Origin of the sequence: Paenibacillus sp. FSL W8-0439, assembly GCF_038008995.1 — a bacterium.
Taxonomy (GTDB): Bacteria; Bacillota; Bacilli; order Paenibacillales; family Paenibacillaceae; genus Paenibacillus; species Paenibacillus polymyxa.
The window spans coordinates 2,515,343-2,573,013 of sequence record NZ_JBBPAK010000001.1; the positions used below are offsets into that span (position 1 = coordinate 2,515,343).

Here is a 57,671-nt window from a genome sequence, read left to right on the forward strand (position 1 = left end):
GCACCCTGAACAGCAGATTGAATCGCTCAATCCCGATATGTGTCCTTGTCTGACCATGAACCGGATCGATCTTCCGCATTTGCTGTGGGCAATGGAACAGATTGATCGGAGAGAGCCTGTAGGCGTAATTCGTGTGGATGCTCAGATCAGACAGGACGCTGTACAGGCACTGAATCGTATGCTTGCTATACGTTAAGTTTTACCGTTACGTAGAGCGTACTTTCTTGTGTAATCCGATCTCTATCTCTATTTAAAGATTAGTCGATTGTCCGGTTTCGTGCTATAATTGTAGCAACATACCGAAGGAGGTGAATCCCTTGTTTGAGCTTCAGGACTTACTCCCCTATTTGCTTACGATCGGATTGCTGTGCACTGTGACTTATACGTATCTTGCTCATTTGCACGGCAGCGTAGCTGAATGCTGGGTCGAAGGCGGCCCCGTTCGCTCGCATGCTTCTCCGCTGATGCCGATGTCTGCCCGCGGACAGGACATGCCTGTCCGGCTAGCACGTCACATTCGGCGGAAGGAAGCGCCAGATGAAGATGCTTCCGATTGTTCCCCCTTGTTGAAAAATGGCACAGCCAATCAACGAGGAGGAACATATGAAGCGATTCAAGGGATTCACTTTTTGGGGTAAACAAGAACGGATATTGGGTTTAATCGTAGCGCTGGCGGTGGTCATGCTGCTGTCTGGTTGTGGTGCGAATGCTGCGGAGATTAATGCACAGACACCTGGTTTTTTTAATCATTACGTGGTATTCCCACTTTCTTGGCTCATTCAGCATTTGGCGGAATGGTTCGGTGGAAGTTTTGGGCTGGCGATCATGACTTTGACATTCATTGTCCGTCTGGCCTTATTGCCGCTAATGATGCGTCAAACGCGTGCCCAGCAGGGTATGAAGCGCAAGATGAGCGCTATGCAGCCCGACTTGGACCGAATTAAAAAGAAGTATGAGAATAAAAAAGATACCACCAGCCAGCAGAGTATGCAGCAGGAAATGATGGCGCTGTACAAGGAGCATCAATTCAATCCGCTCAATATCGGTTGTCTGCCTATTCTCATTCAGCTCCCGATTTTAAGCGGTATGTATACTGCCATCCGACTCACGCCGGAGTTGGCGTCACATTCATTCTTATGGTTCCGGCTCGGACAGCCGGACTGGATTCTGGCAATTGTCGTCGCAGTTGTATACTTGGCACAGGCTAAGCTTTCTCAGCAACAGATGACGGCTGACCAGCGCAAGCAATTTGCTATTATGGGTTATCTTTCACCGATTATGATGGCGGTCTTTTCCTTCAACGCTCCTGCGGCCATGCCTTTATATTGGACCGTAAGCGGCACCTTTTTGCTGCTTCAATCGCTGTGGTTCCGCAAACGCTATCCAATTGAAGAAGCAGAGAATAAGATTAAACTTGGTGAAGTCACGCCAACCTAATAAGAAGATGCTATTTGTTTGACATAGAATTGTGTTAGCAGTGTCTCACATGCAATGACAGATGCCATTCGAGCCAATAAGGCTTGAGTGGTGTCTTTTTTTGTGCTGTTTTTTTCACTATATTTCGCTTGCGGTTTTGTAATCATTATGAAATCCTTATATCAATATTCATAAAGTTAGGAGAGACTAAATGGAAAATTCAACAACAACCATTGAATGGTATGAAAATCAAATAAGGGAAGACGGCTGTTTTTGCATGAGAAGCATGCAAAAAGCACCGGGATATGTACAAAAAATGAATTGGACAGAAAAAGAATTCACTCAAAATTTGACTTACATACAATTGAGAAAAGACAATAAACCAGCAGGATTTATAGAGTATGCATCGGGTGAACAAGCATGGAGAGCTGTTCATGCGGATGGATATCTAGTAATTCATTGTATCTGGATTGCTGTAACCGGCTTGGGATTAGGCTCACAGCTTATTCAACGCTGCATTCAAGATGCTATTACGTTGGGGAAGAAGGGAGTGGCAGTCGTTACAAATATAGATACCTCCTGGGCGCCAGGTCCCGAAATTTTTCTGAAAAACGGATTTCGGCATGTGGAGGATGCTCCATATTCTTTTCAGTTGTATGTTTATAAGTTGAATCAAGAGCATTCAGATCCTTATTTCCCTAATAATTGGGTTCAACGTCTGGATCATTTTAGTGAAGGCTTAACCATTTTACGAACTCATCAATGCCCTTATCTGGAAATAGCCACGCACAATGCGATTGAAGCAGCTGAGACTGTGGGGATACAACCAGAGATTATTGATATACGAGATCGTTCACTACTCATGGAACTGTCTCCGACACCGTACGGCGTATTTCACGTGATCTGTAATGGGGAATTGATTTCATATCACAGGATGACTCCTCGTTCTTTTGCCTAAAAGCTAACCATGCTTTATTCTAAAAGCTAATCTTTTTATGAAATGATACAAGAAAAGTGGGTAAAGTAAATACATGGACGATGTGAATGCTGCATTTTGTTTGATCACGGGATGAATTTCATGGAGGACCTCTAAAAAATGAAGCAAATATATACAAAGCTACCGATTTCCGTGGCTCTACTTACATGTATAGTATGTGCCCTTGGTTTTGGCTTAATCGCATTATGGGTTAGCGACCAGCAAGTACGGCATTTTGACCACAAGATCATTACGGCTATTGGACAACTGGAATCGCCTTTCATGACACGTCTTATGAAATGTTTCACTATTATCGGCAGCGGGCTTCCAGTGGTAATCATCATTTTAATTGCCATGTTCGTGCTCTATAGTGTATTGGGACACCGACGAGAATTGCTTTTTTTAGCGGTTGCTGTGCTGGGATCAGTGCTGTTGAATACGGTACTAAAAATGCTATTTCGGCGTGCGAGGCCTGAAATCAACCGTATTATCGAAGCGAATGGATATAGCTTTCCAAGCGGACATTCCATGACCGCTTTCAGTATGTATGCGGCGCTGACGTTTTTATTGTGGAAGCACGTTCCTTCCAGGATAGGTCGTATCCTTCTTGTTGTGCTCAGTAGCCTACTAATTGTAACGATCGGGACAAGCCGCATTTATTTGGGTGTTCATTATCCGAGTGACGTTGTGGGTGGCTATTTCATGAGTGGTTGCTGGATGGCAGCTTGCATTTGGTTCTACCAGCGGTATGAAGAACGAATGCTACCACTTCGTACCAAATCGACTGCATAATGAGTGCATAAATCATGAGGTTAAAAAAAGCAGACGCATTAGCGTCTGCTTTTTATTTGCACAGAGGAAGTAGATTGGGTCATCTTTGTTCTCGTCTGTTCTACAGGCTTTATTCCTAGCTTCTGCTCCCATTTTTCATAAAAAATAATAGCTGCTTGGATAAAGATGCCTGGAAGCTTCCGACTGCGAATGAATTTGTGAACACCAACTGCGCAACCTGCCCCAATGAGCGCCCCTGCCAAAATATCTGAAGGATAATGTACTCCGGTCCATACGCGGGATATCGCAATAAGCACAGCCAAGACAATCCAGAGGACACGATATTTTTGATGATGAAGCCATAGAATTGCTGCCAGAGCAAAAGCTCCAAGTGCATGGTTACTCGGAAATGAAGCATTGGGATCATGATGAATCAGCTGAATGACAGAGTGTCCGACAAAAGGCCGATCTCTGTAAAACAAATGTCCAAGACACCAGCTAATTGTAAAACCGATACAAACCGTTATAACGGCTTCTAAAACCATCATCCGATGCGGCATTTTAAAGGTGAACCAGTATAGCAGTAAAGCCACTCCAAATAAATACGGTGCATATTGCGCCAAGAAACGCATGGTTCCATTCAAAAAGGCGAGGTGATTAGCCAATTCATTGATCCAGTGAAACAAAGCAAAGTCTAAATTAATTAACATGAATAAATTACTCCTTAACCTCAAAAAATTAAATTACAAAGTTATATTATAGAGCGACTATACGGATAAAAGCTTAAAATCAAATAAAAAATGAATGGTATGTGCATTGCTTATTAGTTTTCTCTATAAAAAATAGGTGGTTTTGCAATGGAAAAGTCGGTGCTGGTCATTGATGATGAAGCGAAGATATCCAGATTGCTTCAACTGGAGTTATCCCACGAAGGATATGCGGTTGAAATTGCACAGACGGGAAAAGAAGGATTGGAAAAAGCACTATCCCTTACATGGGATATTATCATACTGGATGTGATGCTGCCCGAGATGAACGGTGTCGAGGTTCTGAAGCAGATTCGAAAAGTGGACAATCATACCCCGGTAATTATGGTCACTGCACGTAACACGACTCCTGAAAAAGTTTCAGGTCTGGATGAAGGAGCTAATGATTACATTACAAAGCCCTTTGAAATTGAGGAATTATTAGCGCGGATGCGGGCCAGTATGAGGAATCAGTTGGAGCCGGCAGCTACTACTTCGCAAAAAGAGGAAAAGCAGCAGTCCAAACTTCAAGTCGATAGCCTGGTGTTGGAACCCAAGACGCGGTCCGTGGTGAGGGAAGGAAAACGTATCGAACTTACGCCCAAAGAATTTGATCTGCTTCTCTATCTGATGGAGCACAAAAATCAGGTATTGCATCGGGATCAAATGATTCAGGATGTGTGGGGGTTTGATTTTGTCGGTGATACGAATGTGGTAGATGTATATATCCGGTATGTTCGCAAAAAAATTGATCATGGATACAAAAAGAAACTGATTAAAACCGTTCGCGGTGTTGGGTACTGTATCCGGGAGGAAGAGCATTGAAGCTGCGGACCAAAATTACCCTGCTTAGTTCTATTTTAGTGATGACGATTCTCCTGTTTGTGGACGTCACGGTTCATCTATTATTTGTCAAAATTGCTACTCGTAATGAAAGAGAAGTGCTACAAAATAAATGGACCGAAATCATTGCCGAAACAGGAGCTACGATGATTCTGAAAAATGCTTGGGGGTCCAAGTTGAAAGATGAACTTTCTGCGGACACCATTCTGAGGGTATTTGATCAGCAATCTCGTCTTTTGTATGAAGTAAGCCGTCAGTCCCGCTTTAAGCTGAACGATATACATTTTAACCTTTCTCAAAGTTCTCAACTAACGGATCTACAGGATCATAAAATCCTGATTATCCATCTTCCAGTGCTTTCACCAGAAGGTAATCAAAAGGGGACACTGGAGATCGTAGAAAAATGGGATGCCCTCGAAAACAATCTCGATATCTTAAATACAATTCTTATCACATCGACTGTTGGAGCTATGTTGCTCAGTCTGGTGGGCAGCACGATTTTGGCAAATGCGATATTGCTGCCCATTGCCAGTAGTATTCAAACGATGCAGGAAATCGAAAGAAGCTTGAAATTCAAAAAAATTCCTGCTGGCAGTCCTAATCAAGATGAATTATCCCAAATGACCGCTACTTTTAATCGAATGATGGAGAGATTGGAAGAAAGCTTTCAGAGCCAGCAGCAGTTTGTTTCCGACGCCTCACATGAACTGAATACGACATTGATGATTATTGAGGGCTATGCCAACATGCTGCGGCGGTGGGGTACGCGTGACGAGGACATACGTAAGGAATCGATTGAATCGATCTATGAAGAAACTCAGCGAATGCGTACGATGACGCAGCAATTGCTGACATTGGCCTCCTCACAGCAGCAAGATTCCGAACCGTATGAGCGGGTAGAGCTAGTCGGTTGTTGTCAACAGGTGGTAGCACATCTCAAGCCTGTACATGAGCGCCAAATTTCTATTTTTACAGAAGAGAAGGAAATTTGGCTGGATGCTAATCTTGCAAAAATCAAGCAGTTACTAGTCATCTTGCTGGATAATGCGTTAAAGTATAGCTCGGAAGAAATCGAAATATGGTTATCTACAGATGAAAAAGATGTCCACCTCCGCGTTAAGGATTACGGAATTGGCATTCCTGAGAGTGAGATCAAGCGTGTCTTTGAACGATTTTATCGAGTAGACAGCTCCAGACATCGTAAAACCGGAGGAACCGGGCTTGGGTTACCGATTGCCAAGGCAATAACAGATGCTCACCAGGGTACGATACGCATGGAAAGCACAGAAGGCGAAGGGACGGATGTCATCGTTACGCTGCCTCAAAAACAACAGGAAAGGCTGTCCCTCTAGTAGACATCTCTACTCAAAGGAACAGCCTTTTTAATGTTATTTGTAAGTTATGCATTCGGTGGATGGGAGATCAACCAAAATGATCCTAAAGGACACGACGTGCTGTTGTGTAATGGGAGCTCCACCATCCCGAATTTAGATCTGTAACCGTTACGCCGCCTTTACCAAACGTATGCAGAATTTTCCCGTCTCCCATGTAAATGGCTACATGATGAATTGGCGCATAGAAAAAGACTAAATCACCTTTTTTAAGCTGACTACGCGGTACATAAGTGCCCACAGTTGACTGCTGTTTGGACGAACGTGGAAGCTTGATTCCATTTTGTGCAAAAACATACTGAGTGAACGAAGAGCAATCAAAAGAGCTTGTACTACCAGCTGGAGCTCCATGTTCATAACGGACGCCCATATACTGGGAGCCTTTTGAGATAATCCGATCAGCTTTACTTGTCGAAGCGGCATGAGTGGTGTCTGGTCCAACGACGAAGCTCCCAGCGCTCAGTGCCAAAGTCATCGTAAAGCAAATACCCATCCACAATTTTTTAGAAGTACGTTTCATATATAATTTCCTCCGTTATTCGTATTGTGTTGATGTCCTGAAATGACAATAACACAAATAAAATATCCGGAATTTACCACTCATGGTTACAATCCTGTTACCCCAACGTTTTGCACTGCTTTATTAGAAAACGATGAGAATTTTCTCCTTAACTTTAGCTTGACAAATTAAATAACTCCCCCTTATGACTAGGCTCGTATGACAAAAAGTGACTTGCAGACGATTGGCACAAGCAATCATGCAAAACATACATACCTATATACTACAATTTATAACCTGCACGGGAGTATGCTCAGATTCCCGTTGACATCGTAAAGATCACACCGTATTTCCGGTCAGGAAGGGGAATTCGTATGGCTTCAAAGCAGAGCAAAGTATTCAAAAACCGACCTTTAAACATTGTGCAGGTCATATCCAACTATCCCGATGCACAGCCTGTTCCCTCCATCAAGGGCGGAACGGAAAAGGTCGTGCATGAATTAACAGAGGAATTAGTGAGACGAGGGCATCATGTATCTCTTTTTGCCGCCCGTGGGAGCAGGAGCAGCGCGCGGTTGATTACTTATCCCAAGGGTTTGAAACATAGTCAGATCCCCCAATATGTACTTCGGCATATGCCTTCCGGCACACATATCATTCATGACCATACCTTTCGTTCTGCTGTAGCGCGTAGGAAGCTGCCTTGCTCATCATTGTGTACCGTTCATCTTCCAGTGAGAAGACACGGTAAAAACCCGGTATATGTCAGTAAACGAGCACGTCAGCTGATGGGCGGGGGCAAAGGATTTTATATCTATAACGGCATCAACACCCATGAATACGAGTTCAGCAGTGAGAAGCGCAGCTACTTGCTGTTCATGGGCAGAATTATACCGGATAAAGGTGTATTGCAGGCCATTCAGGTTGCAGAGCGAACAGGAAAAAGACTGCTTATTGCGGGTCCTATCAAAGCCCCTGTATTTTTTCGCCGAGAGATTCAGACACGAATTCAGCGCAATCCGAATATACGCTATGTGGGACCAGTTGGGGGTGATCGGAAACAGAAGCTTCTGAAACATGCAGAGTGTCTGTTGTTTCCATCACTGTGGGAAGAACCGTTCGGACTTGTAATGGTAGAGGCTATGGCTTGTGGAACACCGGTGCTGGCACTAAAAAATGGCTCTGTTCCCGAGGTGCTATCAGGCTTTCCGCAGTTGATTTGCAAATCAGTTGGACAAATGGCACGAAAGGCACAGCAAAAGAATTACCCGTCACCCGCGCAGCTTCGATTGTATGTTAGCCAAAGATTTACCAACAAACAGATGACCAGCAACTACTTGAGACTATACCGTGAAATCATTCGTCGGCGAGAACAGAAGAGAGGACACCGAAAGCCTATACGGAGGTGAAGGGGATGCAGGTCAAACGATATATGCTTGGAAAGGGCTCTTCTTGGGCGACACCTTATTATGTAGCCACAGAGGGACAACAAGGTCCGTGTGCGATGGTGGTTGCAGGCATACATGGTAATGAAATAGCAAGTATACGTGCGGCTGAGAAACTGGTAAAGCTTTTGAATGAGCAAAAGCTGAGATTCAGCCATGGCAAGCTTATTATTGTGCCAATTGTGAATCAAAAGGCTTACCGCAAGCAGATTAGAGGAAAACCGGATCTGAATCGAACCTTTCCGCGCCGGAAAAAGCAGGCGGCAACACAACCGCTTTCCACTGCTCTATTCAAATTATTACAAAAGCATCACCCTGATTGGTATCTTGACTTGCATGAGGCGAATGGATTATCACAAAAGGATGCCAAGGTGCTTGGCCAAACGCTGATCTCCAATAAGGGCAACCCGATAATTCCCACGACGCGCCGGATTATTAAGCGAATGAATCGCTCGATCAAGGTGAAAGACCGCCATTTCAACATGCGGTTGCATGAGCTCCCAGGTTCCTCTCGTACCGCTGCAGCCCGTATTTTAGGGGCACGTGCGGTAACCGTGGAAACAGGGTGGAGCCTGCCCCAGAAAGAACGCATACACTATCAGATGAAGATCGTGCAGCACTTTTTAAGAGAGGCCGGGATGATTAAGGCCAACAAGGTTTATTTATCTGGCAAGGTTAGAACGGTTTCCTTATGAGATGTAATATTACAAAAAAAATCGCTTCATGAGCAAAGGATGTTACTCACCTTGCTCAAGAGCGATTTTTTTGATGTGTGATCTTCGTGCAGAAATCGATCTGTTTAGATGTTATAACTCCGTGTTGCAGGAATCGGATTTATAGAAGGCGCTCACCAAACTGTTACCTAGGCGAACCTCGATTAGTTCCAGTTTTGAATCCAGATCGGCGCGGATCGTGTGATACGTATCGACCGGAATGCTAAATACAGAGCCGCTTGCCGCAGCAAAGCGTTCTCCGTTCAGCATAACCTCTCCCCGACCGGATACGATCGTCCATACTTTAAGTCCGCTGCCGTGAATACGTCCATTCAAGCGATGATCCGGCAACACCGTCAGTCGTATAGCTAATATGTCATTTGGGCTTCGGTGCTCAAATTCGTCCAGCACTCGGTAACTGCCCCAAGAGGTTTCACCATGCATGGGGTGAAGTTGGAGTTTGCCTAGCTGTTCCTTGATCGCGTGGGCATGGCTTTTGGATGCAATGAGAATACCGTCAAGGCTTGCAGCAGCAATAATATCCTCCACACCAATGACATGAAGTGGATAGGGCAGCTCATTGACGATGTGTGTGCCGTGAGTTTGACCACTGATTTGTCCACGCCCGATCACTCGGCTTCCTAGCTGCTCTGTTAAGGTCTGCCAGTTGCCGATGTCGTGCCATTCGCCCTCGTAAGGCAGGACAACGGCCCGTTCAGAACGCTCCGCAATCTCCTCATCGAAACTGCGAACCGGGAGGCTATCATACATTGCGCACAGTTCTTTATCGTTCAGCGGCAATTGACTTTGCTCCATACAGGACAGCATATATCGTAACGTAAAAGCATAAATACCGCAGTTCCATAGTGCGCCTTGGTTAATAAGCTGCTGCGCCCCAGAGAGATCCGGCTTTTCAGTGAAGCGAGCAACTTGTGCATAAGCCGATTTCCCTTCCTGCCTCATTTGCAGACCCGGAACGACATAGCCATATTGGTCTGAGGCATGGGTAGGCCTTGTCCCAAGCATAGCTAGATCGGCTCCGCTCTCGAGCAATAGACCGGAGAGCGCTGCTATGCTGTGGAAGAAGTCGTCGCCTGCAAACATATCTGCTGGAGCAATACAGAGAACTTCATCCAGCCCCATGCCTCTTGTGTGAAAATAAGCAGCAGCGAGTGCAGCAGCTGTGAAGGTTCCCCGTTTAGCCGGCTCGCCAAGAACAGGCAGACGACCTTCTGTATGGCGAAAGGCTAGATTTACCTGACTCTGATGAGCCAGAAGCAGGGCAGAGGAATCTAGTCCGGCTAAGGTAAGCTGACGATACACCCGGCCGAGCATAGATTCCTGCTGCCCGTCAGGAGCGGGCAACAACCGGAGAAACAGCTTTGACCGAATATCATTGGATAATGGCCACAGCCGTTTTCCGGCACCACCGCATAACAATACGATGCGCACAGACGTTTCCTCCTTCAATGCAAATCCATTAGATTGCATCAACAATTGCGGGATTTTCTATTTTAGGAACTATTTCAATGAAGATTGAATCCTTGTTTGTGGAGCTAGCTGGTACACTTTGCGTTGATGAAAAGATAAGGAGCGGTAGCTTTGGGCATAGATATCCAACTGTTTTTGTGACAGCGAAGAAGCACGACTATGAAGCGCTTTATTTAATGACTTGCGCAAAATCATCCGAGAGGGCTGATTGCTGTATAGATAGTTGGCATACGTTTCATATTCGGAAAATCCAAACTGTTTTGTCCGGTCTATACTTTGAATAATGGCGTTGTACCAAGGTTTCCCATGCTTGGCCTCAATAACTTGCTTGAGCTGGGCGAGCCGTGTTTTTTCAAAAAGCATATAGTGAGTGACAAAGGACTTTGGTGAGGGAGCTTTAGCACCCATCAGCTTACGGTAAGTTCGAAAATACTCAGGTTGACTCCAACTGCGATAGTAAAAAATTGTTTTTCCGTCTTTACGGAACGTATGTGGACGAATCAAAATGGTGTCCGCATCTATGACGAGAAAAAAAGACGATTTACTGATTTTGTCGCCATTCATTTTGAGCAATTGCTGATACAGCCAGCCTGAGCGATCCCAGCGCGTTGTTCCGTAATGAATATGCTTTTTAGTGATGGGCAACACCGTTTTTTCGTCTATAAATGTGCACTTCTTGTTTGCACATAGACTGCGAAGTTTGGTGCTTTGCGGTGAAACGATATAGATGGTTGCAATTCGGTGCTGCACGTGACGGCGCAGACTGTCAATTACTAGTGGTAGTGTAGCCAGATCTTTTTCAATTGCGGGGATTAGAACATCGATTGAGAGGGAACCCTTCTGTAGCCCATCGGATTGCGCAGACATGTTATTCACTCCCTATACGTGTAAATATACGCTACCGGTATCTCATATTATTGTATGCCTGGACAGGCGCTTTCGACCGGGCAAGGCCAACTGTCTAATTCTGTGTAGAAGAGGGCGAATGGAGCTTCGAATGGGGTTTTGGCGCATACGATAGATTGATCTTTTTTAACAGGAGCGTTCTACCCTGAGAGTAGAGAGGAGAGGGGCAAGTGAATTCTTCACAAGCGCAGGCGTTGCGTAGCAAATGGCATAAAACCCAATTGTTGCTCCAGCATGGCAGTATCAAGCCTTTTGTACCTGAAACCCGTAAATACAGCAAAATAACTGTGAAATCAATGTTGGAGAAGTATGGGATGGTCTATGTAAAGCCTGATCGAGGTACCTTTGGCAAAGGTGTGATGAAAGTCGAACAGGAGGCAGGTCAGCGCTTCGCCTACCAATATGAGGAAAAACGTCTGGAATTCAAACAGTTGGATGCACTGATTACCAGCCTATCGAAACACATGGGTAAAAAAAGTTATCTCATTCAAAAGGGAATTCATTTACTGCGCCATCAAAATCGTTATTTTGATATCCGGGTCATGGTGCAGCGTAATGCAAAAGGGACATGGGAATCTACCGGAATTATTGGACGCTTGGGCCATCCCCGTAAAATCGTGACCAATTATCATAGTGGTGGTAAGCCGATGGCCTTGGAACAGCTACTGAAATCCCATTTATCGCAAAGTAAGCAGGCTGAGCTGGTTAAGAAGCTCAATGAACTGGGGATTACCATTGCCACACAACTACAAAAAACATATCCGAATTTCCGGCAAATTGGTGTGGACATTGGATTGGATCATCGCTTTATCCCGTGGATCATTGAGGTGAACACGAAGCCAGACCCATACATTTTTAACCAATTGTCAGATAAGTCTATGTACCGAAAAGTATTAAGCTATTGGCGACTGGCTAATGAAGAAAAGAAAGTTATAGTCCCAAGCAAGGATAAGAAGAATAACGACAAGAATAAAGATAAAAATGCAAATAAAGTTGATCATACAAATAAAGAAACTAAATCAAATAAAGAAACTAAATCAAAAAAAGGATGAATTGTTTATGATTCATCCTTTTTCTCTTGCCTATTTACCCTAATCCTAACCGCGAGGGGGGCGATTCGGACATAGATTGATGAAAAAATGGACAAATTTGATCTCTTTAACATTAAAAGTATATAATAGACCTGCACAGCATCAATAAGTGAATAAAGACATATGGGAAGAATGATTTTAAGGAGGAATCGCGATGAAATCATTTAAGTATGCTTTGGAGAAAAAGGAACCCAGAACCGGGCCAGGGGGTATCACACGTGGGGCTTCAGTCCATGATTTCCCTGTATCAGAAGGAATAGCAGGGGTTTCGATGCGTCTGGAGCCGGGTGGAATGCGCGAGCTTCACTGGCATGCCAATGCAGCTGAATGGGCCTATGTGATTAGCGGTTCCTGTCGGACAACTGTTATCCATCCAGACGGTACTTCCTATGTCGATATTTTTAACCCCGGTGATGTATGGTATTTCCCGCGTGGTTATGGTCACTCCATTCAAGGTCTTGGTCCTGGAGAGTGTCATTTTATCCTGATTTTCGATAATGGTGATTTTTCGGAGGACCATACGTTCAGCATTACTGATTTTATCGCTCAGACTCCCGCAGATGTTGTCATGCAGAATCTCGGATTTGCAGCCGACGAGCTCGCTCTTTTGCCAAAGAAGGAAGCTTATTTTGCAAAAGGGCCTGTCCCATCTACCGCATCTCATGATGCATATCCGCGCATTTCTTCTGATCTGATTACTAAACACCGCTATCCTTTAATGGCCAAACAGCCCAGATTGGCACCGGGTGGAGGGACTCAGCGGACCGTTACAGTAGAAGATTTTCCTATTTCTTCGACGATGGCCGGATCTGTAATTGAACTGGAGCCGGGCGGATTGCGAGAAATGCACTGGCATCCCAATGCGGATGAATGGCAGTACTATTTGGACGGCAAAGCAGAAATGACTGTATTTCTGGCAGAAGGGAATGCAGTGACAGAGCAGTTTGAGGCCGGAGATGTAGGGTATGTACCTATGGGAGCCGGGCATTATATTAAAAATACCGGATCGGACGTATGCCGTATTTTGATTGGTTTTAACAGTGGTCATTACGAGGCCATTGATTTGAGTGAGTGGATGGCTGGCAACCCTGTTGATGTATTGGCAACGAATCTGAGCCTTCCTCGAGAAATAGCGCATAAACTACCTCATAAATCGGTCTTCATCGCTCCGAAATCTTAAATCTTAAATCTTAAAACAACTAAAATGCCCGCTTAGACTACCTTATTCCAAGTTAGCCTAAGCGGGCTATTGAACTTGATTCTATTACTATTAGTTTTGTAGAAAGCAATATAGTGAATTTAAAATTGAACAACCTGCAACCCTGTGCTATTCTTATACGAAAGTGAAGATTAACGCAGTAAACGTGATATATTATTACGCCTATAAACATCTGATGATACGATGTATAGAAGGGATGTACAGCCATGAATTCTGTCATTGAGCTTAACAATGTAAGCTGGAAGAGAGATAACCGTACCATACTGGATCAAATCAATTGGCAGGTATCTGAGGGAGAGCATTGGGCTGTACTCGGCTTGAATGGATCAGGCAAAACAACGATGCTCAATATGATTAATGGCTACATATGGCCAACCACAGGTAGTGTCAGTGTATTGGGTCATACTTTTGGGGATGTAGATCTGAGGGAATTGCGCAAATCTATTGGTTGGGTCAGTTCCTCTTTACAAGAAAGGATTAATGGAAGCCAGCGTACACAGGATGTCGTCATCAGCGGTAAATTTGCCTCCATCGGACTGTATGACCAGACGACGGATACAGATTATGAACAGGCCGTTCAGCTTATGAGCCAACTGGGCTGTGCTCATCTTGTCGATCGGTTGTATCAGGGATGCTCACAGGGAGAAAAGCAAAAAGTGCTTATTGCTCGCGCGTTAATGGCCTCGCCCAAGCTGTTGATTTTGGACGAGGCGTGCAACGGGTTGGATTTTTTCTCTAGAGAAGCATTATTGGATAGCGTTCGTCAGCTGTCCGAGACGCCGGGTACTCCCAATTTATTGTATGTTACACACCATATTGAAGAAATTTTACCGATGTACACACATACGATTCTGATTCGCCGGGGTACGGTGTTTGCCAAAGGTAAAACGACTGATATCCTGAGCAGTGAAACGCTTAGTACTTTTTTTGAAACACCTGTGCAAGTAGACTGGAGACAGGATCGTGCATGGCTCTCTATGGTGTAGAGAGCCTTTTATCTGTCTAACCTGCTACCAGCATAATCAGAATGGGCAGAACCAGGAATGAGGCAAGCGTGCTCCACAAGATGCAGGTGGAGACCAGTTTTGGCGATGCATTAAATTTTTCGGCTAAAATGACTGCATTCACAGCCACTGGCATGGAGGCCAGAATGAAGAGAACTGAGAACAAAAGACCTGAAATTCCCAGTATCAGCATGGCAAGACAAGCCGCGAGCGGGGAAAGCAGAAGTCGGATTGTTAGTCCTGCGTAGCTGGCTTTTTTAATAGATGGCTCCAGCTTGAGTATTTTCACATAAGCCATTTGGGTACCCAGAATCGCCAGCACAACCGGAGAATAAGCAGCTGCAATCATTGAGACGCTCGATTGAATGCCGGAGGGCAGATGCCAATCCAGTGCTCGAAGTCCCAGTGCGAGAAGAGCCGCATAAATTGCAGGGAGAGAAAATACCGACTTCACGGCACTTTGAACAGAAAATTCAGAGCGGGCTGCAAAATAAACGCCAATAGTATTGACCATAATCATTTGGATGACAACATATACAGAGGCTTTATCCAGACCAAGCTGCCCAAAGGCAAGTAAAATGAGCGGCAACCCATAATTTGCACTATTGGTCAGTGTGGAGATTAAGGTGAGCCCAGCCGTTTCCGGGGCGCTCAGCCCAAAGATTTTTCCTGCTAATTGTGCAATTCCCCACAATAGCAGCAGGTTGAGTAATGAAAAAGTGGCTGTCTGTGTCACATCATGCCAGGAAAGCTGCGCTTTGAGCAGTGTGTCCAGAATCATGGCAGGACTTAAAAAATATAAGTACAAAGTCGAGAGCGGTTTTGTTTCCAGCTTCATGAATTTGCCGAGTAAAAATCCGGCAATCACCGGAATGGACAGCGGAACGATAACGGATAAAAGAGTTGAAAGTACGATTTGAATCATGAATTCCACCCATCCTTTCTGTAATGACATTTTCCATTATAAGGTGCTACTTTTGAGTCCGTCCAAGATGGATAAACAATTAAGGTTATAGGTATATACTATGAAGCTTAACGCACTTATTCTGAGAACAACAAAAGGGATGTCCACAGCCATGTTGAACGGCTAGTAGGAACATCCCTTTTATGTGAAACCGAGTATTCTAATAGTTTAAGCAGAAGCCATAGTTTTTGCTTTGGTTCGGCATTCGTCAGAGCAATAGTGTTGATGCTGTTCTTCGCAGTCTGGGCACACGATATGTTGGAGATTGCAGACCGGGCAGTTAATATAATGATCGTTTGGCGTTTCACAGTGATAGCATTGACCGACAATAACGTCTTCATCCGTATGGTTGATCCGAACCGAAATCCGTTCGTCAAACACATAGCATTTACCGTCAAACAAACGCCCTTGTACTTCAGGGTCCTTGCTGTAAGTCACAATGCCGCCATCCAACTGGCCTACATCGTCAAAGCCTTCTTTAATCAGCAGACCGGACAGCTTTTCGCAACGAATACCTCCAGTACAGTATGTCAGGATTTTTTTATCCTTAAATTGAGTCATATTATCACGAATCCATTGTGGAAATTCACGGAACGATTCAACTTCGGGGCGAATGGCTCCGCGGAAATGACCGATGTCATATTCGTAGTCGTTACGACCGTCCAGAACCACGACATCTTCATGTTGAAGCTGTTCATAAAACTCCTTTGGTGACAGACGCTTGCCGCTAATTACATTAGGGTCCAGCTCGTCCTCATGACGTAGCGTAACCAGTTCCTGGCGATGACGTACAAATATTTTCTTGAACGCATGACCGTCAGATTCATCTATTTTAATAACGATATCGTGGAATTTCGGATTGGCGCGCAAATCACGGATATACTGCTCCGTTTGCTCTACTGTACCGGACAGTGTTCCGTTGATTCCTTCCTCAGCAATCAAGATTCTTCCCTTGACGCCCAGCTCTTTGCAGTAAGCCAGATGCTCTGCCGTAAAGGTGGCAGGATCTTCAATATTGACATATTTGTAAAACAACAAAATTCGATAAGCATGTTCACACATGTAAAATCACCCTCTGATTCAAGTCAAAGTTTTTTAACAAGCAAGTTTAAATGTACCACATTCTTTAAGTTAGTCAACATAAATATATAAAAAGTGGAAATGGAAAAGATGACGAGCGACAAAAGTAAGGGGTTACATTATAATGGTATTGTGGGGTTGATGAGATTTGCGGTAACAGGTTGAGGCCTAACAGATGAAAGGATGAATTCAATGGAACATCATTTGACAGCGCATACACCACCTATGGGATGGAATAGCTGGGATTGCTATGGCGCAGCAGTAAGGGAAGAGGAAGTACGGGGTAATGCTCAATATATAGCGGAGCACCTGAAGGAGTATGGATGGGAATATGTAGTGGTGGATATTCAATGGTATGAGTCGGGAGCAGTATCTTCACAGTACCGACCATTTGTTCCATTGGAAATGGATTCATTTTCACGTCTGATTCCAGCGGTGAATCGGTTCCCTTCGGCAGCAGACGGTCGTGGGTTCCATGCTCTTGCAGAATATGTGCATAGTTTGGGATTGAAATTCGGGATACATATTATGAGGGGCATCTCTAGACAGGCGGTTCATCAGGATACCCCGATTTTGGGAACTACAGCTACGGCCAGACAAATTGCACATCCTAACTCTATTTGTCCTTGGAACACAGATATGTATGGGGTAGATGCATCCAAGGAAGGCGCACAGGAGTATTATAATTCTTTGTTTGACCTGTATGCGGAATGGGGGGTCGATTTTGTCAAAGTAGATGACATTGCTGCATCACGTCTCTATGGTATTCATTTGGCGGAAATCGAATTGATTAAGCGGGCTATTGCCCAATGCGGACGTCCGATGGTGTTAAGTCTATCGCCTGGTCCCGCACCGCTGGAACATGCATCTGATTTAATCGCAAATGCGAATATGTGGCGTATGACTGATGATTTCTGGGATGTATGGCCTTTACTGCATGGTATGTTCGAGCGTTGCGAGAAATGGGCGGGACATGTAGGTCCAGGTCACTGGCCGGATTGCGACATGTTGCCGCTCGGACATTTAGGTATTCGTTCGGTAGATTCAGTAGATTCTGGCAGTCATGATCGTTGGACACGCTTTACGAAGGATGAGCAGCTGACGATGATGACCTTATGGAGCATATTCCGGTCTCCACTGATGTTCGGAGGAGAACTGCGTGATAATGACGCATGGACACTTTCATTGCTGACGAACAAAGAAGTGCTCGATGTTCATCACAACGGTGTGAATGCGCGACAGGTCTACAGAAAGGATGAACATATCGTTTGGACTTCTCACAATGAGGAAGGTCACGTATATGCGGCTTTATTTAATGCTGGAGATGAAGCTTCAACAGTCCGTGTATCCCTACAGGAGCTTGGAATTGAAGGGCAGGCAAGTGCGAGAGACTTGTGGAACCATGTGGATTTAGGTGTTATAGTGCAGGAATTGTCCGCAGATTTACCTCCTCATGGAGCTGCTCTATTCTCTATAAAATAACAGGATGCTAGGAAGAAGGATCTAAGCTGCTCAGTTCTAGTCACCTCATCGTAAAGTGGAGGGTATCTTTACGATGAGGTGACTTTTTTAGCATGTGTACTTTTTGATATTTTAACGGACTCGACATGATTCTTGGGAATTTGACATTTAGAACATGTTAGGTTTATAGAGTGCCTATTTCTGCACAAATTTAAATCATTCTAGCCGAATAGAGTCGAGAAAGGAGTCAAATGATGAAATTAAAAAAAATTCACAAAAATGAACAGGACGAGCCTTGGCCCTCTAGTGAACAAATACTGTGTATAGGAGGGGCAAATCTGGATCGTAAAATCATGGTTAAGGGTACATTTCAGCTTCACACCTCCAATCCGAGCAGCACTAGGCTGCAATCTTGCGGTGGGGTAGCACGGAATGTAGCTGAAAATTTAGGGAGGTTGAGCCGACGGGTCAGCCTGCTAACCGCAGTTGGAGATGATGCGGAAGGCGAATTTATCATCGAACAGTCTAGCCGTTACATGCATGTGATTCCTCTTCAAGTCAAAGGTGAGTCGTCAACTGGCGTTTATACTGCCTTGCTAAACGAGCATGGTGAAATGATTGTAGCGACAGCAGAAATGGAGATTTATGATCAGATTCGTCCTTCAGTAATTTTTGAAAATATTCCTTTAATCGCCTCGTCCCGACTTGTTCTGCTGGACACTAATTTCTCTATGAACGTAATAGCGGCCACCATACATGTCTGTCAGGAACATCAGGTTCCCCTTGTCGTTTCATCGGTGTCGGCTTCCAAGATGAGAAAGCTTCCCCGAAATTTGCATGGGGTGGAATGGCTGATATGCCAACCGGAAGAGGCTGAAGCTTATTTGGGACTGGAACTTAAAGATGACCAGCAGATATTGGACGCAGCTCGAGTTTTTCACAAACTAGGGGTTCAAAATGTCATTATTATCTGCGGTGCTGAGCATGTGTTGTTTGCTTCTCAGGATGGAACTCATGGACAAATCCCTATCCCTCCAGTTCAACAGGTCATTGATGTCACAGGCGCAGATGACGCTTTTATTGCCGGGATGATTTATGGAATTACCCAAGGTTATCCTATGGAGCAAGTGTGCCAGTTTGGAATCAGTTGTGTCGACTTAACCATACAAACGGATCGGACAGTCTCAGACACCATTTCTGTGAATAAACTCCATTCTAGGTTCCAGGAGCTGTATGGCACACATTCGCAAAATTTTGTATTTTTTAAGGGTGTGTATTTTAAAAAGAAAAATACATAAGTAAAGAAGAGAACACTTAACCTACAACAGCGTGTATTTAGAGCTTCACAGATGTAATGATCTCAAATATTGAATGTATAAAAGGGGCAGGTTGTCTGATGGACAGTGTGAAATACGCTATTGTTTTTCTGCCGCTGTTTCTTCTTTATTTGCTTTTAAAGGGAGGGGCTTTGGCAGTAGGATTTCTATATCGACTGATCTATTCAACGCTAACCTTACGTGGGGAAGTGAGTGACGAGCTTCTAGCTGTGCAGCATGCTAAACGTATTATCGTAATCGGCTCACCGGGGAGCGGCAAGACTTTTTTGGCCAAACGACTGTCGATGTGGACTCATTTGCCGTATATTTCGTTGGATGATTTGTATTGGGGACCGGAGTGGAAGCGGAGCACAGACAAACAATTTCATAAACAGCTGGGTGAAGTCCTGCAAGGGGAAGAGTGGATTATCGAAGGGAATTATCATGAACGTTATTTTACCGAGCGACTCCAGCGTTCCGACACAATCATCGTAATGGATGTCAGCACGATTGAGGCGATATCAGGTGTTATCACGCGTTCGCTTAACCGTTTTTTATTTTCCAAGGAGCTACCCAAAGGAGTAGAGCAAGAAGCCGTTCGTATTTGGGATATTTCACCTCGGTTTGTCCGATTTGTTCTGGGTTTTCGCAGGCGTATCCGTCCTAAAATCTGGCCGCTCATTTTGCAATATGGTAATGAAAGGAATTTGATTATCTTAAAATCTAAATATCGTTCATGTCCTTGGCTGAGCCCAGATAGACAATTATCTCCTTGACTTGAATCTGCGTTTCGTGTAAAGTGGTGAAAATTGTAATATATAGGAATAGTGTAGACCAAGGATCAAAGGTTCAATTACCCGCTGTACAGAGAAGAAACCCATGGGCTGAAAGGTTTCTCGCCGCGAATGAACGTTTTCCTGCCTTGCGAGCTGTAGCGGTGCGTAAGATAAACCGTTACCGGCCAGATGCCGTTATCTGAAGAAGGACCGTCCCGAATATGGTTACGGTCAAATGAAGGGTGGTACCACGACACATTCGTCCCTGACGGATGTGTCTTTTTTGCGTACATTTTATCGTTCTAACAAGGAGGAAGCCACACATGCGCCAAAGCCAATTATTACTGACAACCTTGCGTGAAGCACCTGCAGAGGCCGAAGTGATTAGTCATCAGCTTATGCTGCGGGCAGGATTTATCCGCCAATTGGCGGCTGGAATGTATACCTATATGCCACTGGGCAGACGGGTACTCAGATAAGTGGAACAAATTGTACGAGATGAGATGGATCGTGCAGGAGCTGGAGAATTGCTGATGCCTGTATTACAGCCAACGGAACTGTGGCAAGAATCGGGGAGATACGATGTGTACGGTTCAGAGCTGATGCGTCTGCAAGATCGACATGATCGGGAGTTTGCATTAGGGCCTACACATGAAGAGGTCATTACGTCTTTAATACGAAATGAAGTAAATTCCTATCGGAAATTGCCTGTAACACTGTATCAAATTCAAACCAAGTTTCGGGATGAACGACGTCCTCGGTTTGGGTTGCTTCGCAGCAGAGAATTTTTGATGAAGGATGCCTATTCGTTTGATGCCAATTGGGAGGGACTAGATCACACTTATTGGGCCATGTTCCAGGCATATCAACGTATTTTCACCCGCTGCAGTCTGAATTTTCGCGCCGTCGAAGCAGATGCTGGTGCTATTGGTGGTGAAGGTGAAACCCACGAATTTATGGCGCTGGCTGATATAGGAGAGGATACCATAGTGGCGTGTACCTGCTGTGATTATGCTGCCAATCTTGAAAAGGCAGAGCCACGTTCTACGGGGAGCATAGGAATATCTTCTGTCTCCGATGAAAATGAACATGACAGCCATCCTTCTATCGATACAGATGAAATGGAAAAACTGTATACTCCAGGTCTGCGGACCATAGAACAACTGGTTGATACCCTTCACATAGAGCCCCAAGAAATCATCAAAACATTGATTTATATGGCTAACGATCAACCTATTGCTGTAGTTGTCAGGGGAGATCATGAGGTCAACGAAGTAAAAGTCAAACAAATTTTAGGTAGTGAAAAATTCGAAATAGCAAATGCAGACACCGTCACAAAGGTGACTGGATCCCCACCCGGGTCCATAGGCCCATGCGGCTTGACAATCCCTGTGTGGGTGGATTACGCCGTTGTTCAAATGTCCAGCGGTCTTGCAGGCGCGAACGAGCAGGACTACCATTATCGGCATGTGAATCCAAGGCGTGATATGGATCTTCGGCATGTGGCAGACTTGCGCAATGTTATAGAAGGGGATAGATGTCCTCGATGTGACGAAGGGAAATTGGAACTCCACCGTGGAATTGAGATTGGACACGTATTCAAACTGGGCACCAAGTACAGTGAGAAGCTAGGGGCGACCTTTCTAGATGCGTCCGGAACCGATCAAGCGATGATTATGGGCTGCTATGGTATTGGCATTTCCCGAATCCTGTCCGCCATTGTAGAGCAGAATCATGACCAGAACGGAATGATATGGCCCCACGCACTGGCTCCGTTTCAGGTTCATATCATTCCGATTTCAGTGAAAGACAGGCTTCAGATGCAAATAGCCGAGGAGCTATACTGCCAACTACAGGATCGCGGTATAGAGGTTCTTCTAGATGATCGTGACGAACGTCCAGGAGTTAAATTTAAAGATTCAGATTTAGTAGGTATTCCCGTGCGCATCGTCGTTGGTAAAGATGCTGAACACGGAAAAGTAGAATTCGTAGAGCGAAGAAACAGCAACAAAGAGTCGATTCATATCCATGATGTAGAGAGAAGAATATTGAGTCTCATACAACACTAAGCATCTGTATCCCGCAGAATATGACCTTCTCCAAGTGTAATCTCATGAAAGTCCGCCATCTGACGTGCCTGAAAACGAATAGGCTTGTCTCGACCTATCATAATGATATTTTGAATGTCGGCAACGCCTTCCGATGGTAGAGAGAATGTTGTGACATAGGCGAATTCTTCACGCAACGTTGTGTGAATGGCATGGACTAGATGATCGTGTTCACTTTTGCCCATTACATTCATAATTAGCGATCCTTCGGAATCCAGCTTTTCTTTAGCCATCTTGAAAAATTCCCAGGATACTAAATGCAAGGGTGTACCCTGCTCCGTGAAGGCGTCCAATATAATATAGTCATAAGCATCCGGGGCCTCCTTCTCCAGGATGCGACGTCCATCGCCAATAGTCACATTGTTCTGGTCGTACCCAAAGAATGTTCGGCTGAATTCTACCACTTGCGAATCCAGCTCGGCAATCTTAAAGCGTTTATCTGTAAAGTGACCCGCAATCGTGCCTATACCATGCCCGATAACAAACACGTCTTCAAATGACGGATCGTTCAGCTCCATAAGATGGATGATTGCTCTGGGATATTCGAACAGAATGCGTTGCGGATGATTCAAATCTAGCGCACCTTGGACAGCCGCATTTGAAAATTCCATCACACGAAATAACCCCTTTTCACCATACAGCTCCGTGGTTTCATATACCGTGATTTCATGGTTATTGCTCAACTTTTTATATAAGACATCCAAGTGAATAATCTCCTTCAAGTCAGACTTCCTCCTCATCTTAGACATTCATAGGATTGTTGTCCATAGATGAGGAGGATTGTAGGCAGAATTGTTTATTTTTCCATAACGAAGTGTTTGAACTTGTTCGTATGTCCTTTAGGAGATATAATATACAAGGATATAATGAAGTTCGTTGTGTATATTCATACAGGAAGAGAGCGGGATATTATGGGACGTAAGTGGAATAACATTAAAGAAAAGAAGGCATCCAAGGATGCTAATACGAGTCGTATATATGCTAAATTTGGCGTGGAAATTTATGTGGCAGCCAAACAGGGCGAGCCTGATCCTGAATCCAATCGGGTCCTAAGAGTCGTATTAGAACGTGCAAAAACGTACAATGTACCGAAAGCGATCATTGACCGTGCTATTGAAAAAGCAAAAGGTGCTGGCGATGAAAACTACGTAGAGCTTCGTTATGAAGGTTTCGGACCGAACGGTTCCATGGTCATTGTAGATGCACTGACGAATAACGTGAACCGTACAGCATCAGATGTGCGTTCTGCTTTTACTAAAAATGGCGGTAGCCTGGGCGTGAGCGGATCTGTAGCCTATATGTTTGATTCAACAGCAGTTATTGGTCTGGTGGGTAAAACTCCAGATGAAGTGCTGGAGCTGTTGATGGAGGCAGATGTCGAGGTTCGTGACATCATCGAAGAAGATGAAGCTGTCATCGTATATGCAGAACCTGACCAATTCCATGCTGTTCAGGAAGCTTTCAAGCAGGCAGGAGTAACGGAGTTTACCGTTGCCGAGCTCACCATGCTTGCCCAAAATGATATTACTCTTCCAGAGGATGCACAGGCTCAATTTGATAAATTGATTGATGCATTAGAAGATTTGGAGGATGTTCAGCAGGTTTACCATAACGTAGACTCTGAGGAATAGTCAGATTGCATCATTTACACCTGAGCGTTTGGATAAAATAAACATTCCTAAACCATCGTATTTCGGTACGATGGTTTTTTGTGAATAAAATTATATAAAATCAATTTTATTTTCTTGACTGATCAGTCTGTAAAAATTATAATCATAAGCAAGGAGGTGAACATGAGGTTTGGGAAGAGCTAAAGAATTTGATACTGAAAGTGTTCTGCGAAAAGCTATGGCTGTATTTGGAGAGCATGGCTATGAGGGAACTTCTCTGACCATTTTACTGGATCAGCTGGGTATAGCGCGGCAGAGTCTTTATGATACCTACGGTACGAAATATGATTTGTTTTTTTCGGCTATTCAGCTTTACATACGTGACAAAACCGAAGCCGTAGTACATCTGCTCAGTCAACCTGGGAGCATTAAGGATGCAATAGCGATGATTTTTAATGAATCTGTTAGAGTCTTGATGGATAAGAGGCTGTCGAAGGAATGCTTTATTATGAACAGTGCTATTGAACAGGCTCCGCATCATCATGAGATCAAAGCTTTTATTACTGAAAACACTGAAAAGCTTGAACTTGCTTTTTACAACGCCCTAGTCCGCGCCCAAAGTGAGGGGGAGATTCATGCTACGGAATCTGAACTGTTGTCAATCGCCAGATTTCTAAATCATGCCCGACTATCGCTGACATTTACCGCCAAGACAGGCGCAAGCCCTGAGGTGCTTAGAGATGTTGTGCGTACGACGCTGTCGATTTTGGAGTGATCTTTATGAACGCTTAATAGCGTTTATTTTTTGAATATTCTAGACCGATTAGTCAAATTTTTTTTGAGTATTATAGACTGATCAATCTAGAATTCTTATGTTTAATTTCTGTCTTGAATTTGTTTTAAGCAGGAACTAAAAATAATTATGCGAGGTGTCTACCATGACAATCAATCCGAATACCGACAAAGCAAAACAGCAAGCGCAAGCAGTCATGCATAAATTTATGAGCAACATGTTAGAAGAAAATATGGAGCAATGGATTTCATTATTTGATGATCACGCTGTTTTCGAGTTCCCTTATGCGCCTAAGCATTTTGCACAAATGCTTCAAGGCAAAGCAGCGATTTACGAGTATATTAAGGAATTTCCTAATATGCTTCGGATTCAGGATTTCTCTTCACCAATTATCCATACGACAACGGACCCGGATTTATTCGTGGCCGAATTTGCCTGTGAGGCGCAGGCTGTGAGCACAGGTAAACCGTATAATCAAACCTACATTTCTGTTATTAAGTTGAAGAACGGAAAAATTACTCACTACAAAGATTACTGGAACCCTTTGGTCGCTCTTGAAGCCTTGGAATCATGAATGAAAGAGTTCAAGCCTCATGGAGATATGAAAATCTAGACTAAGATAAAAAATTCAAATAGGAGTTGAATTTTATGAAAGACAGAAATATAACGTTGATTACAGGGGCAAACGGCAAAACAGGCAGCCGTGTAGCTGCCAAACTTACGCAACTTCAGTATCCGGTACGTTTGGCAGGGCGTACTAAGCCCGGCAATTGGGAAGGGACAGATTATGTATATTTTGATTGGTATGATGAATCAACACATACACAGGCGCTGATGAATGTAGATAAAGTTTATTTGGTAGTACCTGTGTTGGACGTCAATCCCGCCAAAGTGATGATTCCTTTTATTGAGAGGGCCTTGAGAGAAGGAGTGCAAAGATTCGTGCTTTTAGGCAGCGCATCTGTGCCTGAGGACGGGCCAGTATTTGGACCTGTGCATCAAGCACTTCGTAGATTAGCTCCAGAGTGGGCTGTATTACAGCCATCCTACTTTATGGAGAATTTCACAGAAGGCCAGCATGTGGAAACGATCAAAAACAACAAGGCCATTTATAGTGCAACCCAAAACGGGAGAATAGGCTTCGTAAGTGCAGATGACATTGCAGAAGTGGGAGTGAGGGCTCTTATTGACGATAAACCACACAACACAGCTCATGTCATCACTGGACCTCAAACACTAACATATAACGAAGTGGCTGAAATTATTGGGAAATCAACAGTCCAACCGATCCAGCATATCTCTTTGTCTGATGAAGAGTTGAAAGCGGGCATGGTTCGCGCTGGAATGCCTGAAGAATATGCAGATATGCTGGCAGGATTGGATAGAAGGATACGTGCAAACGGAAGTGAAGATCAAGTGACCGATACCGTTAAGCTTGTCACTGGGCGCTGTCCGGTCTCATTTGAGCAGTTTGTTCTGAGCCACAGAAACAGCTGGAAGACATCATGACGAAGTGATTCCTTTATTTATTTTTAGGGTCATAAGAGTAACCAGGATACTTGACGACGGGCCATTTGACCTTTCGTAAATTAGAGATTACATCAGAACCAACGTGTAAATTACTTTGAATCAGTTCTGTAGGCGTAAGAGCCATCCATTGATTTAAGGACACATCCGCAAAACGGTCACTTTTAAACATTTCAAGAAACCATAGTGTGCTGGAGCCAGTATTTTGAATGTAATGACCGTAAGCAAAAGGCACATATCCAACATCCCCGGCCCTAAAATCAAATGTCCGGGCTGCACCATTACCGCCAAAGACAGTCATCCGTCCTTGCCCTGCAAGGTAGTATTGCCATTCATCATTATTGGGGTGCCAGTGCATCTCTCGCATGGCTCCGGGCTCAATCTCAACAAGGGCAGCTGCGATAGTTTTGGAAATCGGAAAATTTGAGGAGTCGACGATCCGTACGCTTCCGCCCGGTGTTTTGATCGGGGGCTGAGCTAGTAATTCATGCTTAAAGGATAGGGGCAACGTCCCATAGGGAGAGGGAACCGCTTGACTTTGGATTGAACCGGGAACGGAATCCTGATAGATGTAAACTTGGTCTTGAGGAATGGCTGCAAAATCGGTTTCTGGAATCCCGAAATTTGCAGAAAGCACCTCTTTGGGAGTATGGGCGAACCAATCTGAGATGGATAAGGTGTTCAGATCGGAAAAACTGCCATCATCGAAAACCAGCAAAAACTCACAGCCTTCTTCAAGGCCCTGTATAGAATGCGGGATGCCTGGTGGAAAGTACCAGAGATCGCCTGGGCCCACATCAGCAATAAAATTACGTCCATCTTGGTCAACTGCCGTAATACGTGCACTTCCTAACAGCATATAAGACCATTCTGCCTGCTGATGCCAGTGAAGCTCACGGACACCGCCCGGTGTCAAACTCATGTTCACTCCGGCAAGAGTTGTGGCAATGGGTAACTCCCTTACTGTAACTTCTCTTGACCACCCACCATGATTAAGCTGCATATGAGCATCTGAAAAAGAAAACCGCATATTCGGTATGAGACCATTGTCCGTTACGGGAGGAACCAGCATATCCGGATTTTGTAAATCCCTCATCACATCACGTGGACCCTTGTCGATGCCCCCTGCACCATCACTTCTGATGGGTTGGGGGATTCCGACTTTCTTTGAGCAATCATTATGCATCATTTGATCTTCCTCTCTAGGTTGAAGCATGATGAAGCATAGGATTAAGAGAAAATACGCATAAAGATTTTATGATGACATGATGAGTTTTATACCGTGTGCGATAGATCTGTAAACTGTGCTTGAATGATTTGAGCCAAATCGTGCGGACTCAGTTCCAGCTGAGTTCCAATTTTCCCGCCGCTTACAACGATCGTTTCCAGTTCAACTGCGGGCTGGTCGATATAAGTGGGGTAGAGCTTTTTCATTCCTATGGGAGAGCAGCCACCGCGAATATATCCTGTATGCTTTTGCAACTCCTTAACAGGAAGCATTTCAATTTTTTTCTCTCCCGCAGATTTGGCAGCCTTTTTGAGATCAAGCTCTTTATGTACAGGAATCACAAAAACAAACAGATTTTGTTTGCTATGTGCAACCAAGGTTTTGAAAACGGATTCCGGTGCTCTTTGGATCTTTTCGGCTACGTTCATACCGTCTATTTTTCCATCTTGATGGTCATAACTCAAAATATTGTAGTGGATGTGTTGCCCGTCTAATATGCGCATGGCGTTTGTTTTGCTGACACTCATTTTAATTCTTCCTTTCTTAAAGCTTTTCCAAATGATCTACATAATCTTTTGCATCCTTAAGAGACATATCCTTAGCGATTCTTAATTCTTTTATGGCTTGAATCTTATTTCCTTCCCTGATCAGTAGAAGCAGCCTTTGATTGATTTCTTTTGAAGCTTCTGCGTCTAGGAAATGTGGAGGAGGGGGAGTAATTGTACTTGACATCGATGTTTCCGTTGGTCCTGAACGGTTCTCAAGACGCTCCACATCGGATTTCAGGTTATTAAGTCGAGATTGAAGACGGTAGACCTTGAACAAAAGTATGACGGAGAGGATCAACGCAATGATTGCTACATATTCGCTAGTTGCCAATAGAATCTCCCTTTTCTTGTTAGTTTTATCACTAAATTTTTGCCTCTTATCCATAGTATATCATGATGATCGACTAATCGAATGGAGAATCATATTCTTGCGTACGGGTTGTGCAAATTGACTTATTGCAGACCGGGCGTTATATTACAGCTTATTATTAACCTTTTAATAATCACTTCAAAAGGGGTGTATTCAAATACAACCAGTCTCCAATAATACCATTCGGGTCAAACGAATTAATGTAGAGCTAGTTAAAAACACACTGAAATCCAAGGAATTTGCAACCAAGTCGTCTATAGCCAGTATTACAGGACTTAGTGTGGCAACCTGTGGGAATATTCTGAATGAGCTTCTTCAAACCGGAGAAGTATTAGAGATGGAATTGGAAGAGTCGAGTGGCGGTCGCCCGGCTAGACGGTACAAATATAACGCTGATTATTCCTATATTATTTGTTTAACTGTGAAAACAGAAGGAGGAGTACATTCTCTTACTTATGCTGTGGCCAATATGCTTGGCGATATTATCGCAGAGAATACATCCGTTGTGCCGCATATTGATTATGAAGTCATAGATGACCAAATCGGAGAGCTAATTCATACCTATGGAAACGTCAAAGCCGTTGGTATTGGCATTCCGGGGGTTGTTCATCAAGGGGTTATTGATGTCTGTGATCTTGATCTGCTGATAGGAGTCCCTGTAGGACCACGCCTTCAAGATAAATACGGGTTAGAAGTCACCATTGAAAATGATATGCATCTGACCGTCTATGGATTTTATAACATGCAAAATTATGATGAGGACAAAACCTTCGCTATTGTTACGTTTCCCAAGGATAATTTTCCGGGAGCGGGTTTTATTGTCGATGGACATTTGTTAAAAGGAAATACCAAATTTGCTGGGGAAGTTTCCTTTTTACCCTTTGGCATAACGAGAGAGGAACAGCTTAAACAGTTAAATAGCACACAGGAATTTGTTCCTCTGGCGATCAAAACGATAACATCCATTATTGCGATTATAGACCCGGTATCGATCGCTTTGACTGGAGAGTTATCTAAGCCAGCACTGTTGGATGATATTTATAACGGCTGTCTTAAAGATGTACCCAAAGAACATATGCCCGAGATTTTTGTGAAAAACGATACGCACGATGAATACATGTATGGGTTGATTTCAGTTACCCTTGAAAGCCTGACCTACAATTTACAATTGGTGGAAAAAAGAAAATAGAGGCCTTCCGCTTTGAAGAATAGCTCACCCAGTTACAATTGGTAATTAACGGATAAATGGGTGGGGACGTTGTTATAAATATGGAAGTAAGTATTGGAGATAATACGATTATAGACTCTGCAAGTTTTTAAAATAATACTTGACATGAAACGCGTTACAAACCTTAAGATTCAATTAGAAGTACTTTATAAACATTAGCGTAGAGGTAACGTGTTTATGTCCTAGTTAATGAAAAAACATCAGCAAAGGCGGAGAAAATATGAGTACACAGTTTCCAAAAGATTTCCTGTGGGGCGGAGCAGTTGCTGCTAATCAGCTCGAAGGCGCTTATCAAGAAGACGGAAAAGGCTGGTCCATTCAGGATGTAACTCCTCGTGGTGGTTGGGGGCCGGTTACGGATGTACCAACAGAAGATAATATGAAGTTGATTGGTATTGATTTTTACCATCATTATAAAGAAGATATCAAACTTTTTGCAGAAATGGGCTTTAAAGTGTTCCGTACTTCCATAGCTTGGTCACGTATCTTCCCTAAAGGTGACGAGTTGGAACCTAATGAACAAGGCTTGCAATTTTATGATGATTTGTTTGATGAACTTCATAAATATGGCATTGAGCCACTCGTTACATTATCTCACTATGAAACACCTTTACATTTGTCCAGAGAATACGATGGTTGGGTAAACCGTAAGCTTGTTGATTTCTATGAGCGCTATGCAACAACTGTATTTAATCGCTACAAAGATAAAGTAAAATACTGGTTGACATTCAATGAAATCAATTCCATTCTTGAAGCACCCTTCATGAGTGGCGGGATTAGTACACCAAAAGATCAACTTAGTGAACAAGATCTTTATCAAGCTATTCACCATGAGCTGGTAGCGAGTGCAAGAGCGGTAAAAATCGGTCATCAGATTAATCCTGATTTCAAAATTGGTTGTATGGTACTGAGTATGCCTACTTATCCGCTGACACCTAATCCAGACGATGTAATTGCAGCAATGGAATTTGATCACAGAAACATGGCATTTGCCGATATTCATGCAAGAGGTCAATATCCAGGTTACATGAAACGTTTCTTCAAAGAAAACGGAATCTCTGTTCATTTTGAGCCAGGTGATGCTGAAGATCTGAAGCATACGGTTGATTTTATCTCGTTCAGCTATTACATGAGTACTTGTGAGACTGCAGACGAAGCTAAAAAAGTCAAAGGTGAAGGTAACATCCTCGGTGGGGTGAGCAATCCGCATCTCGAGGCAAGTGAGTGGGGCTGGCAAATTGATCCTCAAGGTCTGCGCTATGTGCTGAATACATTCTATGATCGTTTCCAAAAACCACTGTTCATCGTTGAAAATGGTCTGGGCGCTGTGGACGAGCTTATCACCAATGAAAAAGGTGAAAAAACGGTTGAAGATGACTACCGGATCAACTATCTGAATGATCATTTGGTTCAAGTTGGGGAAGCGATTGAAGATGGAGTAGAGGTTCTGGGCTATACATCTTGGGGCTGTATCGACCTTGTCAGCGCGTCGACTGCTCAGCTTAAAAAACGTTATGGTTACATTTATGTTGACCGTCATGATGATGGCAGCGGTACACTTGAAAGATACCGGAAAAAATCGTTCCACTGGTATAAAGAGGTTATTTCCACAAACGGTGGAAGCTTGAAACGCTAATTTATAAATAAACCAGTAACTAAATTATAAAAAAACATAATGATGTTTTTTACGTGGCGACCGCCTCTGCTTTATTATGGGGGAAGCGGTCGCCAATTTTTTTATGAGCGTCATTTACCACGAGAATCTAACTACATAAACGGAGTGTGGACAAGCGATGACAGAAAAAGAAAAATCACAATTAGGACTCCTATACAATGCTAATTATGATGAAGAATTGATTGAGGAACGTCTATACGCCAAAGGTCTCTGCTACGAATATAATCAGCTCCATCCTAGAAATATGGAAGAACGGGAAACACTCATCAAAACTTTATTAGGAAAGACAACGGATAGATTCTTGATTGAGCAGCCTTTTGTGTGTGACTATGGGTATAATATCGAAATCGGTGAAAACTTTTATAGTAACCACAATACGATCATGCTTGATGGGGCAAAAATAGTGTTCGGTGATAATGTATTTGTTGCTCCTAACTGCGGATTTTATACTGCGGGTCATCCTCTTGATGTGGAACAACGTAATGAAGGGTTGGAAATTGTATTTCCAATTACTGTGGGCAATAATGTTTGGATCGGTGGTAATGTTTGCGTTCTGGCGGGCGTCACGATAGGGGATGATTCAATTATTGGTGCTGGAAGCGTTGTTACAAAAGATATTCCTTCTGGTGTGATTGCCGCAGGAAACCCTTGCAAAGTCATCCGTAAAATTACCGAAGATGACAAGCACAAGTATAAAAGAAATTAACCATAAAACTACAGTTCATTTGGAACTGTAGTTTTGCGTCTTTACATAGAACTACCAAACGTAAAGAAACATTTTTGCACAGATTTGTTCAGGGAATAATGTAATAATGAACGTAAGAGGAATATTTCCAAATTACTATGGCCTATTCAGAAAGGAAGGAAAAACTATGAAATTAATGTTTATATCAGATATTCACGGCTCGCTGTATTGGTTGCAATTGGCACTGGAAAAGTTTAGGCAGGAGAAAGCTGACCGCCTTGTCTTGCTTGGAGATTATATGTACCATGGACCGCGTAATCCGTTACCGGAAGGATATAACCCGGCGGAAGTGGCTGCTATGCTGAACCAATATAAATCCCACATTGCGGTGTCGGTGCGCGGGAATTGCGATGCAGAAGTGGATCAGATGTTGCTGGATTTTCCGATGATGGGTGATTATGCTTTACTGTACCATGAAGGACGGCGAATCTATATCACGCATGGACATGGTTTTAGTATCGGAAATTTACCGCCACTTGAAGCGGATGATGTGTTCATTCAAGGACACACTCATATTCCGGTAGCAGATGTGGAAAATGGGGTCTTTGTACTGAATCCTGGTTCAATCGCATTGCCAAAAGAAAACTATCCATCCTCTTATGGTGTGCTGGAGGGCGCACAATTTACCGTGAAGGATTTTGATGGCAGTACGGTGAAAGCAATCACCTTTTCAAAGTAATTTCTCAAATTTCAATGTAAATTATTAAAACTTTTCCGCTTCGATTGAGACAAAGATCATATTATTGTATGATAGGAGCGGAGTCTACATTTTGAAAAGAAAGAGAGTTTCAATACATGCAAATTAAGGATTCACATTATAAGATGCCGCCTGAATGGGCGCCACATGAACGTACGTATATTTCCTGGCCTGTACAATCTTCAATGGTTTACCCCGATATGCATGCCGAGGTATGTAAGGGTTATGCCGAAATCGTAAGTGCTATGGCGGAATTTGAACCAGTTACCGTAGTCGTAAATCCAGATGATCTGGAGAGCGTTAAAGCGCTTGAGCTCGGGGAACGAGTAGAACTGTTACCGATAGAGCACAGCGATGCGTGGCTACGTGATAACGGTCCAACTTTTCTGACGGACGAGCAGGGTCAGTTGGCAGGTATTAACTGGAAGTTTAATGCCTGGGGCGGCAAATATGCTCCATGGGATCTGGATGACCAGGTTGCGCCGCAAATTCTGGACCAGCTTGGAGTTCCACGGTTAGATGCACCGCTAGTAATGGAAGGCGGCTCACTGCATGTAGATGGCGAAGGTACTCTAATTACAACCGAAGAGTGCTTGCTCAATCCCAACCGCAATCCGGAATTAAGCCGAGAAGAAATAGAACGGTACGTATGCGAATATACAGGTGCCGAGAAAATTATCTGGCTAAAACGTGGACTCAGTGGTGACGAAACGGATGGTCATGTGGACAATATTGCTTGCTTTGCTGCTCCTGGCAAGGTCATTATGCAAGTATGTGATGATCCTGAGGATGAAAATTATGAAATCACGCAGGAAAATCTGCGTATTCTAGAGCAAGCAACGGATGCCAAAGGTCGTAAGCTGGAAGTGATTCAAATCGGCCAACCGCCGCGTGTGGATTATGAAGACAGCCGACTGACACTGAGCTATATTAACTTCTACTTTGTGAATGGCGGCATTATTTTGCCTGTGTTTGGCGGAACTGCTGCTGAGAGTGATCTTGCAGCCCAGCAAGTGCTGTCAAAAGTATTCCCGAATCGCAAGATCCGCACTGTAGATGGTATGGCAGTTATCCGTGAAGGCGGTAACGTACACTGTACAACCCAGCAGATGCCTGCTGTAAAGCGTTGAACGATACAACATTTATAAGGAGGGCTAAGGTGAGAAAAGTAAAAGTGGCAGCAACTCAAATGAGCTGTTCTACCAATATCGAAGAAAATATCAGCAAAGCAGAGAAGTTGGTACGTGAAGCGGCAGCCCAAGGTGCGCAAATTATTTTGCTGCAGGAATTGTTCGAAACTCCATACTTCTGCCAGAAGGAAAAGTCTGATTATTATGTATATGCAACTGAGCTGGAGCACAACAAAGCGGTTAACCATTTCAAGAAGGTTGCCAAGGAATTGCAGGTTGTGCTGCCAATCAGCTTCTACGAGAAGAAGAACTATGCTCGTTACAACAGTCTTGCTGTTATTGATGCAGATGGTGAAGTGTTAGGTAAATACCGCAAAAGCCACATCCCGGACGGCCCTGGGTATGAGGAAAAGTTTTATTTTAATCCGGGCGACACCGGTTTTAAAGTGTGGAATACACGTTATGCCAAAATCGGAGTAGGCGTGTGCTGGGATCAATGGTATCCTGAGGCGGCCCGCTGTATGGCGCTTATGGGCGCAGAAATTTTATTTTACCCGACAGCGATTGGTTCAGAACCACAAGATTCCTCCATTGACTCTAAGGATCACTGGCAGACTTGCATGCTAGGTCATGCAGCTTCCAATCTGATTCCAGTCATTGCTTCCAACCGTATCGGAAAGGAAACCGATGAAGAATCCAGCATCAATTTCTACGGCTCATCCTTTATCGCTGGCCCTCAAGGGAATAAGATAGCAGAGGCTGGTCGTACCGATGAGGAAGTGCTTACCGCCGAATTTGATCTGGACGAGCTGGAAGTAGGGCGGATCGAATGGGGCATTTTCCGTGACCGTCGTCCCGAACTATACAAAATGATTGCCACCTATGATGGTGATCTAAAAGTATAATCTGTATACAGATAGATATATTTCCCTTGCCGTTAAGCCGTGATGTTTCTTTTTTGAACTCACACGGCTTTTCGAGCGGGGGATTTTTGGTTTCTAAATGGGAGTACATCTTGTGATAGATCGGAGGAAGGAGAACAGCAATGAAGCATAAGAGGATAGACCAATCGTTAGCACAGTTCAAAACTTCGACAGAAGAAAATCAAGAATGGGGATACTCGCGCGCAAGAGATATGGCTATTTTGGGCTTTTGGGACGAGTACACGCTATCTGCGCAGCGTTTATGTGAACGAATGGCTACCGAAACCCATCAAATGAGACCTTCTGAGTACGTTCCGTTCCCAACTCAGTTTGAATGGCTGGAACAAGGAGAAACAGACTTGATTATAGATGGAATATGGTCAGCTGATTTACATGGTGATCATTGTCTGTTTGTGAATATTGGGGAGCATCACCCAGAACGGCATACATCGATTGAAGCTTATATTTACGATACGCAGGTGATAGATGAGGGATTCTTCCTTCAATATCTGAACACCTCTCCTAAAGCCAAAGCCTACACACCTTCATTTAGCAAAAATGGATATGCTACAATGTGTGAACTGTTGGACAGATATGTTAGGGAAGGTATATTGGAGCGTAGGCCCTACGGTTTCAAAAGAACGGATACATAGGTGAATAACGAATAAAGTATGATTTGGGTTTGAGCTGAAAGGAACATTTCTTAAAGGATGGTTCCTTTTTTTATGTAGGACTACATTTTATCTATAGACTGAAACTATGATTCAGTACATAAAATAGCATTAGAATTTATAGATCGAATAATATAAAATCAAGTCATAAGGAATAATCGTACTCAATAAAACTTCGATATTCTTTAAAGTGAAAAAAATCACATGTAAGAGTTATGTAATGAAACTTGAAAATGAATGAAATTTGCAAAACTGCAAGGAGGAAGAACTATGAACCACTATCCTGCGATATTTGAACCTCTGACCATACGGCGTATGACCTTGAAGAATCGGATTGTAATGCCCCCGATGGGAACCAACTTTGCTGCCATGGATGGAAGCTTTGTTCAGGATCATATTGACTATTACGTACAACGGGCCAAAGGGGGGACCGGCCTGATCACAGTAGAAAATGTTTGTTTGGATTTCCCAATGGGTACGAACGGAACAACCCAGCTGCGGATGGATAATGATCAGTTTATTCCTGGACTGTTTAGATTAACAGAAGCTCTGCACTCTTACGGAGCATGTGTTTCTGTACAAATTAACCATGCGGGTGCTTCGGCTTATGCTGGACGACTGAACGGAGTCCAACCCGTTTCTTCTTCGAATATTCCTTCTAAAAAGGGTGGAGCGATTCCAAGACCTTTGCAAAAAGAAGAAATTTATGCCATTGTGCGTAAATACGGAGAAGCAGCGGGAAGAGCACAGCGAGCAGGATTTGACTGTGTTGAAATTCACGCGGGACATTCCTACTTGCTGAGTCAGTTTCTTTCGCCGGTGTACAATAAACGTACGGATGAATTTGGCGGCAGCGCAGAAAACCGTACTCGTTTTGCCAGATTAGTCATTGATGAAATTCGTTCAGTGGTGGGTCCATTCTTTCCCATTTGCTTACGTTTTAGTGCGGAGGAGTTTACAGAAGGTGGGAATACCTTGGAAGATACACTGGAGTTACTGGAGTATCTCAATGATGAGGTAGATATTTTGAACGTTTCTGCAGCTCTAAATGATTCCATTCAGTACCAGATTGACGGGATGAACCTGCCAGATGGTTGGCGCTCTTATATGGCTAAAGCAGTAAAAGATAAATTCGGAAAGGTCACGATGACCTCAGGTAATATACGGAGCCCACAGGCTGCGCAGGACATATTGGAAAGAGGTGACGCTGATCTTCTGGCAATGGGCAGAGGCTTGATCGCAGAACCGAACTGGGTACTCAAAGTGCAAAACGGCTACGAGCATTTGCTTAGAAAATGCATCTCCTGCAACATTGGTTGTGCCGATCATCGTATCTCCAAAAGTAAACCAATTTGCTGTACGGTAAATCCAGATTTGTTCAAGGAAGCTGAATACCGGAAACAACGAGTTAGAAACAATGTCCAAGTCGTTGTGATCGGTGGGGGTACCGCGGGAATGGAAGCGGCCTGTACAGCGGCTGAGGTAGGCTGCCAAGTAACCCTCTTTGAAGAAAAGGCAAAACTGGGTGGCCTTGCGCGTGATATTGCACGCTTACCAGACAAAACGCGTATCAATGACTTCCCAGATTATCTGATTCAGCGCACCAAGCAATTAACCAATCTGAACATTGTCACAGGCACACGAGCTGATCTGACGATGATTAGTGCTCTGAACCCTGATATTATTGTTAATGCAACGGGAGCCAAACCGCTGCTTCCACCGATTGCAGGTCTGCACGATCAACTAGGAAAACCGGGTACAAAAGTATTTTCTATCTTTGATCTGTTGAACAATATGGAGAACTTTCAAGAGTTTGAAGGCAAACGTATTGCTGTAGTGGGTGGTGGAGCCGTGGGACTGGATGTTGTAGAATATTATGCAGAACGCGGGGCTCAAGAAGTTTCCATTATTGAAATGATGCCTTTATTGGGTAAGGACCTGGATATGATTACCCGCATTTCAATGATGAAAATGGTGGAGGAACGAGAAGTGAACGTCCATACAGAGACAGCTTTGACGGAAGTGTGCAGCGACCGTTTCAAAGTAAAGCGTGGAGAACAGGAGTTTGAGATTCCTTTTGATCTCGGATTCGTATGTTTGGGTATGCGTTCATACACTCCGCTGATGGATAGCTTGCTTCAATATGGAAAAGAGCATCAAGTGGAAGTTGTAAACATCGGAGACAGCAAACAAGCGCGTCGTATTATTGATGGTACACGTGAAGGTCGGAATATTCTGAAAACCATTCAACGAGTAGACGAATTTAAAAATGAGTTTTCCTATGCTTACTAAATTGAGGGTATATGTGATAGGTAATTATGATGGGTATTTATGTAACAACTCATTTTATATTCAGGTTGAAGAGACAATTTGTCTTTTCAGCCTTTTTTATTTGGGTTTATGCTGGCAAGAAGATTGATTCCTCCCTCATTTTGAAGGTAAACTATGGAAGGCATAGCAAGCAAGGCTATTATTAGCGTGGGGGGATGCGAGCGTGAGTCAACTCTTTAGTGAAATACCGGGTGCCAGCGCATGGAGCAACGTGCAAGAAATACATAAGGGCTGGTCCAGTGACAACAAGTATCATATTCAAACCGCTGACGGTAGGGAGTTACTATTGAGAATTTCCGATTTCACCCAATATGACAAGAAACAGCGAGAATTTGAATCCGTAAAAAAGCTGCATCATATAGATAATATTCTAATGTCCCGTCCGCTTGATTTTGGGATATGCAACAGCGGACAGTCGGTATACTCTTTATTTACCTGGGTCAACGGGGAAGATGCTGAAGGTGTTATCCCATCGTTAAACGCCGAACAACAGTATCAACTCGGGGTCCAGGCTGGAGAGGCATTGGCTAAATTGCATGAGATTCACGCGGAGCAGGACCTGGTCCCATGGGCTGAACATTATAATGCCAAAATCAATAGATATATTAGAAACTTTGAGTCATGCGGTATTGCTTTAAAGGGAGCAGACCAAACGATAAGCTTTATTGAGCAAAACCGTCATCTATTAGAAAATCGCCCCCAGACATTTCAGCACGGGGATTATCACGTCGGAAATATGGTGGTTACCCCATCTGGTGAACTGGGGATCATTGATTTTAATAGGCTGGATTATGGTGATCCCTGGGAAGAATTCAACCGTATTACCTGGTGTGCAGGATTAAGCCCATTATTTGCTTCAGGTCGTATTCACGGTTATTTCAATAATGATGTACCGGATTTATTTTTTAGATTAATGGCACTGTATATTGCAAGCAATCAGCTTTCATCGATTCCCTGGGCCATTCCATTTGGCAAAGAAGAGGTAGACGATATGGTACAACAAGCTGAAGAGGTTTTGGAGGCATATGATTACTTTCAAAACTATATCCCGAAATGGTATCTACCTAGTTGTCCTGACTTGTAAAATATGAAGACCGCCGCTCCTGAGAGTGACGGTCTATTTATAGTGCTTTATGATTGTTTCTTAATCTTATAGGTGAATTCCCAAACGGCTTGATGACCTGAGTATCGTCCACGATTTTCAGTAACAGTGACTCTTAACTTAACAGTAGAACCTTTGGAAGAAACCGAAGAGACCTTTACATTTTTCGTGGTTTCGCCTACATCAGGAATTTTGTCTTGTTCCTCAGCGTACGCATACAGCTTAATGCTACTACCCGACTTGGCTTTTACTTTTACACTGTTACCTTCACTAATGGACTGACCAGCCACCTGGGCAGCGATGGCCCAATCGTTGCCTACATGGTCATTCGAGACCAAGGTTGCTTGCTGAAACGTAACGATATACGTGGATGTTGCTGAAGCTGCGAGCGCGTACGTTCCATTGAAGATCAGGGATACCACTACCAATAAAATAGCCGATGCTTTCGCCCATACTTTATTCATTTGCCTCTCCCCCTTCAATTTGAAATATCGAGGAAAATCCCTCTATTCTAATTATCGTTTGCAGTAAAAAGAATTGTTAATGGTTGGTGAAAAAATAGTTTGGTATTTTATTGCATTACTTATAACCTAATATGATGATGACTTAAATTTTAGTATAGAAAAGGAAGATGAAATAGGATGAGAAAAATATACAATGAACAAGAAATCATAGAAATGACCGTTAAGCTGCTCGAACAAACTTCGATGTACGAAGAACAGTATGAGCAATATGTAAGCCGACCTTTCCGTGCAGGTTTTTATGATGATCTGAGTCCGCATGTGAAAGTTGGCAAACAGGGATACACGCTCCAAATGTATGAAAGAGGCGTACAGATGCTAAATAAGCTTACGAAAGATGTAGAGGATGTGATGTATTGGATCATCGAAGATACGATTCATATCATTGCTCACCTAAATCTGCTTCGTAAATATAAAGTAGATAACCGAAATACTCATCTAAAATATACCAAGGAGATCATGAAGGAGCTGACAACTGCAATAAATAAAGCATTTTATGAAATTGGAGGAATCTATCAGGAATGGCATGAAGCGAATAGAAGGGCAACGTTGGAAAATCCATTAAAGTAACTAAAACTTAAAGAAACAGTTGACAATCTTGGAGGTGAAATTTACAATTTTATATTAGTGATAATGATTATCAATATCACTAATTTTAAGTATGCTCTACAATTACAATATGTTAAAGGAGAATTTACAACATGCATTATATGATGAGCAAGAAATTTTACATGATTTTGTGTGCATTATTCGTAATAATCTTCGTTATTTCAGGATGTGGCAATGCTGGCAGTTCCTCAGATTCATCTGCCCAACCTGCCTCTTCCGCGAAGGAAGAGGCAAGCGGTGAGTCTGGTACACGTACAGTCTCTACGATAAAAGGAGATGTAAAGGTGCCCGCTAACCCCCAACGGGTAGTGGTGAACTGGTATATTGGCGATGTATTCACGCTGGGAATCAAGCCAGCTGCGGTATTTGGTTGGAAACAAGAAACCATGCCTTTTTACGATAAGTTTAACGGGATTCCTGTTATTGAAAAATGGGAGACCGAGGAAATTATGAAGTACGATCCTGATCTCATCATTACATATGATACAAAAGATTATGATAAGCTGTCCAAAATTGCACCTGTTCTTGTAATACCTGAGGGTAAGATGACGTCTGTGGAACGGATGAAATTCCTTGGTCAGGCCACAGGACATGAAGCAGGAGCGGATAAAGTGATTTCACAGTTTGAAAGCAAGTTGAGTGAGGCCAAAGAAAAACTAAATTCCGACATATTCAAGGACAAAACATTTAGCATTTTTGAGGACTGGGGCAGTGGCTCCTACGGAATATATTATGAAACAGGCTCACGTGGAGGAACGTTGCTTTACGATTATCTAGGACTTCACAAACCGGAAAAGCTCAACACATTGGTTAAAAATTCTGGAGAGGGGAGAGGTTCTTTATCCTATGAGGTAGCTGCTGAATACTTTGGCGATTATGTCCTGTGGTTTAAGCAGGAAGGCAAAGAATCCGAATATGCGAAAACCAAAATCTGGAGCAGTATTCCAGCCGTCAAAAATGGGCACATCATCGAAATTCCAGCGAAATATGCAGGACTGTTCTACTATTCGGACGTTGCTAGTATGACAGGACAGCTAGATTATATTATTGGCAAATTACTGGAACAAACGAAGTAATGATGCATAATTGACCAACTAAGGGTGTAATCAATGTCTACTCACAAAGAACGAAATAAAAAAGGAATATTTCATTTTGTAAGCTACATGATTGTGGGCGTGTTTCTGCTCATGATAGTTTCCGCAGCATCCATCACCTTTGGTGCTGCGGAAATGAGCTTGAAGCTGGCATGGGGGGCTGTATTTCAATTTGATCCCAATATTACGGAACACCAAATTATTCATACATTGCGTTTTCCACGCACTGTGGCGGACATCATTGTTGGGTGTAGCCTAGCTGTGTGCGGGGCGATCATGCAGGGAACGACTCGCAATCCATTGGCCGACTCGGGACTCATTGGTATAAGCTCAGGCTCGACATTTGCTATTGCGCTATGTATGGCCTTTTTGCCAGGGCGCACCTATGGTGAAACCATGCTGTATTCTTGCTTGGGCGCAGCAATCACCACAGGAATTACGTACTACATCGCGTCTATAGGCAAACGGGGGATGACGCCTCAGCGCTTAGTGCTAGCGGGAATGTCCATCTCTATGCTCTTTGGTGCGTTCAGCACTTTTCTCGCAATTAAGTATGAGATTGGTCAAGCACTTGATTATTGGTCTGCTGGTGGTACAGCCAGTGCCAAGTGGAGTGAACTGGCTTTCATTTCACCACTATTTGTAGTGGGCTTGGTCTGTGCTATCGCCCTGTCTCCCTCCATTACGATCTTGAGCTTTGGAGAGGAGGTGGCATCAGGCCTAGGAATTCGAGCGAATAGAATCAAGCTATTTTCAACCTTAATCGTATTAATTTTAACGGGGTTATCGGTTATTGTAGTCGGTCCTGTTGGGTTTGTAGGTTTGATCGTGCCACATATTATACGCTATCTGGTCGGTACAGATTATCGATATATTATTCCCGCCTCAGCGTTGTATGGAGCAGTGTTTCTACTGGCAGCAGATTTGCTGGGTCGAATGATTAATCGCCCTCATGAAACGCCGCTAGGCATTATTTTTGCTTTGGTCGGCGTACCCTATTTTCTCTACCTTGTGCGCAAGCAAAGGAGGGAGTTTAGTTGAATCTGTCCCGCAATAGCAGGGGTATAAGCATTATTTTACTGTTAACCGTGTTGACACTGCTGGTTGCTGTACTCAGCATGAATGTCGGGAAAATGAATCTGTCCCCACTCGAAGTTTTCAAGGTCATCATCGGCGAAGGAACGAGCAAGCAGAATCTGATCGTATTTGAATTTCGACTGCCACGTATTGTGCTTTCCGTATTAGTGGGTATTGGCATGGGGATATCGGGTTGTATTATGCAAAGCTTGCTTAAAAACGACATGGCCAGTCCAGGGACACTAGGCATCAGCTCGGGCTCGGGGTTATTCGTGCTTTTATATATTACGCTGTTCGCTAGTGAGGGATTACTATCGCCTATTATTCTTCCAGGGCTGGCTTTTGCAGGTGGGCTCACAGCAGCATTTTTGATTTTTATGTTTGCTTTTAGGCGGGGAAGAGACATTTCACCTACAGGCCTAATTTTAACGGGTGTTGTTATGGGGAGTGGCTACAGCGCATTGTCGCTGCTACTGACGCTTCGATTAGACAAGCAACAGTATGATTTTGCTCTGCGTTGGCAGGCTGGAGACCTGTGGGGGGACGACTGGAACTATATTATGGTGCTGCTTCCCTGGGTGCTGGCCATCTGCTTTTATGTTTTTTACAGGTCTAACACACTCAATACGCTGAACTTGGGCAATCAGACAGCATCGGGGCTTGGCGTAGCCATTAAAAGGGAATTTATCGGCTTGACGATCGCAGCAGTGGCTCTGGCTTCTGGTAGCGTGGCACTTGGTGGGAATTTCTTTTTTGTGGGCATGGTTAGTCCTCATCTGGCTCGCAGACTGGTAGGTCCCAATCATAAGCTGCTGTTACCTACTACTGCATTGGTTGGCTCGCTCGTTATATTGATTGCTGATACCCTTACACGCACGATCAGTTTTGGTGCTGATATTCCAACCGGAATCATAATCACTATCTTGGTTACCCCTTATTTTCTCTATTTGTTGTCGAAGGCCAGTTAATGTTTAATGAATGAAAAAAACGCTAACCCACTTCCACGGAAATTATGGATGGGTTAGCGGCTTGTAAATAAAGCCTAATCCTTGGCATAATTCAGACCCAAGCGATAAGCTTGGTCCAGCAATATTTCATAATGAGCAGAATTTGAACCCAGAGTCTCATCTAAGAATTCAACCTTGGAGTTGGAAACACCGCAATAATCTGCAATACCCACATTCAGCAAATGAGTAATCATTTCATCATAGTTACGCTTTTTCAGCTGTTCTTTCGAAACGCCAGCCAAGCCAATCCACAAGATATGCTGATGATGAAGGTAATTCGAACCGTACGCAAACCCATTGTTCCATACACGGTCAATATAACCCTTCAGCATAGCTGGCAAATGCCACCACCAAAGTGGAAAAATAAATGCCAACGCATCATGCTCCTTCAACCGCCTTATTTCCATTTCTACTTCAGGGGAAAAAGACTGCTCCGCAACGGACCAATCCGGTTCATCTACTCCTTTTAAAACAGGATCAAAACCGATCCCATGCAAATCCAATATCTCATAATCGTGGCCCGCATCGACAAGACCTTGTACGAAACGACCGGCAACCTTAAAGGTCAGGGAATCTTTTCTTGGGTGTGAAACAACGACTAGTACTTTCATGTTTTCACTACCTTTCTCAATAGGCTAACTTCTAGGCATGCTCCATGCTTGCTGCTATTATAAACATTAGGAAAATAATCTGGAAGTACGCACTTTTACGTTCTATAGGATAATACAGGTGCCATAGGAACATGGAAGTGCCCTAGGTAGATTACCTAAATTGACCTGAGTCACGAATTGAAGTGATGGGTTGTTTTTAGCAAACGTAGCCTTCTAAAGGAGGATAAAGGAATGAATGAACCGACCAAAAATAGGGTTCAAAAGAAGTATCAAGTTGGAGTGGAAGCAGCTTTAGAGGTAATGGGAGGAAAATGGAAGCCTTTAATTATCTACCATCTGATGACAGGACGGAAACGATCGTCTGAGTTTCGTCGGTTAATGCCTGGCATTACTCAAAAAATGCTGACCACTCAGCTCAGAAACCTGGAAAAGGATGAGATTGTTACACGAGAGGTTTATAATGAAATCCCACCTAAAGTGGAGTATGAGTTAACGCAGTACGGCTGGGGATTAAAACCCGCACTAGACCATTTATGCTATTGGGGAGAGAATCACCTGGATAAGATCCATGGAGACAAATCCAAGGTTTTGGAAGAATTTCAAGGCTGCGATTGATATGAAGCCCTCACAAAGCATTCAATCAGAAAAGCTTGCGAAGGCTCCACTGTCGTATGACAATATAAAAGGCCTATCTGCCGGTCATTTCGTTATCATAGCTTAATTGCCATTCAATTCCAAACTTATCTTTAAGGCTACCGTAGCATTTGCTCCAGAATGTTTCTTGAAGCTCCATGTTTACGGTCGCGCCTTCTTTTAATTTGTGAAAGTATGATCGAATTTTCTCCTCGTCCTTATTGACGATGGCGAGGCTGATGTTGTTTCCCGCAACAAAAGGCATACCAGGAAAAACGTCTGAAAACATCACATTACTTCCATCAATTTGAAGCCGCGTATGCATGACCAGATTTTTGGCTTCTTCTGGTAGAGGATAATCGGGGTTGGGCGGTGCTTCCCCGAACGTCATGATCTTTGGTTTCTCAGTCCCAAAAGCATGTGCGTAAAATTCTGCTGCCTCGCGACAGTTTCCATTAAAGTTAAGATAAACATCAACTGACATCTGCGTCATTCCCTTTTGGCTGATTTTTACAGGCTAATTTCTTATTTTCATTATTAACCTGTGCACAAGCAAAAATACACTCTTGCTGACATGCTAACACGTAGCCGTTAAGGGGGAGCGTCTTTTAAAGGAAAGTAACCCGCAAAAAGGATGCTTGCCCTTAAACAAACTTTTTGCGGGTTATGATTATGGATTGTCTAGATGGAAATCAAGTTTGGAGAGGCTGGATGATAGAGCAGATGACGTGAAATGTCGCCGGGATGCTGTACGAAAAGTGGTCCCCAAGCAGGATTGGTGTCGTGCATCAGCTTTAACAGCGATATCATCCGATTAAATATAACTTGCAGATCCGCTTCGCGAGAAAGACCCTCGGTGATAGCAGCAGCTACCACATGCGCAGCGTAGAAGCCGGAACGGTGCTCGTCAGTAAGCGAACCTGTAGTTTGCAGCAAGGTTCGTAAATGTGCGGCGACGCTCTCATCCTCGTTTCTCCAGTTCTGGATTTCATCCAGACTGTGGTTTTCAAGGCTTACAAGTTTAGTCTTCATAATGGATTCTGCCACAATACGTGCAGAACGTTTTGCTGTGTTAGCGTCGATAGCTCTGCCGTTAAGTTTAATATTGGACAAATCCTTGTCGGTTTCCGATTCAATGATTTCCGCCCATGCTCCAGCTTGGTCAAATTCCAACAGTGCAGTGGCGTAGGCACCCAAGTATCCCCGTAAAATATCTGCGGCGTGTGGATCACGGGCAGGTCCCTCATTTCGAAGTTGAGCCCTGCCGGAAAACGCGGCATTCATACCCCGAAAATAACCGACTAAACCAATGGCAGCTGCTGGTCCCAAATTTAGGACACCCAATACATCAGACGCGGTTTCATCAATGCGAGAAGCCCAGTAGTCCGGTAGCCCTTGTCCAATATTTTCGCTGTTTAATCTGTTTCTGACGACATTGGCCAACTCTTGAAGTAGACCCAGATCAGCATGCAAAATATCATGACCACATACTTCATGCGGGATACTGGACCAAGCCATTAGACCGTTTGTCGCATGTGCAGGAGGAAGGCTAACTATAGCTGCTTGCACTTTAAATACAGCTGTGGCGTCAGCGGGCCATGTGTATGGGCCATTTTCCGGCGCTCCCCATTTTACAAGAGCTGGAATGATGCTGAGATCTGGTTCTTTTATTCCTTGGCGATCTTCTGCGCTAAGAAAACCGTCATACAGGTCGCTCACAATTTCCTGAAAAGCATCGGTCGCGAGGACATTGTAGCCTTCTCCATTTTGCAAAATGCTCTGAGCGATATCCAGCATGAGTCCAGCAGCTCTAGTTCTGCTTGGGTCCTGAATTAAAATTTCAGTGAAGCCCTGTTGCCCGAGCTCGTCCAGTTCTTTAATAAACGGACTTGCAACCGTTTCTTGATATATTTTAGGCAGCTTGGCTTTGGCCGCGTGGAGTCTTCCCATCAGTTGATGATAGTCTGTAGGATCTGACGGTCCCTGAAGATTGGAGAGCACAGCCTTCTTCACATTTTCGATACAAAGAGACATGTTGGATACATCCGGTTTGGTAACAGTAGTGATGCGATATCTTTCCAGCATTCCTTGCATAATTAGTTTACCTCCCAGTTTTTTCGAATTAAACTACAACAGGCTGCATCGTATTCCACAAACGCTTTACCTGGCACTTTCCATCACGAAACGTTAAAAGATAGAGATCCGGATTTGTTATCTCCTCCAGAACAAAATCTGGAGCATAGTGATGCAACAGAAGTGTTAGGATCAAGCGATGGGTGACTAACAGAAAGGTGTGTTGATCGCTTTTCAGCAATTCTTCCGTTAGGGAAGTGACCCGGGCGATAACCATTTCATCCGATTCCTCTTCGGTAACACCTCTTACTCCTTGCTCTCTAAGGCGGTTTCCAGGTGGACCAAGTTTGATTTTTAATCTTTCTTCGATGATTTCCGCAGTCTGCCAGGCTCGCGTATATGGACTGGAAATCAAGCGGTCTATATGTAAATCTTCCATTTGGGACAGAAAACCAGCTAACCGCTCCGCCTGATTAAAGCCATCTGAACTGAGTGGAGCATCTGGCTCGTTACCAGTTCCAATACCGTGGCGAGCCACATATAGCTTTACATCAGTACTCATTTAACACCCCTCTTTCTTCGGATAAAATTATCCTTTAAAGGAATTTAAGTAAACATTTTTTTCGCCCAGAGACTAACATGTGTGAGCTTTCACATGATTATGCTGTCCTTTTTTTGACACCTAATTTTTGCGAAGTTAAAATCTAAAAATCCAAAAAAATACAACTATAACAAACGGTAAAGCTACTTATCGCAGATTTATAGTAGATCAGGACTGATATACATAAATATTTTCAATTCATTGCTTCTGTTTTCAAAACAAACAGGCATTATGTTCAAAGTAATGGTATGATAGCTTAGTTAAATCTGAACGACTAGTCATGGAGTGATTATAATATGGGTGGAAAAAGTAAGGGTGGCGGAACCGGCAGAGGTACGGGAAGTAAAGGCTGGACACGCTGGAACAAAACAGCGAAGCCAGTAAGGCGGAAAAGCGCTGCTGCAAGTGCGCCGGGAAATACAGCGACCGGAGCTGCAAAAGGCGCTGCTGCCAAGCCAAATGGGAATCGAGGCGGCAGAAGTAAGTAAGCCGAGCATGTATAGGGTTGTTTTCAAAGTCGAACATCTGATTATGCATATGTAATCAGATGTTTTTTTAATAAAACAATACAGATTTACTCTCTATAGTTATCTATAAATCTGATACTACAATGTAAAGGAAGTGAATCATGCGAATTAACAAGTACATTAGTGAGACAGGATTCTGCTCACGTCGGGAAACGAACAGGCTGATTGCAGCAGGGCGGATTACAATTAATGGTAGCGTATGTGAAGCGGGTGCGGAAGTAGAGCCACAGGACATCGTGTTAATTGATGGGGAAGCTATCCCAGTTAACCGTAGTGAACCCGTATATTTGGCATTAAATAAGCCTATCGGCATTGTATGTACAGCAGCGGAGCAAGTGAAGGGCAATATTATTCGTTATATCAATTATCCTTCACGTATTTTTGCCATTGGCAGACTGGATAAGGCGTCAGAGGGACTCATTTTATTAACCAACGATGGAAGCATTGTTAACCAAATAATGCGTTCCGAGCATGGTCATGAGAAGGAATACGTGGTGAGGGTAGACAAGCCTGTTACAGATGAATTTACACAGACCATGTCTCGCGGCGTTGAAATATTGAACGTCATTACCAAACCGTGTAAGGTTGATCGTATAAGCGAATACGAGTTTCGTATTATTTTGACACAGGGATTGAATCTGCAAATTCGTAGAATGTGCAAGGCTTTGGGCTACAGGGTGCTAAAGCTGGAGCGTGTTCGAATTATGAATATTACCTTGGATCATCTGGAACGTGGGCAATGGAGACATCTTGAGAAGGAGGAACTGGAGCTACTTCTTGCTAAATTGCAATAATGAGTACAACAAAAGTTTATTTGAGGACCGTATGTTTATACAGCCAACGCAACTTTAGTGATACTTTTTACGTAATTTCAACGAGCCGCCTACCTTGCCCATCAGCCATAGCACAATAGGAAACACAATACCGAAAATCATGGCGTAAAAAGGCCATACTGAAAAAAACATGGTTATAAACTGCATGTTTGGCCAGATAGAATGAACCATTGCCATTGCAATTAGGATCAGAGGAATTAAGAGAGAGTTAGCGCTCCGCAGGCGAAAAGCATCTGCAAGCCCTTGCGCTGACACATATAAAAGCAGTGCGAGTCGGAAAAAAATGGTGACAAACCAAAACACGGCAACAAAAATTTCAAACCGTTGAAGAAACTCTCCGCTACTGATTGTTCGGTTAATAAAAAAAGTAGGAAACGTCAAATTAGATACAACACCTTCACTCATCACGGCGATTATTTGTAGAACCATGAAAAAATACATGCCGCCGCTAATCAAAGCACATGTTATCACTGTCTTTCTCCACTTTTTTGGATCAGGGATGTACTGTGCGAAAAAAAGATACAGAAATGCCTCAAGATAGGGAAAGGCAAACAAATTGAACGAAGCGAGAACGATAGGGTTTAAACCATACTCAAAAATAGGGAGCACATTATCTATGTTGCTCTCAGGAAGAAGGGTAATCCTGACCAAAAGATACAGAACAAGAAGGAAAAAAAACAGGATTTCCGCACAACGGCCAATTACAGCAGGGCCTGATCGAACGGCGAAATAAATGACTATTAGCATGATGAAATATATCGCGTCGGGGGGAGTTTCAGGCATAATAGCTATCGTGATAAAGTCGCCCAGATTTCGAAGCGTCATAATGAACACAAGAAAGGGAAAGAAAAAAATGAAAACGATGCTGATCGTCCCGCCTAAAAAAGGACCGAAGAGGCAACGGAGATGCTCTACGAAAGATTTTCCCTGTATTTGCCTAGCGATGGAGGCATATAAAGGTATCAATAACAGATGAAACCCTAAGGAGACTGGGATGGAGAGCCAGGCATCTTGTTTAGCGGTAGCGGTAATTGCCGCTGGGAGTACCAGATATGCGCTTCCTATTTGATATAATGCAAACCACATAATAGCTTGTCGAACGGTCAAGTTGGAATTCATCCCAATACCCCCTTAAGATAACATTTCTGTAAGTAACCGGCTTATCGGTTGAAATAGGATTTGAATGCCCGTCAGTGGAGTCGGCAGTTTAATGCTGACGATCCGTAGGATAATCAATATGACGCCTATAATCAACAATACCGAGCTGAATACAATTTCACGCACATAGTGTTTCTCTTTAAATTTTTTAAACTCATACAACGATGCTAAAATGGAAGTTACGAGAATAACATAAAGCATATGTAATCACTCCTGATTGTGTATTCCCATATCAATTGGACTGGTAATGTCTCCGAACCGAACTAAACGATAATTGAGCTGAATATCCACTTTAAGAGTTTGGAATTTTTGTGGCCAATCCTCTTTCCATCTATGCCATTCATGCGGGAACTTGCGGTGAAAAGCTTCTCCAAATCCGAATATATCGGAACCCATTTGTTGTGCGTTTCGAATGCCTCCCTTCAAAGACTGTTCCAGATGCTCTTTAGCTGATTTTTGAAAATCTCTAAATGTCTCTTCATTCTTAAGGTCGGCCTTGCACGAGACCGTTCCGATATTGGATTCTGTATCCACAATCAGAGTAATGTGCGGCTCATGATCTATTATTTGTGGGCGCATCTTTGTTTTGGAACGGATTACTTCAACAACAAATTTACCTTTGGAATTCGGACAATCGATGGAAGCTACGGTACTGGAAACACGGTTTGATATATAGGTAAAGGCTTTACTTTGCGAATCATTCATCCAATCGATAAGTCGATCGCCCTTGAAAACACCAATTCCAGTGAAAAAATATTTAACATGTTGGGGCGATTTTGTCACATTATCAATAGTTAGACCTTTTTCTAGGTTTGTCAGTCGAATACCGGTGAGAACCGGTTCAATGCCATCCTCCGTAAATTTCTGCAATAGATCTTTTACATTGACTGCAGAAGTTGGAGCCCATGCTTTTTCAGAGTTCTTTAATGCCTTATACATATCCATTGCAGGCAAGATCTCGGTTGGAGCTACAAATGTAACGGCCTCTTTTGCCGAATTTTCTCTGACAACGGCCAAAAAGAAATCAGGCCGAACTTCATGGTCACGGAATAGAAAGTCCAACGGCTCCTTGATTCCTTTTTTTGCCGTTTTTTCATCGAAAATGACAAACTTTAAGTGAGACATATACATTTTCCGAGACGATTCTGTTGTTAATTTTCGAATAGCTTCAAATATGGTATCGGCGCGTTTGGAAAAAACGATCGTTGGCGTCCGTTCCATAGGGGAATTCTGAGACATTTTCGATGGGTCAACCACTTGTAAACTGACTTCATATTGGTCATCAACTGCATCAATGCCCAGAGCCATCACGACGGAAATTGCGCTCAATTCCTTACTGTTCCAGCAACCCGTAAGAAACACCATTAGCCAGATGCACATAAACGTTAATAAAATGGTGGATCGGTACGAGTTCATGATGGTCTACTCCTTTAGTTTTTGCGTTGTTTTTTAGTTTTATATGGAAAACGCAATATGGCGTCCCTCTGCTCCGACGATTTGTAATTGGCAAAGGGACTCAAATACGGTACACCGAATGAATGGAGCCCATTTAGATGTACAAAGAGCATGAGAATACCGACAGTCAATCCGTACACACCAAACATAGCGGCTATGCCTATGAAAGCGAAACGTAATATCCGAATTGGAATAGCAAAGGTGTACGAGGGAATGACAAAGCTCGAAATGGCAGTTATTGCAACAACAATGACCATAACAGCCGAAACGATGTTTGCTTCTACAGCTGCCTGGCCAATCACGATGGACCCGACAATAGAAACGGCTTGACCGACCGTCCGTGGCATACGGAGACCTGCCTCCCTCAGAATTTCAAAAACCACTTCCATGATCATCGCCTCAATAAATGCTGGGAATGGAACTCCTTCACGTTGCGCAGATAAGCTTAATAATAAAACTGTTGGAATCATATCCTGATGGAATGTCGTTAATGCGACATAAATGGCCGGAGCCAACATACAGATTGTTAGGCAGATGTACCTTAATATTCGAATGATACTACCGTAAACATAGGACTGATAATAATCTTCTGCGGATTGGAGGAAATCTGCAAACACCGCAGGTGCAAGGATGGCGAAGGGAGATCCATCCACAAATATTGCAATTTTCCCCTCCATGATTCCTGCTGCAATGGAGTCTGGGCGATCAGAATTATAAAAGAGTGGAAATATCGTGAATTGCTTATCTTCATGGAGACATTCTTCCAAATATTCGCTTTCAAGCACACCTTCTACTTGCATGTTCTTTAACTTGGATATCATGTCCTGCACCTTTTTTGGGTCAGCGACTCCATGTAAATACATGACAGATATATCGGTCTTAGTTTTTTCGCCAACTTTTACCGCAGTAAGACGTACTCTTGTATCCTTCACCCTTCGACGAACCATAGTCGTATTCGTACGCAAAGTTTCTGTAAACGCTTCTTGCGGACCTCTGACCACTGGCTGTGTCTTTGAATCCGAAATGCTGCGTTCTTCCCATCCAGGCAATGAAATGACCAATCCTTCATCCATATCATCCAGCAGTAGGAGAAGACCACCGGAGAGGATCTGTTCCAAAGCATCTTCAAAATTTTGAGTGAAGCTTGCTTCACCAATGTCCAAAATTGCGTTTTTCAATAACGGTAAAGTAATCTCATCAGAGGAGACACGATCATGCAACGGGCGGATCACGTTGTCCTGTACCTTTTGCATGTCGGTCATGCCGTCCAAATAAAAAAGAGCGGCGTGTGAATGACCAGCTGTGATCTCACGAACAACAAAATCCGAACTATTACCCATGAAGTCACAAATGAGCTCGATATTCCGGCATAATTGTCTTGAAAATTTGGTATGTAACTTCATTATTACCCTCCTCAGATTCGTAGTATTAACAATAATCCGAAATAATACCACAATAATCCATGATTTATTCATTTCGTTAAGATTAATAACATCTTTAACGGTGGAGGATACAATACCTGCAATAATACTATGTAAAGAGCTTAATTTATCCAAATTTCAATTCATCCAATTATTCAAACAGGCTACAGATGACTATCTTTTTTTGGAATAGTTTGCTTGTGTAGTATAATATTTTTGACGGATATTCTTTACTGTCAATTCATTTAAACATCCAGATAGAGAGGGATTTGATCATGCTATTCATTACAAAAAAATTGATCGACAAGCTAGCAGAACCTCATAGAGAATCTGACATGCTCATCTGCTATTCAACTCCACAGAGCTTTTCGGCTTATACAAGTCGAGCCATATTACTCTTAAATAATGATAGGATTATTATCCTTTTCCTCAATCTATTTTCCACAAAAGTAGTACAAAAAGTTGAATATGAAATAGCTGATTTACAAGAACAAAAATATCATTCTGGACACCTGTCTTCTGCAATATGGTCATTTAAAATCAAAGGCCAGCACAGTAGGTTTAGGATAATCAAAAAAATTCTTACGCTTGGCTCTATGCAAAGAGATTTTCTAAATTTCTTGCAACAAAATATCTTAAACTAGCGACCGAGTAGATCGGTAATTCCTGTTTGTCTAAGGCAGAGGCACTGGAAGTACTTAATAAGGATAAGTGATGAAGGTAATATTCGGTGTTTTTTTGTTATATATCATTGAAGGGAGGAATTCTACATGAATGAACTACTTATAAAAAGCGATGGAATAGAAATCTGTAGTGAGAGTTTCGGCGAGCGAGTTCACCCAGCAATATTACTGATTATGGGCGCTCAATCCTCACTGATCTGGTGGGAGGAAGAATTCTGCCAGCGTTTAGCTGATACAGGTCGTTTTGTCGTTCGTTACGATAACCGAGATGTCGGACGTTCTACAACTTATGAACCGGGTCAACCAGACTATACTTTTGAAGACATGGCAGATGATGCGATTCGAGTTTTGGATGCTTATAAGATTGAACAAGCGCATATCGTAGGGATGTCTATGGGCGGAATGCTGACTCAGATGATAGCTCTACGACATCCAGACAGAGTATTAACGGTGACTCTTTTAGCCACGTCCAATTTTGCTCCCGATCTTCCACCGATGGAGGAAAAGGTTATGGACTATTTCTCGAATATGGAAGCAATAGATTGGACGAACGAACAATCGGTGGTTGATTTTGTGGTGGGTAGATCAAGAATTCTAGTAGGTTCAAAGCATTCCTTCGATGAGAATAAGGTTTATCAATTGGCAAAAGAAGAATGGAAAAGAAGCAATAATATGGCTAGTATGAATAATCACGCAATGCTGTCAGGTGGAGAATCCTATTTGGCTAGGACAGGGGAAATAAACGTTCCTACACTGGTTATACACGGTACTGAAGATCCGATTATCCCTTATGAACACGGAATACATCTTGCTAACGAAATTCCGGGTGCGCTTTTACTGGCATTGGAAGGTGCCGGACATGAGATTCACTATGACGACTGGGATTTAATTATCGATTCAATTTCAAAACACACTTCGATGCCAAATTAGTTTAATCACCCGAACAATTAGATCAGATAAATTAGAGTAGAAAATGCAACTTTGTCAAAGTTGTCATTAGAAAAGTAGAGCTCTATCCTACGGGGTAGGGCTTTTTAATGGTTTCTAGTGATATATTCGCTAAATCATCATTATTGACATTACAATGGGATATTCTATTTTCAGGGAACAAAATGCATCTACGATTCTGGAATTTACACAAAATCTTATTAAAAGGGAGAAGAAGATGAATATATGAGTATCTTGGAGGATTTATACTGTGGAAAATGGTACCCAAGCGAACGAACCAAACCTAAAAACCCTGAGCTTGAGCTAGTCCATCAGAAAATATCCGCTTCTATGAAAGCATTAAAAGCAAAATTGTCGGAACAAGATTACGAATTAATCGAAGAACTATCCGATTTAAATGATGTACTGATTTCTATATTATCTGCCTCAGATTATATTTCAGGGTACAAAGCAGGGGCTTTGACGATAATTGAAATAATTGATGGGATAAACTACCGAAACTAAGAGATCGAGCTTTCAATGTATCGGCTTATTTTTATAAGGTGAATCATATAACTTAAGTAAGATGTATTTTAGGAATGGACAGCAAAAGAGAAGTATTTGAATAAATATAAGTCAGAGGTCATAGGGAATAAGTCTTCTGATTCTTATAACAATTAGGAATGAAGCAGGTTTTCCATAAATTAGAATAATGGTATTATGTCCTAACGAACTCAAAATGAGGTACATTATGACAACCATTAAAGTGACACCCGAACATCTTATAGCTGTCTCTAAGAAGTTTGAGCTTGCGCTGCAAACGGTGATGCAGATGAATAGTAAGTTATCGCAGCATATCTCGTTTATGGAACGATTCTGGGAGGGCATAACGAAGGAGCAATTCTATTACAGATTTCAAACATCCCAGAAGATTATGAATGAATTTGTTACACTTACAGATTCTATTGCAAAAGAATTGCGCCATCATGCAGATAAGTTTAGATTAACTGATTTATTGGAAACAGGTAATATTGACGCCAGTTGTTTACCACCTCCACCTAATTCATGTTCTGTTCCTGCTCCAGATACTCGAAATGCTTTCCAAAAATCGGCGGATAGCTTAGCAGGGCTTGGTCAGGATTTTGTAGTAGCTAATTCAGAACGATATGAGAAAAAATTTGATTCATTCTGGAGCTTCATGGATTATATGACGTACGGTATTCCAAAAGGAATGTATCAAGGGTACATGGAACGAGCAGCCAAACAAAACGATTCATGGAATGACATGCTCAATTTCGGTACATTTGGAGTAACAGGCATGATTCAGGGTGCATTCAATCCTACCAATGCGTGGTCAAAGGAACACTGGGCTAATATGATTGGTACAGCAGGATTGATGATAGGTTCTACGTCGACCAAAGCACTGATTAAGCCCAAAAATCTTTTGGAGGGATCCGTTAAGTATGAAGGCGCTAAAAGTACGAGCAATATCTTAAAAGATAGTGAACAGCGCTCTTCTATTATAAAATCAAACGATTTTAATTATGCTGAAACTGGTGCTCGTAATATTTCTCCAGACCAATTTTTTAGAGAAGAAGCTATTGCAGAAGAGTTGTATGAAAAATTTAGGAATTTAGGAAATCAAGACGTAGAAGCTATTTCTAAAAATACCGGTTTTTCACAAAATAGAATTCAAAGAATTAAAGACCATGTTTTTAACGATATCCACATTAAAGATCATGGAATCGGGAGATTTGACCCAGACTTTGAGCTATCACAAGCGTGGGAGAGATTAATCGATGGGAAGTATGTGGATTCTGATGTACAATTACTACATCATGAGCTTTTTGAATCGAGATTTGAAGGCATATTTCATACGAATTACAGAACAGCGCATGATAAAACTGTAGAATCTGGAAGACCGTGGAATTGGGAGAAGATTTACGAGGAGTGAGAATAATGGCCGTATATATAATCATGTTAAAAGATTACGAAGACGAGGAAAGAGTCGTATATAGTTATGGACCGAGCGAGGATGTAATGGGGAAAATAGAATATGACAAAAAGAATGAGGTCATAAATCAAATTTCAGCGATAGTTTCAGAGAATTATACTGACGAATTTTTCTTTAAGAGAGCGGGACGAAGGTTGGCAAGGATGATTATTAAAGAGAATGGAAACTTCGTAGAAAAAACGACTATTGAATCGTAAGTGAATTATATAAACTATCTTTACAAAAATCGTAGAAACAAATGGCAATGCCATTTAAGCTTTTTTAAGTAGCTCTCACATTAGGAGTTACTTTTTTTATTACATAGGTGCAGTATAAGGCTTGGGAAATACGTGTAGACAGATGGCTTTCTTTATAGATGAGAAAGTTTGTTTACACATTCTGTAATCCAACTTTCGAGGGATAAACTTTTATTTGATAAAGATTGGTGGGCGTAATAGTAATATTTAGCTATGAAACTAATCAAAGTAGATGTTTAGTATGCCAATAACAACTCAAATCATTTGAGTAACTAGCCGAAATACGTCTCTCATCACTATTACTATAAAGTTCTTTTTAAATACATATTGCTAGGAGGATCGGTTAATGTGAGAGATGAATTCTGCAAAAATACAAAAAATACATTATCTAAAAGAGTAGGTGGTTGTTGTTCTAATCCAAATTGTAAAGGGTGGACTATATATTGAAGAACGATAAGGGCAACGTCTAAAATGGAAAAAATAATGAATGTTAGTTTGGCTTTTGAGTCAATAGATGAAGGAACAATCATAGTAGGAACAAACAAAGAATTGGATCATTTAACCTACCCAGAAATAAAAAAATCATAGGAGATAAAATTCTTATTAAAAATGCAGATCAAGTTGAGACAGTGTTAAGCGTTAGCTCGGTTCAAATTTCAACTTCAATAGCTGAGAAGAAAAATATTGGCATATGCATTGGAAATTCAGTATCTTCCGATCTCGTTAAAGTGGGGTCTTGTATTTACAGTTTCGAGGGTTAATCAATTTGTTGTATTATGAAAGATCTAGAAAGAATTAAACCATATAAATTTTCTTAATAGTATTGTTCACCGCCAACGGAAGCAGCAATCATTAATTCTTATTGAATTTTTGCGCTAGTCGCTACATGGAGGCATCTCACATAACTGAAAAAACCGGACCCTTTCGATCTACAAGGGAATCCAGTTTTGATATCGTAACTAAGAGTAAATTTTATAATCCTTTGCTAAGTCCTAATATCTGGTCATTAACTTCTACATTACTTAATCCCCCGTGATAACAAACCACCGATGCAATGTCGAGATCCAAGTACTTTTTCAATGAGAGACGAGCTTCACTTATATTAGGTGTAGTCGGAGCATGAATTCCTCTGAGAATCCCGTTTTCGCTGTACATCGAATCACCAGCAATGAGAATCTTACTTTGCTTCAAATAAAGGCTGATATGACCAGGGGTATGCCCAGGCGTATGGATGACTCGAATTGTTCCGCAAAACGGCAGTTCCTGACCATCTATTAAGGTATTGTCCACTCTGCCCTTCGGGGGATTCTCAAGGTGACCATCTTTTAAAAGAGGGAGTTCCCCTTGAATATACGGCTTATCCAGCTCATGCGCATATACTGTAATATTGTTGCCAC

60 protein-coding genes and 1 pseudogene (2 of these 61 running past the window's edge) are annotated in these 57,671 nt (G+C 42.8%); 41 read left to right on the forward strand and 20 right to left on the reverse strand.

Annotated features, from left to right (window positions below; genetic code table 11):
• The 5 genes from nadA to MKX36_RS10930 form a co-directional block, all read left to right on the forward strand.
• Positions 1–196 carry the final stretch of a quinolinate synthase NadA gene (gene nadA / locus MKX36_RS10910; protein WP_025364776.1) on the forward strand. 911 nt of this gene lie to the left of the window's left edge, so the window shows 196 of its 1,107 coding nt (coding positions 912–1,107); its start codon lies off the left edge, out of view; it ends in the stop codon at positions 194–196.
• A gap of 112 nt (positions 197–308) precedes the next feature.
• Positions 309–638 (forward strand): hypothetical protein, encoded by a 330-nt coding sequence (locus tag MKX36_RS10915; protein ID WP_225164879.1) that lies wholly within the window; start codon positions 309–311, stop codon positions 636–638.
• Positions 604–1,437 (forward strand): membrane protein insertase YidC, encoded by an 834-nt coding sequence (gene yidC, locus MKX36_RS10920; RefSeq protein WP_016818947.1) that lies wholly within the window; start codon positions 604–606, stop codon positions 1,435–1,437. Before MKX36_RS10915 ends, yidC begins: the two co-directional genes overlap by 35 nt.
• 190 nt (positions 1,438–1,627) lie before the next feature.
• Positions 1,628–2,374, forward strand: coding sequence for a GNAT family N-acetyltransferase (locus tag MKX36_RS10925; protein WP_340864653.1), 747 nt, complete (start codon positions 1,628–1,630; stop codon positions 2,372–2,374).
• 138 nt (positions 2,375–2,512) lie between these two features.
• Positions 2,513–3,184, forward strand: coding sequence for a phosphatase PAP2 family protein (locus MKX36_RS10930; protein WP_016818950.1), 672 nt, complete (start codon positions 2,513–2,515; stop codon positions 3,182–3,184).
• 38 nt (positions 3,185–3,222) lie between these two features.
• Here MKX36_RS10930 and MKX36_RS10935 read toward each other — a convergent pair whose 3' ends face one another.
• The gene (locus MKX36_RS10935) at positions 3,223–3,873 is read right to left on the reverse strand and encodes an undecaprenyl-diphosphatase (protein WP_340864654.1); all 651 of its coding nucleotides are present in this window, start codon (positions 3,871–3,873) and stop codon (positions 3,223–3,225) included.
• A gap of 147 nt (positions 3,874–4,020) precedes the next feature.
• On the opposite strand from MKX36_RS10935, the gene MKX36_RS10940 reads away from it, so the two are divergent.
• Both MKX36_RS10940 and MKX36_RS10945 read left to right on the forward strand, forming a co-directional pair.
• Complete coding sequence (locus MKX36_RS10940) at positions 4,021–4,734, forward strand: response regulator transcription factor (protein WP_025364780.1); 714 nt, start codon at positions 4,021–4,023, stop codon at positions 4,732–4,734.
• Positions 4,731–6,104: a sensor histidine kinase gene (locus tag MKX36_RS10945; RefSeq protein WP_340864655.1), complete on the forward strand. Its 1,374-nt coding sequence runs from the start codon at positions 4,731–4,733 to the stop codon at positions 6,102–6,104. Before MKX36_RS10940 ends, MKX36_RS10945 begins: the two co-directional genes overlap by 4 nt.
• A gap of 85 nt (positions 6,105–6,189) precedes the next feature.
• On the opposite strand, the gene MKX36_RS10950 is transcribed toward MKX36_RS10945, so the two are convergent.
• The gene (locus MKX36_RS10950) at positions 6,190–6,663 is read right to left on the reverse strand and encodes a C40 family peptidase (protein ID WP_017428497.1); all 474 of its coding nucleotides are present in this window, start codon (positions 6,661–6,663) and stop codon (positions 6,190–6,192) included.
• A gap of 353 nt (positions 6,664–7,016) precedes the next feature.
• Between MKX36_RS10950 and MKX36_RS10955 the strand changes: the two genes are divergently transcribed.
• Both MKX36_RS10955 and MKX36_RS10960 read left to right on the forward strand, forming a co-directional pair.
• Positions 7,017–8,051, forward strand: a complete 1,035-nt coding sequence (locus tag MKX36_RS10955; protein WP_340864657.1) for a glycosyltransferase family 4 protein — start codon at positions 7,017–7,019, stop codon at positions 8,049–8,051.
• 5 nt (positions 8,052–8,056) lie between these two features.
• The gene (locus MKX36_RS10960; RefSeq protein ID WP_340864658.1) at positions 8,057–8,782 is read left to right on the forward strand and encodes a succinylglutamate desuccinylase/aspartoacylase family protein; all 726 of its coding nucleotides are present in this window, start codon (positions 8,057–8,059) and stop codon (positions 8,780–8,782) included.
• 111 nt (positions 8,783–8,893) lie between these two features.
• Here MKX36_RS10960 and MKX36_RS10965 read toward each other — a convergent pair whose 3' ends face one another.
• Together MKX36_RS10965 and MKX36_RS10970 are read right to left on the reverse strand one after the other, a co-directional pair.
• A complete protein-coding gene (locus MKX36_RS10965; protein ID WP_025364784.1) occupies positions 8,894–10,252 on the reverse strand; it encodes a sugar phosphate nucleotidyltransferase in 1,359 nt (452 codons plus the stop codon).
• Between the two features lie 69 nt (positions 10,253–10,321).
• Positions 10,322–11,158, reverse strand: coding sequence for a DUF6492 family protein (locus MKX36_RS10970; RefSeq protein ID WP_242210885.1), 837 nt, complete (start codon positions 11,156–11,158; stop codon positions 10,322–10,324).
• A 209-nt stretch (positions 11,159–11,367) separates the two neighbouring features.
• On the opposite strand from MKX36_RS10970, the gene MKX36_RS10975 reads away from it, so the two are divergent.
• The 3 genes from MKX36_RS10975 to MKX36_RS10985 all read left to right on the forward strand — a co-directional run bounded on the left by MKX36_RS10975 (position 11,368) and on the right by MKX36_RS10985 (position 14,493).
• Positions 11,368–12,249, forward strand: a complete 882-nt coding sequence (locus tag MKX36_RS10975) for a YheC/YheD family protein (protein ID WP_340864659.1) — start codon at positions 11,368–11,370, stop codon at positions 12,247–12,249.
• Between the two features lie 193 nt (positions 12,250–12,442).
• Positions 12,443–13,468 (forward strand): cupin domain-containing protein, encoded by a 1,026-nt coding sequence (locus MKX36_RS10980; protein WP_102997316.1) that lies wholly within the window; start codon positions 12,443–12,445, stop codon positions 13,466–13,468.
• Positions 13,469–13,713: 245 nt separating this feature from the next.
• On the forward strand, positions 13,714–14,493 hold the full coding sequence (locus MKX36_RS10985) for an ABC transporter ATP-binding protein (RefSeq protein ID WP_340864660.1): 780 nt from the start codon (positions 13,714–13,716) through the stop codon (positions 14,491–14,493).
• Positions 14,494–14,509: 16 nt separating this feature from the next.
• On the opposite strand, the gene MKX36_RS10990 is transcribed toward MKX36_RS10985, so the two are convergent.
• A complete protein-coding gene (locus tag MKX36_RS10990; protein ID WP_016818962.1) occupies positions 14,510–15,436 on the reverse strand; it encodes an AEC family transporter in 927 nt (308 codons plus the stop codon).
• A gap of 207 nt (positions 15,437–15,643) precedes the next feature.
• A complete protein-coding gene (gene trhO / locus MKX36_RS10995; protein WP_019687156.1) occupies positions 15,644–16,537 on the reverse strand; it encodes an oxygen-dependent tRNA uridine(34) hydroxylase TrhO in 894 nt (297 codons plus the stop codon).
• Positions 16,538–16,747: 210 nt separating this feature from the next.
• Here trhO and MKX36_RS11000 point away from each other — a divergent pair, with 210 nt between their 5' ends.
• The 4 genes and pseudogenes from MKX36_RS11000 to MKX36_RS11015 all read left to right on the forward strand — a co-directional run bounded on the left by MKX36_RS11000 (position 16,748) and on the right by MKX36_RS11015 (position 22,177).
• Positions 16,748–18,037, forward strand: a complete 1,290-nt coding sequence (locus MKX36_RS11000) for a glycoside hydrolase family 27 protein (protein ID WP_340864661.1) — start codon at positions 16,748–16,750, stop codon at positions 18,035–18,037.
• 233 nt (positions 18,038–18,270) lie between these two features.
• Positions 18,271–19,314 (forward strand): carbohydrate kinase family protein, encoded by a 1,044-nt coding sequence (locus MKX36_RS11005; RefSeq protein ID WP_016818965.1) that lies wholly within the window; start codon positions 18,271–18,273, stop codon positions 19,312–19,314.
• A gap of 98 nt (positions 19,315–19,412) precedes the next feature.
• Positions 19,413–20,108: an adenylate kinase gene (locus tag MKX36_RS11010; protein ID WP_017428508.1), complete on the forward strand. Its 696-nt coding sequence runs from the start codon at positions 19,413–19,415 to the stop codon at positions 20,106–20,108.
• Positions 20,109–20,431: 323 nt separating this feature from the next.
• Positions 20,432–22,177 (forward strand): annotated as a pseudogene (locus tag MKX36_RS11015) (proline--tRNA ligase).
• On the opposite strand, the gene MKX36_RS11020 reads toward MKX36_RS11015, so the two are convergent.
• Positions 22,174–22,938, reverse strand: coding sequence for a spermidine synthase (locus tag MKX36_RS11020; RefSeq protein ID WP_031463465.1), 765 nt, complete (start codon positions 22,936–22,938; stop codon positions 22,174–22,176). The pseudogene MKX36_RS11015 and the gene MKX36_RS11020 sit on opposite strands and share 4 nt — an antisense overlap.
• 189 nt (positions 22,939–23,127) lie before the next feature.
• Here MKX36_RS11020 and MKX36_RS11025 point away from each other — a divergent pair, with 189 nt between their 5' ends.
• The 4 genes from MKX36_RS11025 to MKX36_RS11040 all read left to right on the forward strand — a co-directional run bounded on the left by MKX36_RS11025 (position 23,128) and on the right by MKX36_RS11040 (position 26,128).
• The gene (locus tag MKX36_RS11025) at positions 23,128–23,847 is read left to right on the forward strand and encodes a YebC/PmpR family DNA-binding transcriptional regulator (RefSeq protein WP_025364795.1); all 720 of its coding nucleotides are present in this window, start codon (positions 23,128–23,130) and stop codon (positions 23,845–23,847) included.
• Between the two features lie 169 nt (positions 23,848–24,016).
• A complete protein-coding gene (locus MKX36_RS11030; protein WP_017428512.1) occupies positions 24,017–24,601 on the forward strand; it encodes a TetR/AcrR family transcriptional regulator in 585 nt (194 codons plus the stop codon).
• A 163-nt stretch (positions 24,602–24,764) separates the two neighbouring features.
• The gene (locus MKX36_RS11035; RefSeq protein ID WP_090891206.1) at positions 24,765–25,193 is read left to right on the forward strand and encodes a nuclear transport factor 2 family protein; all 429 of its coding nucleotides are present in this window, start codon (positions 24,765–24,767) and stop codon (positions 25,191–25,193) included.
• A gap of 74 nt (positions 25,194–25,267) precedes the next feature.
• Entirely contained in the window at positions 25,268–26,128 is an 861-nt protein-coding gene (locus MKX36_RS11040; protein ID WP_340864662.1) for an NmrA family NAD(P)-binding protein, read from the forward strand.
• Between the two features lie 13 nt (positions 26,129–26,141).
• Here the strand turns inward: MKX36_RS11040 and MKX36_RS11045 are convergent, their stop codons facing one another.
• From MKX36_RS11045 to MKX36_RS11055, 3 genes are all read right to left on the reverse strand, one after another.
• Entirely contained in the window at positions 26,142–27,332 is a 1,191-nt protein-coding gene (locus tag MKX36_RS11045; protein WP_017428515.1) for an oxalate decarboxylase family bicupin, read from the reverse strand.
• A gap of 89 nt (positions 27,333–27,421) precedes the next feature.
• On the reverse strand, positions 27,422–27,901 hold the full coding sequence (gene ybaK, locus MKX36_RS11050) for a Cys-tRNA(Pro) deacylase (RefSeq protein ID WP_016818974.1): 480 nt from the start codon (positions 27,899–27,901) through the stop codon (positions 27,422–27,424).
• 16 nt (positions 27,902–27,917) lie between these two features.
• Positions 27,918–28,253: a hypothetical protein gene (locus MKX36_RS11055; RefSeq protein WP_025364800.1), complete on the reverse strand. Its 336-nt coding sequence runs from the start codon at positions 28,251–28,253 to the stop codon at positions 27,918–27,920.
• 319 nt (positions 28,254–28,572) lie between these two features.
• Here MKX36_RS11055 and MKX36_RS11060 point away from each other — a divergent pair, with 319 nt between their 5' ends.
• The 9 genes from MKX36_RS11060 (at position 28,573) to MKX36_RS11100 (ending at position 38,776) form a co-directional block, all read left to right on the forward strand.
• A complete protein-coding gene (locus MKX36_RS11060; protein ID WP_126666731.1) occupies positions 28,573–29,481 on the forward strand; it encodes an ROK family protein in 909 nt (302 codons plus the stop codon).
• A gap of 259 nt (positions 29,482–29,740) precedes the next feature.
• A complete protein-coding gene (locus MKX36_RS11065) occupies positions 29,741–31,156 on the forward strand; it encodes a glycoside hydrolase family 1 protein (RefSeq protein WP_151255582.1) in 1,416 nt (471 codons plus the stop codon).
• Between the two features lie 157 nt (positions 31,157–31,313).
• A complete protein-coding gene (locus MKX36_RS11070) occupies positions 31,314–31,901 on the forward strand; it encodes a sugar O-acetyltransferase (RefSeq protein WP_019687167.1) in 588 nt (195 codons plus the stop codon).
• A gap of 166 nt (positions 31,902–32,067) precedes the next feature.
• Entirely contained in the window at positions 32,068–32,619 is a 552-nt protein-coding gene (gene yfcE, locus MKX36_RS11075) for a phosphodiesterase (RefSeq protein ID WP_340864663.1), read from the forward strand.
• A gap of 116 nt (positions 32,620–32,735) precedes the next feature.
• Entirely contained in the window at positions 32,736–33,767 is a 1,032-nt protein-coding gene (locus MKX36_RS11080) for an agmatine deiminase family protein (protein ID WP_340864664.1), read from the forward strand.
• Positions 33,768–33,796: 29 nt separating this feature from the next.
• On the forward strand, positions 33,797–34,672 hold the full coding sequence (gene aguB / locus MKX36_RS11085; RefSeq protein ID WP_340864665.1) for an N-carbamoylputrescine amidase: 876 nt from the start codon (positions 33,797–33,799) through the stop codon (positions 34,670–34,672).
• Between the two features lie 140 nt (positions 34,673–34,812).
• Positions 34,813–35,343 (forward strand): hypothetical protein, encoded by a 531-nt coding sequence (locus tag MKX36_RS11090; protein WP_340864666.1) that lies wholly within the window; start codon positions 34,813–34,815, stop codon positions 35,341–35,343.
• A gap of 288 nt (positions 35,344–35,631) precedes the next feature.
• Entirely contained in the window at positions 35,632–37,653 is a 2,022-nt protein-coding gene (locus tag MKX36_RS11095; protein ID WP_025364808.1) for an oxidoreductase, read from the forward strand.
• A 202-nt stretch (positions 37,654–37,855) separates the two neighbouring features.
• Complete coding sequence (locus MKX36_RS11100; RefSeq protein WP_340864667.1) at positions 37,856–38,776, forward strand: aminoglycoside phosphotransferase family protein; 921 nt, start codon at positions 37,856–37,858, stop codon at positions 38,774–38,776.
• Between the two features lie 47 nt (positions 38,777–38,823).
• Here MKX36_RS11100 and MKX36_RS11105 read toward each other — a convergent pair whose 3' ends face one another.
• Entirely contained in the window at positions 38,824–39,258 is a 435-nt protein-coding gene (locus MKX36_RS11105; RefSeq protein ID WP_340864668.1) for a hypothetical protein, read from the reverse strand.
• Positions 39,259–39,435: 177 nt separating this feature from the next.
• Between MKX36_RS11105 and MKX36_RS11110 the strand changes: the two genes are divergently transcribed.
• The 4 genes from MKX36_RS11110 (at position 39,436) to MKX36_RS11125 (ending at position 43,063) form a co-directional block, all read left to right on the forward strand.
• On the forward strand, positions 39,436–39,885 hold the full coding sequence (locus MKX36_RS11110) for an immunity 63 family protein (RefSeq protein ID WP_340864669.1): 450 nt from the start codon (positions 39,436–39,438) through the stop codon (positions 39,883–39,885).
• Between the two features lie 131 nt (positions 39,886–40,016).
• Positions 40,017–41,000 carry an ABC transporter substrate-binding protein gene (locus tag MKX36_RS11115; RefSeq protein WP_340864670.1) on the forward strand — a complete coding sequence of 328 codons (984 nt, stop codon included), beginning with the start codon at positions 40,017–40,019 and terminating at the stop codon, positions 40,998–41,000.
• A 33-nt stretch (positions 41,001–41,033) separates the two neighbouring features.
• Positions 41,034–42,059, forward strand: a complete 1,026-nt coding sequence (locus MKX36_RS11120; RefSeq protein WP_102997305.1) for a FecCD family ABC transporter permease — start codon at positions 41,034–41,036, stop codon at positions 42,057–42,059.
• A complete protein-coding gene (locus tag MKX36_RS11125) occupies positions 42,056–43,063 on the forward strand; it encodes a FecCD family ABC transporter permease (RefSeq protein WP_340864671.1) in 1,008 nt (335 codons plus the stop codon). The genes MKX36_RS11120 and MKX36_RS11125 overlap by 4 nt, the downstream gene beginning before the upstream one ends.
• Positions 43,064–43,137: 74 nt before the next feature.
• Here MKX36_RS11125 and MKX36_RS11130 read toward each other — a convergent pair whose 3' ends face one another.
• Positions 43,138–43,713, reverse strand: coding sequence for an NAD(P)H oxidoreductase (locus MKX36_RS11130; protein ID WP_044786541.1), 576 nt, complete (start codon positions 43,711–43,713; stop codon positions 43,138–43,140).
• A gap of 231 nt (positions 43,714–43,944) precedes the next feature.
• Between MKX36_RS11130 and MKX36_RS11135 the strand changes: the two genes are divergently transcribed.
• Positions 43,945–44,328: a winged helix-turn-helix transcriptional regulator gene (locus tag MKX36_RS11135; RefSeq protein ID WP_017428532.1), complete on the forward strand. Its 384-nt coding sequence runs from the start codon at positions 43,945–43,947 to the stop codon at positions 44,326–44,328.
• 73 nt (positions 44,329–44,401) lie between these two features.
• Here the strand turns inward: MKX36_RS11135 and MKX36_RS11140 are convergent, their stop codons facing one another.
• The 3 genes from MKX36_RS11140 to MKX36_RS11150 form a co-directional block, all read right to left on the reverse strand.
• On the reverse strand, positions 44,402–44,830 hold the full coding sequence (locus tag MKX36_RS11140) for a VOC family protein (protein WP_031463479.1): 429 nt from the start codon (positions 44,828–44,830) through the stop codon (positions 44,402–44,404).
• 197 nt (positions 44,831–45,027) lie between these two features.
• Positions 45,028–46,440 (reverse strand): hypothetical protein, encoded by a 1,413-nt coding sequence (locus MKX36_RS11145; protein WP_340864672.1) that lies wholly within the window; start codon positions 46,438–46,440, stop codon positions 45,028–45,030.
• 28 nt (positions 46,441–46,468) lie between these two features.
• Entirely contained in the window at positions 46,469–46,981 is a 513-nt protein-coding gene (locus MKX36_RS11150) for a histidine phosphatase family protein (RefSeq protein WP_340864673.1), read from the reverse strand.
• A 335-nt stretch (positions 46,982–47,316) separates the two neighbouring features.
• On the opposite strand from MKX36_RS11150, the gene MKX36_RS11155 reads away from it, so the two are divergent.
• Complete coding sequence (locus tag MKX36_RS11155; RefSeq protein WP_045245195.1) at positions 47,317–47,508, forward strand: DUF3934 family protein; 192 nt, start codon at positions 47,317–47,319, stop codon at positions 47,506–47,508.
• Positions 47,509–47,648: 140 nt separating this feature from the next.
• The gene (locus tag MKX36_RS11160) at positions 47,649–48,341 is read left to right on the forward strand and encodes a pseudouridine synthase (protein ID WP_025364812.1); all 693 of its coding nucleotides are present in this window, start codon (positions 47,649–47,651) and stop codon (positions 48,339–48,341) included.
• A 54-nt stretch (positions 48,342–48,395) separates the two neighbouring features.
• Here the strand turns inward: MKX36_RS11160 and MKX36_RS11165 are convergent, their stop codons facing one another.
• From MKX36_RS11165 to MKX36_RS11180, 4 genes are read right to left on the reverse strand one after another with little or no spacing between them, the layout of a single operon-like run.
• The gene (locus MKX36_RS11165) at positions 48,396–49,499 is read right to left on the reverse strand and encodes a GerAB/ArcD/ProY family transporter (protein ID WP_019687181.1); all 1,104 of its coding nucleotides are present in this window, start codon (positions 49,497–49,499) and stop codon (positions 48,396–48,398) included.
• Positions 49,500–49,511: 12 nt separating this feature from the next.
• Positions 49,512–49,739, reverse strand: a complete 228-nt coding sequence (locus MKX36_RS11170) for a hypothetical protein (protein WP_290403927.1) — start codon at positions 49,737–49,739, stop codon at positions 49,512–49,514.
• Between the two features lie 6 nt (positions 49,740–49,745).
• Positions 49,746–50,954, reverse strand: coding sequence for a Ger(x)C family spore germination protein (locus tag MKX36_RS11175; RefSeq protein ID WP_016819003.1), 1,209 nt, complete (start codon positions 50,952–50,954; stop codon positions 49,746–49,748).
• A 14-nt stretch (positions 50,955–50,968) separates the two neighbouring features.
• On the reverse strand, positions 50,969–52,396 hold the full coding sequence (locus MKX36_RS11180) for a spore germination protein (protein WP_340864674.1): 1,428 nt from the start codon (positions 52,394–52,396) through the stop codon (positions 50,969–50,971).
• 293 nt (positions 52,397–52,689) lie between these two features.
• On the opposite strand from MKX36_RS11180, the gene MKX36_RS11185 reads away from it, so the two are divergent.
• The 5 genes from MKX36_RS11185 to MKX36_RS11205 all read left to right on the forward strand — a co-directional run bounded on the left by MKX36_RS11185 (position 52,690) and on the right by MKX36_RS11205 (position 56,235).
• Positions 52,690–53,058, forward strand: coding sequence for a hypothetical protein (locus tag MKX36_RS11185; protein WP_031463484.1), 369 nt, complete (start codon positions 52,690–52,692; stop codon positions 53,056–53,058).
• Positions 53,059–53,184: 126 nt separating this feature from the next.
• Positions 53,185–54,027: an alpha/beta fold hydrolase gene (locus MKX36_RS11190; RefSeq protein ID WP_340864675.1), complete on the forward strand. Its 843-nt coding sequence runs from the start codon at positions 53,185–53,187 to the stop codon at positions 54,025–54,027.
• Positions 54,028–54,270: 243 nt separating this feature from the next.
• Entirely contained in the window at positions 54,271–54,549 is a 279-nt protein-coding gene (locus MKX36_RS11195) for a DUF6809 family protein (RefSeq protein ID WP_164965024.1), read from the forward strand.
• A gap of 226 nt (positions 54,550–54,775) precedes the next feature.
• Positions 54,776–55,978 carry a WXG100 family type VII secretion target gene (locus MKX36_RS11200; RefSeq protein ID WP_340864676.1) on the forward strand — a complete coding sequence of 401 codons (1,203 nt, stop codon included), beginning with the start codon at positions 54,776–54,778 and terminating at the stop codon, positions 55,976–55,978.
• A gap of 5 nt (positions 55,979–55,983) precedes the next feature.
• Positions 55,984–56,235: a hypothetical protein gene (locus tag MKX36_RS11205; RefSeq protein ID WP_016819008.1), complete on the forward strand. Its 252-nt coding sequence runs from the start codon at positions 55,984–55,986 to the stop codon at positions 56,233–56,235.
• A gap of 1,011 nt (positions 56,236–57,246) precedes the next feature.
• Here MKX36_RS11205 and MKX36_RS11210 read toward each other — a convergent pair.
• Positions 57,247–57,671: the 3' portion of an MBL fold metallo-hydrolase gene (locus MKX36_RS11210; RefSeq protein ID WP_031463487.1), read on the reverse strand. Its footprint extends 241 nt past the window's final position; 425 of the gene's 666 nt are visible here — the last part of the coding sequence; the start codon falls outside the window, past its right edge; it ends in the stop codon at positions 57,247–57,249.

What these genes read in the sequence shown, in the direction of transcription:
- yidC (WP_016818947.1), top strand. Translation starts at nt 604, where the DNA reads ATGAAGCGATTCAAGGGATTCACTTTTTGGGGTAAACAAGAACGGATA.
- MKX36_RS10925 (WP_340864653.1), top strand. Translation starts at nt 1,628, where the DNA reads ATGGAAAATTCAACAACAACCATTGAATGGTATGAAAATCAAATAAGG.
- MKX36_RS10930 (WP_016818950.1), top strand. Translation starts at nt 2,513, where the DNA reads ATGAAGCAAATATATACAAAGCTACCGATTTCCGTGGCTCTACTTACA.
- MKX36_RS10935 (WP_340864654.1), bottom strand. Translation starts at nt 3,873, where the DNA reads ATGTTAATTAATTTAGACTTTGCTTTGTTTCACTGGATCAATGAATTG.
- MKX36_RS10940 (WP_025364780.1), top strand. Translation starts at nt 4,021, where the DNA reads ATGGAAAAGTCGGTGCTGGTCATTGATGATGAAGCGAAGATATCCAGA.
- MKX36_RS10950 (WP_017428497.1), bottom strand. Translation starts at nt 6,663, where the DNA reads ATGAAACGTACTTCTAAAAAATTGTGGATGGGTATTTGCTTTACGATG.
- MKX36_RS10955 (WP_340864657.1), top strand. Translation starts at nt 7,017, where the DNA reads ATGGCTTCAAAGCAGAGCAAAGTATTCAAAAACCGACCTTTAAACATT.
- MKX36_RS10960 (WP_340864658.1), top strand. Translation starts at nt 8,057, where the DNA reads ATGCAGGTCAAACGATATATGCTTGGAAAGGGCTCTTCTTGGGCGACA.
- MKX36_RS10970 (WP_242210885.1), bottom strand. Translation starts at nt 11,158, where the DNA reads ATGTCTGCGCAATCCGATGGGCTACAGAAGGGTTCCCTCTCAATCGAT.
- MKX36_RS10980 (WP_102997316.1), top strand. Translation starts at nt 12,443, where the DNA reads ATGAAATCATTTAAGTATGCTTTGGAGAAAAAGGAACCCAGAACCGGG.
- MKX36_RS10985 (WP_340864660.1), top strand. Translation starts at nt 13,714, where the DNA reads ATGAATTCTGTCATTGAGCTTAACAATGTAAGCTGGAAGAGAGATAAC.
- MKX36_RS10990 (WP_016818962.1), bottom strand. Translation starts at nt 15,436, where the DNA reads ATGATTCAAATCGTACTTTCAACTCTTTTATCCGTTATCGTTCCGCTG.
- trhO (WP_019687156.1), bottom strand. Translation starts at nt 16,537, where the DNA reads ATGTGTGAACATGCTTATCGAATTTTGTTGTTTTACAAATATGTCAAT.
- MKX36_RS11000 (WP_340864661.1), top strand. Translation starts at nt 16,748, where the DNA reads ATGGAACATCATTTGACAGCGCATACACCACCTATGGGATGGAATAGC.
- MKX36_RS11005 (WP_016818965.1), top strand. Translation starts at nt 18,271, where the DNA reads ATGAAATTAAAAAAAATTCACAAAAATGAACAGGACGAGCCTTGGCCC.
- MKX36_RS11010 (WP_017428508.1), top strand. Translation starts at nt 19,413, where the DNA reads ATGGACAGTGTGAAATACGCTATTGTTTTTCTGCCGCTGTTTCTTCTT.
- MKX36_RS11025 (WP_025364795.1), top strand. Translation starts at nt 23,128, where the DNA reads ATGGGACGTAAGTGGAATAACATTAAAGAAAAGAAGGCATCCAAGGAT.
- MKX36_RS11035 (WP_090891206.1), top strand. Translation starts at nt 24,765, where the DNA reads ATGACAATCAATCCGAATACCGACAAAGCAAAACAGCAAGCGCAAGCA.
- MKX36_RS11040 (WP_340864662.1), top strand. Translation starts at nt 25,268, where the DNA reads ATGAAAGACAGAAATATAACGTTGATTACAGGGGCAAACGGCAAAACA.
- MKX36_RS11045 (WP_017428515.1), bottom strand. Translation starts at nt 27,332, where the DNA reads ATGCATAATGATTGCTCAAAGAAAGTCGGAATCCCCCAACCCATCAGA.
- ybaK (WP_016818974.1), bottom strand. Translation starts at nt 27,901, where the DNA reads ATGAGTGTCAGCAAAACAAACGCCATGCGCATATTAGACGGGCAACAC.
- MKX36_RS11065 (WP_151255582.1), top strand. Translation starts at nt 29,741, where the DNA reads ATGAGTACACAGTTTCCAAAAGATTTCCTGTGGGGCGGAGCAGTTGCT.
- MKX36_RS11070 (WP_019687167.1), top strand. Translation starts at nt 31,314, where the DNA reads ATGACAGAAAAAGAAAAATCACAATTAGGACTCCTATACAATGCTAAT.
- yfcE (WP_340864663.1), top strand. Translation starts at nt 32,068, where the DNA reads ATGAAATTAATGTTTATATCAGATATTCACGGCTCGCTGTATTGGTTG.
- MKX36_RS11080 (WP_340864664.1), top strand. Translation starts at nt 32,736, where the DNA reads ATGCAAATTAAGGATTCACATTATAAGATGCCGCCTGAATGGGCGCCA.
- MKX36_RS11090 (WP_340864666.1), top strand. Translation starts at nt 34,813, where the DNA reads ATGAAGCATAAGAGGATAGACCAATCGTTAGCACAGTTCAAAACTTCG.
- MKX36_RS11095 (WP_025364808.1), top strand. Translation starts at nt 35,632, where the DNA reads ATGAACCACTATCCTGCGATATTTGAACCTCTGACCATACGGCGTATG.
- MKX36_RS11105 (WP_340864668.1), bottom strand. Translation starts at nt 39,258, where the DNA reads ATGAATAAAGTATGGGCGAAAGCATCGGCTATTTTATTGGTAGTGGTA.
- MKX36_RS11110 (WP_340864669.1), top strand. Translation starts at nt 39,436, where the DNA reads ATGAGAAAAATATACAATGAACAAGAAATCATAGAAATGACCGTTAAG.
- MKX36_RS11115 (WP_340864670.1), top strand. Translation starts at nt 40,017, where the DNA reads ATGCATTATATGATGAGCAAGAAATTTTACATGATTTTGTGTGCATTA.
- MKX36_RS11120 (WP_102997305.1), top strand. Translation starts at nt 41,034, where the DNA reads ATGTCTACTCACAAAGAACGAAATAAAAAAGGAATATTTCATTTTGTA.
- MKX36_RS11130 (WP_044786541.1), bottom strand. Translation starts at nt 43,713, where the DNA reads ATGAAAGTACTAGTCGTTGTTTCACACCCAAGAAAAGATTCCCTGACC.
- MKX36_RS11135 (WP_017428532.1), top strand. Translation starts at nt 43,945, where the DNA reads ATGAATGAACCGACCAAAAATAGGGTTCAAAAGAAGTATCAAGTTGGA.
- MKX36_RS11140 (WP_031463479.1), bottom strand. Translation starts at nt 44,830, where the DNA reads ATGTCAGTTGATGTTTATCTTAACTTTAATGGAAACTGTCGCGAGGCA.
- MKX36_RS11145 (WP_340864672.1), bottom strand. Translation starts at nt 46,440, where the DNA reads ATGCAAGGAATGCTGGAAAGATATCGCATCACTACTGTTACCAAACCG.
- MKX36_RS11150 (WP_340864673.1), bottom strand. Translation starts at nt 46,981, where the DNA reads ATGAGTACTGATGTAAAGCTATATGTGGCTCGCCACGGTATTGGAACT.
- MKX36_RS11155 (WP_045245195.1), top strand. Translation starts at nt 47,317, where the DNA reads ATGGGTGGAAAAAGTAAGGGTGGCGGAACCGGCAGAGGTACGGGAAGT.
- MKX36_RS11160 (WP_025364812.1), top strand. Translation starts at nt 47,649, where the DNA reads ATGCGAATTAACAAGTACATTAGTGAGACAGGATTCTGCTCACGTCGG.
- MKX36_RS11165 (WP_019687181.1), bottom strand. Translation starts at nt 49,499, where the DNA reads ATGAATTCCAACTTGACCGTTCGACAAGCTATTATGTGGTTTGCATTA.
- MKX36_RS11170 (WP_290403927.1), bottom strand. Translation starts at nt 49,739, where the DNA reads ATGCTTTATGTTATTCTCGTAACTTCCATTTTAGCATCGTTGTATGAG.
- MKX36_RS11175 (WP_016819003.1), bottom strand. Translation starts at nt 50,954, where the DNA reads ATGAACTCGTACCGATCCACCATTTTATTAACGTTTATGTGCATCTGG.
- MKX36_RS11180 (WP_340864674.1), bottom strand. Translation starts at nt 52,396, where the DNA reads ATGAAGTTACATACCAAATTTTCAAGACAATTATGCCGGAATATCGAG.
- MKX36_RS11185 (WP_031463484.1), top strand. Translation starts at nt 52,690, where the DNA reads ATGCTATTCATTACAAAAAAATTGATCGACAAGCTAGCAGAACCTCAT.
- MKX36_RS11190 (WP_340864675.1), top strand. Translation starts at nt 53,185, where the DNA reads ATGAATGAACTACTTATAAAAAGCGATGGAATAGAAATCTGTAGTGAG.
- MKX36_RS11195 (WP_164965024.1), top strand. Translation starts at nt 54,271, where the DNA reads ATGAGTATCTTGGAGGATTTATACTGTGGAAAATGGTACCCAAGCGAA.
- MKX36_RS11200 (WP_340864676.1), top strand. Translation starts at nt 54,776, where the DNA reads ATGACAACCATTAAAGTGACACCCGAACATCTTATAGCTGTCTCTAAG.
- MKX36_RS11205 (WP_016819008.1), top strand. Translation starts at nt 55,984, where the DNA reads ATGGCCGTATATATAATCATGTTAAAAGATTACGAAGACGAGGAAAGA.